46 protein-coding genes (1 of these 46 running past the window's edge) are annotated in these 57,671 nt (G+C 38.7%); 26 read left to right on the top strand and 20 right to left on the bottom strand.

The window, feature by feature from the left end:
- Both Q0V26_RS07495 and Q0V26_RS07490 read right to left on the bottom strand, forming a co-directional pair.
- Nucleotides 1-353, bottom strand: the start of a protein-coding gene (locus tag Q0V26_RS07495) for an HDOD domain-containing protein (protein WP_297480095.1). Its footprint begins 565 nt before the window's first position; only the first 353 of its 918 coding nucleotides appear in the window; its start codon is at nucleotides 351-353; the stop codon falls past the left edge of the window.
- Nucleotides 354-604: 251 nt separating this feature from the next.
- Nucleotides 605-781, bottom strand: coding sequence for a hypothetical protein (locus Q0V26_RS07490; protein WP_297480093.1), 177 nt, complete (start codon nucleotides 779-781; stop codon nucleotides 605-607).
- A gap of 271 nt (nucleotides 782-1,052) precedes the next feature.
- Between Q0V26_RS07490 and Q0V26_RS07485 the strand changes: the two genes are divergently transcribed.
- Together Q0V26_RS07485 and dsdC are read left to right on the top strand one after the other, a co-directional pair.
- On the top strand, nucleotides 1,053-1,652 hold the full coding sequence (locus Q0V26_RS07485; protein ID WP_297480090.1) for a TfoX/Sxy family DNA transformation protein: 600 nt from the start codon (nucleotides 1,053-1,055) through the stop codon (nucleotides 1,650-1,652).
- 104 nt (nucleotides 1,653-1,756) lie between these two features.
- Nucleotides 1,757-2,665 carry a DNA-binding transcriptional regulator DsdC gene (dsdC, locus tag Q0V26_RS07480; RefSeq protein ID WP_297480086.1) on the top strand — a complete coding sequence of 303 codons (909 nt, stop codon included), beginning with the start codon at nucleotides 1,757-1,759 and terminating at the stop codon, nucleotides 2,663-2,665.
- Between the two features lie 68 nt (nucleotides 2,666-2,733).
- Here the strand turns inward: dsdC and Q0V26_RS07475 are convergent, their stop codons facing one another.
- Complete coding sequence (locus tag Q0V26_RS07475; protein WP_297480083.1) at nucleotides 2,734-3,726, bottom strand: 2-hydroxyacid dehydrogenase; 993 nt, start codon at nucleotides 3,724-3,726, stop codon at nucleotides 2,734-2,736.
- Nucleotides 3,727-3,965: 239 nt separating this feature from the next.
- Here Q0V26_RS07475 and Q0V26_RS07470 point away from each other — a divergent pair, with 239 nt between their 5' ends.
- From Q0V26_RS07470 to Q0V26_RS07430, 9 genes are all read left to right on the top strand, one after another.
- Nucleotides 3,966-5,282: a DUF945 family protein gene (locus Q0V26_RS07470; RefSeq protein ID WP_297480081.1), complete on the top strand. Its 1,317-nt coding sequence runs from the start codon at nucleotides 3,966-3,968 to the stop codon at nucleotides 5,280-5,282.
- 252 nt (nucleotides 5,283-5,534) lie between these two features.
- Nucleotides 5,535-5,951 (top strand): CBS domain-containing protein, encoded by a 417-nt coding sequence (locus Q0V26_RS07465; protein WP_297480079.1) that lies wholly within the window; start codon nucleotides 5,535-5,537, stop codon nucleotides 5,949-5,951.
- 170 nt (nucleotides 5,952-6,121) lie between these two features.
- Nucleotides 6,122-7,573, top strand: coding sequence for an MATE family efflux transporter (locus tag Q0V26_RS07460; protein WP_297480130.1), 1,452 nt, complete (start codon nucleotides 6,122-6,124; stop codon nucleotides 7,571-7,573).
- A gap of 321 nt (nucleotides 7,574-7,894) precedes the next feature.
- Nucleotides 7,895-9,310 carry an SLC13 family permease gene (locus tag Q0V26_RS07455; RefSeq protein WP_297480076.1) on the top strand — a complete coding sequence of 472 codons (1,416 nt, stop codon included), beginning with the start codon at nucleotides 7,895-7,897 and terminating at the stop codon, nucleotides 9,308-9,310.
- 30 nt (nucleotides 9,311-9,340) lie between these two features.
- The gene (locus Q0V26_RS07450) at nucleotides 9,341-10,666 is read left to right on the top strand and encodes an ATP-binding protein (RefSeq protein WP_297480073.1); all 1,326 of its coding nucleotides are present in this window, start codon (nucleotides 9,341-9,343) and stop codon (nucleotides 10,664-10,666) included.
- Nucleotides 10,667-10,678: 12 nt separating this feature from the next.
- On the top strand, nucleotides 10,679-11,152 hold the full coding sequence (locus Q0V26_RS07445) for a response regulator (protein WP_297480072.1): 474 nt from the start codon (nucleotides 10,679-10,681) through the stop codon (nucleotides 11,150-11,152).
- 154 nt (nucleotides 11,153-11,306) lie between these two features.
- Nucleotides 11,307-13,826, top strand: coding sequence for a zinc/cadmium/mercury/lead-transporting ATPase (locus Q0V26_RS07440; RefSeq protein ID WP_297480069.1), 2,520 nt, complete (start codon nucleotides 11,307-11,309; stop codon nucleotides 13,824-13,826).
- Between the two features lie 377 nt (nucleotides 13,827-14,203).
- Nucleotides 14,204-14,971 (top strand): uridine phosphorylase, encoded by a 768-nt coding sequence (gene udp / locus Q0V26_RS07435; RefSeq protein ID WP_080157836.1) that lies wholly within the window; start codon nucleotides 14,204-14,206, stop codon nucleotides 14,969-14,971.
- A 193-nt stretch (nucleotides 14,972-15,164) separates the two neighbouring features.
- The gene (locus Q0V26_RS07430; protein WP_080157835.1) at nucleotides 15,165-15,395 is read left to right on the top strand and encodes a hypothetical protein; all 231 of its coding nucleotides are present in this window, start codon (nucleotides 15,165-15,167) and stop codon (nucleotides 15,393-15,395) included.
- A 135-nt stretch (nucleotides 15,396-15,530) separates the two neighbouring features.
- On the opposite strand, the gene Q0V26_RS07425 is transcribed toward Q0V26_RS07430, so the two are convergent.
- The 3 genes from Q0V26_RS07425 to Q0V26_RS07415 all read right to left on the bottom strand — a co-directional run bounded on the left by Q0V26_RS07425 (nucleotide 15,531) and on the right by Q0V26_RS07415 (nucleotide 18,105).
- The gene (locus tag Q0V26_RS07425) at nucleotides 15,531-16,697 is read right to left on the bottom strand and encodes a DUF1887 family CARF protein (RefSeq protein ID WP_297480063.1); all 1,167 of its coding nucleotides are present in this window, start codon (nucleotides 16,695-16,697) and stop codon (nucleotides 15,531-15,533) included.
- A gap of 302 nt (nucleotides 16,698-16,999) precedes the next feature.
- Nucleotides 17,000-17,650, bottom strand: coding sequence for a LysE family translocator (locus tag Q0V26_RS07420; RefSeq protein WP_297480060.1), 651 nt, complete (start codon nucleotides 17,648-17,650; stop codon nucleotides 17,000-17,002).
- A gap of 263 nt (nucleotides 17,651-17,913) precedes the next feature.
- On the bottom strand, nucleotides 17,914-18,105 hold the full coding sequence (locus Q0V26_RS07415; protein WP_297480059.1) for a hypothetical protein: 192 nt from the start codon (nucleotides 18,103-18,105) through the stop codon (nucleotides 17,914-17,916).
- A 239-nt stretch (nucleotides 18,106-18,344) separates the two neighbouring features.
- On the opposite strand from Q0V26_RS07415, the gene Q0V26_RS07410 reads away from it, so the two are divergent.
- Both Q0V26_RS07410 and Q0V26_RS07405 read left to right on the top strand, forming a co-directional pair.
- Nucleotides 18,345-20,588, top strand: coding sequence for a peptidase U32 family protein (locus tag Q0V26_RS07410; protein WP_297480056.1), 2,244 nt, complete (start codon nucleotides 18,345-18,347; stop codon nucleotides 20,586-20,588).
- Between the two features lie 21 nt (nucleotides 20,589-20,609).
- On the top strand, nucleotides 20,610-21,038 hold the full coding sequence (locus Q0V26_RS07405; RefSeq protein WP_297480054.1) for a GNAT family N-acetyltransferase: 429 nt from the start codon (nucleotides 20,610-20,612) through the stop codon (nucleotides 21,036-21,038).
- 137 nt (nucleotides 21,039-21,175) lie between these two features.
- Here Q0V26_RS07405 and Q0V26_RS07400 read toward each other — a convergent pair whose 3' ends face one another.
- Nucleotides 21,176-22,705 carry an amidase gene (locus Q0V26_RS07400; protein ID WP_297480051.1) on the bottom strand — a complete coding sequence of 510 codons (1,530 nt, stop codon included), beginning with the start codon at nucleotides 22,703-22,705 and terminating at the stop codon, nucleotides 21,176-21,178.
- A 190-nt stretch (nucleotides 22,706-22,895) separates the two neighbouring features.
- Nucleotides 22,896-25,538, bottom strand: coding sequence for a molybdopterin-dependent oxidoreductase (locus tag Q0V26_RS07395; RefSeq protein WP_297480049.1), 2,643 nt, complete (start codon nucleotides 25,536-25,538; stop codon nucleotides 22,896-22,898).
- Between the two features lie 579 nt (nucleotides 25,539-26,117).
- On the opposite strand from Q0V26_RS07395, the gene torC reads away from it, so the two are divergent.
- Complete coding sequence (torC, locus tag Q0V26_RS07390; protein ID WP_297480046.1) at nucleotides 26,118-27,290, top strand: pentaheme c-type cytochrome TorC; 1,173 nt, start codon at nucleotides 26,118-26,120, stop codon at nucleotides 27,288-27,290.
- Between the two features lie 92 nt (nucleotides 27,291-27,382).
- On the opposite strand, the gene yccS is transcribed toward torC, so the two are convergent.
- Nucleotides 27,383-29,554, bottom strand: a complete 2,172-nt coding sequence (gene yccS / locus Q0V26_RS07385; RefSeq protein WP_297480044.1) for a YccS family putative transporter — start codon at nucleotides 29,552-29,554, stop codon at nucleotides 27,383-27,385.
- A gap of 312 nt (nucleotides 29,555-29,866) precedes the next feature.
- Between yccS and helD the strand changes: the two genes are divergently transcribed.
- The gene (gene helD, locus Q0V26_RS07380; protein WP_297480041.1) at nucleotides 29,867-31,948 is read left to right on the top strand and encodes a DNA helicase IV; all 2,082 of its coding nucleotides are present in this window, start codon (nucleotides 29,867-29,869) and stop codon (nucleotides 31,946-31,948) included.
- Nucleotides 31,949-32,038: 90 nt separating this feature from the next.
- Here the strand turns inward: helD and Q0V26_RS07375 are convergent, their stop codons facing one another.
- From Q0V26_RS07375 to torT, 3 genes are all read right to left on the bottom strand, one after another.
- Nucleotides 32,039-33,019, bottom strand: coding sequence for a zinc-binding dehydrogenase (locus tag Q0V26_RS07375; protein ID WP_297480039.1), 981 nt, complete (start codon nucleotides 33,017-33,019; stop codon nucleotides 32,039-32,041).
- Between the two features lie 133 nt (nucleotides 33,020-33,152).
- On the bottom strand, nucleotides 33,153-33,611 hold the full coding sequence (locus tag Q0V26_RS07370; protein WP_297480036.1) for a methylglyoxal synthase: 459 nt from the start codon (nucleotides 33,609-33,611) through the stop codon (nucleotides 33,153-33,155).
- A 157-nt stretch (nucleotides 33,612-33,768) separates the two neighbouring features.
- Nucleotides 33,769-34,839 carry a TMAO reductase system periplasmic protein TorT gene (gene torT / locus Q0V26_RS07365; protein ID WP_297480034.1) on the bottom strand — a complete coding sequence of 357 codons (1,071 nt, stop codon included), beginning with the start codon at nucleotides 34,837-34,839 and terminating at the stop codon, nucleotides 33,769-33,771.
- Nucleotides 34,840-34,987: 148 nt separating this feature from the next.
- On the opposite strand from torT, the gene torS reads away from it, so the two are divergent.
- A complete protein-coding gene (torS, locus tag Q0V26_RS07360) occupies nucleotides 34,988-37,903 on the top strand; it encodes a TMAO reductase system sensor histidine kinase/response regulator TorS (RefSeq protein ID WP_297480031.1) in 2,916 nt (971 codons plus the stop codon).
- Nucleotides 37,904-37,954: 51 nt separating this feature from the next.
- Here torS and Q0V26_RS07355 read toward each other — a convergent pair whose 3' ends face one another.
- Together Q0V26_RS07355 and fusA are read right to left on the bottom strand one after the other, a co-directional pair.
- Nucleotides 37,955-38,416, bottom strand: coding sequence for a GNAT family N-acetyltransferase (locus Q0V26_RS07355; protein WP_297480029.1), 462 nt, complete (start codon nucleotides 38,414-38,416; stop codon nucleotides 37,955-37,957).
- 271 nt (nucleotides 38,417-38,687) lie between these two features.
- A complete protein-coding gene (gene fusA, locus Q0V26_RS07350; RefSeq protein WP_297480025.1) occupies nucleotides 38,688-40,775 on the bottom strand; it encodes an elongation factor G in 2,088 nt (695 codons plus the stop codon).
- A 408-nt stretch (nucleotides 40,776-41,183) separates the two neighbouring features.
- Between fusA and Q0V26_RS07345 the strand changes: the two genes are divergently transcribed.
- The 3 genes from Q0V26_RS07345 (at nucleotide 41,184) to Q0V26_RS07335 (ending at nucleotide 43,692) form a co-directional block, all read left to right on the top strand.
- Nucleotides 41,184-41,636, top strand: coding sequence for an RNA-binding S4 domain-containing protein (locus Q0V26_RS07345; RefSeq protein WP_297480022.1), 453 nt, complete (start codon nucleotides 41,184-41,186; stop codon nucleotides 41,634-41,636).
- Between the two features lie 96 nt (nucleotides 41,637-41,732).
- Nucleotides 41,733-42,638, top strand: a complete 906-nt coding sequence (locus tag Q0V26_RS07340) for a M15 family metallopeptidase (protein WP_297480128.1) — start codon at nucleotides 41,733-41,735, stop codon at nucleotides 42,636-42,638.
- 145 nt (nucleotides 42,639-42,783) lie between these two features.
- Complete coding sequence (locus Q0V26_RS07335; RefSeq protein WP_297480020.1) at nucleotides 42,784-43,692, top strand: aldo/keto reductase family oxidoreductase; 909 nt, start codon at nucleotides 42,784-42,786, stop codon at nucleotides 43,690-43,692.
- Nucleotides 43,693-43,758: 66 nt separating this feature from the next.
- Here Q0V26_RS07335 and Q0V26_RS07330 read toward each other — a convergent pair whose 3' ends face one another.
- Nucleotides 43,759-45,084, bottom strand: coding sequence for a rhodanese-like domain-containing protein (locus Q0V26_RS07330; protein WP_297480017.1), 1,326 nt, complete (start codon nucleotides 45,082-45,084; stop codon nucleotides 43,759-43,761).
- A gap of 232 nt (nucleotides 45,085-45,316) precedes the next feature.
- Here Q0V26_RS07330 and Q0V26_RS07325 point away from each other — a divergent pair, with 232 nt between their 5' ends.
- The gene (locus Q0V26_RS07325) at nucleotides 45,317-46,330 is read left to right on the top strand and encodes an META domain-containing protein (RefSeq protein WP_297480015.1); all 1,014 of its coding nucleotides are present in this window, start codon (nucleotides 45,317-45,319) and stop codon (nucleotides 46,328-46,330) included.
- Between the two features lie 88 nt (nucleotides 46,331-46,418).
- On the opposite strand, the gene mobB is transcribed toward Q0V26_RS07325, so the two are convergent.
- Nucleotides 46,419-46,943 carry a molybdopterin-guanine dinucleotide biosynthesis protein B gene (gene mobB, locus Q0V26_RS07320; RefSeq protein WP_297480012.1) on the bottom strand — a complete coding sequence of 175 codons (525 nt, stop codon included), beginning with the start codon at nucleotides 46,941-46,943 and terminating at the stop codon, nucleotides 46,419-46,421.
- Nucleotides 46,944-47,210: 267 nt separating this feature from the next.
- Here mobB and Q0V26_RS07315 point away from each other — a divergent pair, with 267 nt between their 5' ends.
- Both Q0V26_RS07315 and Q0V26_RS07310 read left to right on the top strand, forming a co-directional pair.
- A complete protein-coding gene (locus Q0V26_RS07315) occupies nucleotides 47,211-47,702 on the top strand; it encodes a hypothetical protein (protein WP_297480008.1) in 492 nt (163 codons plus the stop codon).
- Nucleotides 47,703-47,799: 97 nt separating this feature from the next.
- Nucleotides 47,800-48,936 carry an endonuclease/exonuclease/phosphatase family protein gene (locus Q0V26_RS07310; RefSeq protein ID WP_363316463.1) on the top strand — a complete coding sequence of 379 codons (1,137 nt, stop codon included), beginning with the start codon at nucleotides 47,800-47,802 and terminating at the stop codon, nucleotides 48,934-48,936.
- A 41-nt stretch (nucleotides 48,937-48,977) separates the two neighbouring features.
- On the opposite strand, the gene Q0V26_RS07305 is transcribed toward Q0V26_RS07310, so the two are convergent.
- Nucleotides 48,978-49,433: a hypothetical protein gene (locus Q0V26_RS07305; protein WP_297480005.1), complete on the bottom strand. Its 456-nt coding sequence runs from the start codon at nucleotides 49,431-49,433 to the stop codon at nucleotides 48,978-48,980.
- A gap of 156 nt (nucleotides 49,434-49,589) precedes the next feature.
- Complete coding sequence (gene amrA / locus Q0V26_RS07300) at nucleotides 49,590-50,210, bottom strand: AmmeMemoRadiSam system protein A (protein ID WP_297480003.1); 621 nt, start codon at nucleotides 50,208-50,210, stop codon at nucleotides 49,590-49,592.
- Nucleotides 50,211-50,581: 371 nt separating this feature from the next.
- On the opposite strand from amrA, the gene Q0V26_RS07295 reads away from it, so the two are divergent.
- From Q0V26_RS07295 to Q0V26_RS07285, 3 genes are all read left to right on the top strand, one after another.
- Nucleotides 50,582-50,899: a glutaredoxin domain-containing protein gene (locus Q0V26_RS07295; RefSeq protein ID WP_080157809.1), complete on the top strand. Its 318-nt coding sequence runs from the start codon at nucleotides 50,582-50,584 to the stop codon at nucleotides 50,897-50,899.
- A gap of 77 nt (nucleotides 50,900-50,976) precedes the next feature.
- The gene (locus tag Q0V26_RS07290) at nucleotides 50,977-51,183 is read left to right on the top strand and encodes a hypothetical protein (RefSeq protein WP_297480000.1); all 207 of its coding nucleotides are present in this window, start codon (nucleotides 50,977-50,979) and stop codon (nucleotides 51,181-51,183) included.
- A gap of 567 nt (nucleotides 51,184-51,750) precedes the next feature.
- On the top strand, nucleotides 51,751-53,322 hold the full coding sequence (locus Q0V26_RS07285; protein ID WP_297479997.1) for a BCCT family transporter: 1,572 nt from the start codon (nucleotides 51,751-51,753) through the stop codon (nucleotides 53,320-53,322).
- Nucleotides 53,323-53,431: 109 nt separating this feature from the next.
- On the opposite strand, the gene Q0V26_RS07280 is transcribed toward Q0V26_RS07285, so the two are convergent.
- Together Q0V26_RS07280 and Q0V26_RS07275 are read right to left on the bottom strand one after the other, a co-directional pair.
- Complete coding sequence (locus Q0V26_RS07280; RefSeq protein ID WP_297479995.1) at nucleotides 53,432-54,181, bottom strand: 3'-5' exonuclease; 750 nt, start codon at nucleotides 54,179-54,181, stop codon at nucleotides 53,432-53,434.
- Between the two features lie 15 nt (nucleotides 54,182-54,196).
- Complete coding sequence (locus Q0V26_RS07275) at nucleotides 54,197-56,074, bottom strand: DUF294 nucleotidyltransferase-like domain-containing protein (RefSeq protein WP_297479991.1); 1,878 nt, start codon at nucleotides 56,072-56,074, stop codon at nucleotides 54,197-54,199.
- 460 nt (nucleotides 56,075-56,534) lie between these two features.
- On the opposite strand from Q0V26_RS07275, the gene Q0V26_RS07270 reads away from it, so the two are divergent.
- The gene (locus tag Q0V26_RS07270; protein WP_297479989.1) at nucleotides 56,535-57,458 is read left to right on the top strand and encodes a PfkB family carbohydrate kinase; all 924 of its coding nucleotides are present in this window, start codon (nucleotides 56,535-56,537) and stop codon (nucleotides 57,456-57,458) included.
- Nucleotides 57,459-57,671 lie beyond the last annotated feature (213 nt).

The raw sequence follows: 57,671 nt of genomic DNA, 5'->3' as shown, positions 1-57,671 counted from the left end.
TGAATGATTTGAGCTGTAATAATGTCTCTTATTCGAATAATACCTAAGCGCGATACTGCTGTGAAAATATCGTTGCAAATAATATTGCGGCGGTTAAATATAGTCGAGTTTGCGGTTCGAATAATGTTGGCAGTTAATACAGGATCATCAATTAATAAGGTCGCGACATCATGCACGGTTGTTTCAGGATCTTCGCACAGTATATTCAAGGTTAGTAGTGTATCTGGAATGGATGGTAAGGTTAACCTGTTATAGCGTGCTGCCTTTTTTATTGAATAGCAAAGATTCGACTGAATAGCGCGAATATAATGTTGGTTATTAGCTTCTAGCCAAAAAAAAGATAAATGTGACATCAAAATATTACAGTGGTAAGCGGTGTTATGAGTGTACGCATTGTTGCGTAATGTACAAAGTGTAAGCTGCTATTTTTTTGACGCAGTTAACGCTTGGATTGCTGAATTATACCATTATTTTAGATTATTAATTAAGTTATGATCTTGCAGCTGCTGCAATAGGAAGTTAATTGTAATATCTGCAGTGGGTTGGTGGATGAGTGCTTGTTTTTGTTTTATTTCTATAGGTAATATTTCTAGCCAACGTTGGCTTATTTCTGGTATTGATAGCAACAATAATTTGAGTCTATCATCCCTAAGGCGAATGCCTCATTATTTGCGATTGCCTCGGTTACCATTCGAATATCACAGACTCTTGAAATAATAATTTTTAACCGTCCTCCGGGTAATAAATGTCCATTATGAGGTAATAATGCGATGGTATTCATAGTTTATCCTTGTCGTCTTTACACCTCTTACAAGAAACTTTATAAGGCTAGCACGATATATTTAATTGAGGGCAAGTATAAAAAGTGGCTAATTGTTAATTTGTTTCATAAATTTTCGACTAAAAATATGGGAGCAATCTCATATTCGAATGCTCGATGTATCATATGCTGTTGCAATGAGCATAAAATAGCTCGTCAAATGATTGACATTACTAATGGTAAATATTTGGTGTGTTTTTAGTTGTTATGGATAATATCTGGAGCATAAGCTATGACGTCAATAAAAGATGATTACTTGAATTATTTATCTAAATTTGGCCAACAAGAAAAAAGATCTATGTTTGGTGGTACCGGCATTTTTATTAATAGTGCTATGTTTGCTATTGTAACGCCGACCTCAATGTATATTCGTGGAGGGAATGAACTTGATGAAAAATTAATTCGTTCTGGCTGCGAAAAGTTTAGACATATAAAAAAAAGTAAAACAGCTACCGTTAATTATTATGAAATTAAAACCCTATTTTTAACGGATCAATCTCAATGTGATTCATTTGTCGAAGAATCAATTGCTTTTTCTTGTCGTGATAAACATTTTAGATCTTCTGAATCAAATCGTCGTTTGCGTGATTTACCGAATATGCGCTTAACATTAGAGCGAATGGTAAAAAAAGCTGGTGTTTTGGATGTAGATACTTTTTTGAATGCGGGTGCCGTTAATGTCTTTAGGCGTGTGTGCGAACATAATGGCCAAGAATTAGATCATAAACTGTTATGGATATTTGCTGGTGCTATTCAGGGGGGGCATTGGCAGTTATTAAGTGAAGATCACAAACAACAATTACTTGATGAATATCGCCAACAAACACATTAATAAAGACTAGCTAATTGATAATGTAAGCCTATATAAGATGATGTAGCTGAGAAGCTGTGATTTTTTTGCTATGCTGGTAGCAATTATGTTGTTGTGGCTAAAGTATGCAATTATCTAAGTTATCAGGTTCTGTTCTTTCTGGATTACATTGTTTTTTGATTGCAGCAGATCAAATGAGTTTTACTCGAGCTGCTGAGATTTTGTGTTTAACACAAAGTGCGGTCAGTCATAAGATTAAAAACCTTGAAGATGTCTTAGATGTTCAGTTATTTATTCGACAACATCGTAAGTTAGTCTTGACCGACGAAGGTCAGCGTTTAAAGCTAGTTTTAGCATCTAATTTCGGCAATATTATTCATGAAATTCGTGATTTAAAAAGTACGGAGCTATGTGGTGATTTAACCGTTTCAGCTCCTCCGACTTTCGCTCAAACATGGTTAGTGCCTCGTTTGACGTCTTTTATTGAAAAATATCCAAACCTACGCATTCATTTACGTACAAGAAATGATTTAGTTGATTTTCAGATCGAAAGTTATGATTGTGCGATTTATTTTGGTAATGGCCTTTATCCTAATCTTGCGGTAGATAAATTACTTGAAGAGACCATGTTTCCTGTGTGTAGTCATGATTACGCATTAAAGAATAAATTGTATAACCAGCCTGAAAATTTAATGCATTGCTTATTGTTACATGATGCTGCGCCATGGGCGAGAGCTGGCAGAAATGATGAGTGGCAATTTTGGGCTCAATATTTCAATGTCGCATTACCTGATAATAATTGTACGTTTGATCGGGCTGATTTAGCCATCAAAGCCGCTACGACAGGTATGGGTGTGGCAATGGCTAGACAATCGTTTGTTGCAGAGCAATTAGCGACATCCCGTTTAGTGTCACCTTTTGATATGACAATGAGTTCGGCACATAGTTACTATGTTGTCTGCCGTAAAGAGATGCAGACTTCGCCAAAAATAAAAGCATTTAAAGATTGGTTATTTAGTGAGATTAATAACTAGACTTCAGTAACCCAACTGATCAAAAAAGGCGCACCAAGCGCCTTTTTGGTGAAACATATTCTTTATTTTTATTTAATAAGCTCGTTACCTGATAGCTCATCTTTTTCAAAGTGAGATAGACTTTCTAATGTTGTTTGCGCAATACTGCCCAGAGCTTCTTCGGTTAAAAAGGCTTGGTGGCCTGTAAATAGTACATTGTGACATGATGATAAACGACGGAAAACATCATCTTGAATAATGTCATTTGATTTATCTTGGAAGAATAAATCCTTTTCGTTTTCGTAAACATCAACACCTAACGCACTAATAATACCGCTTTTAAGTGCTTCGACGGCATCACTTGAGTTAAGTAAGCCACCACGGCTGGTATTGATTATCATCATTCCTCGACGCATTTTTGCAAACGCTTTACGGTTTAGCATGTGATAGTTTTCTTTGCTCATTGGGCAATGAAGGGTGATCACATTTGCTTGCGCGTAAATTTCATCAAGGGTGCAGTAGGTAACACCAAGTTCTAGCGCAATAGGGTTTGGATAAGGGTCATAAGCAAGAATATTCATGCCTAAACCTTTTAAAATTCGAATTGTTGCAATACCAATTCGACCAGTACCAATAACACCGACAGTACGGCCATGGAAGTTGTAGCCCGTTAAGCCTTCTAATGAAAAATTGGCGTCGCGAGTCCGTTGGTAAGCACGGTGGATTCGGCGGTTAAGGCTTAACATTAATCCCAGAGTATGCTCGGCAATAGACTCTGGAGAATAAGCCGGAACAGTGACGACTTGTAAATTTAATGCTTTTGCCGCGTCAAGATCAACGCGATCAAAGCCAGCGCAACGCATTGCGATAATTTTCACCCCTTGCTCGGCCAATATTTTGAGAACAGGCTCGCTAAGGTCGTCATTAACAAAAGCACAAATAGCATCAAAGCCTTCAGCCATTTTTGCAGTGTGATGATTGAGTTGAAATTCAAAATAAGTGAGCTGTTGATGGAATTGTTTATTAGTATGAGTAAATGATTTTTGGTCATACCCTTTAGTGCTAAACACAGCTATTTTCATAATATCACTCCAAAAACACAATTTGTTATTCAGTCATTATTAAGTATAAAGCCTTAATATCTGACTAACTTACACGGTTATTATGTGATCAAGATAACAACTTTGTTGTAAATAGCAAATCATTTGTATGACAAAGTAACCGAGCGAAAATAACGGTTATGGTTATGCTGCTGTGGCTAAGTGGTTCATGTTATGATTTAGATTGTTCGTTGCAACTTACTTTATTTTTGGGATTCAATATGTTGAAAAAAATTCTTGCTAGTGCAGGCGCTGTTGCGATTATTGCGTGTGGTCCATTGGCAACGGGTCAAATTGGACAGAGTATCTATATGGGAGCGGTTGAAAACTACCATAGTCCTTATTTGTCTATCACCAATAAAAGTTTTGAACGCGGTTATTTATCTTCAAATGCAGTGTCTCGTATTGAACTTAAAGATCAATTAAAAGCAGAGTTTGCAGAGCAAGGCTTACCGACGGTATGGTTAGTCAACCATCATATTGATAATGGCTTTTTAGGGGTCAAGTCAACCAGTGAATTTGTGATTGATAAACAGTTAGCACCGTTGGTTAACAAAATTTGGGGTAAAAATATTGCACCAATGCAAATCGTTACTGATTCTGGTTTTACAGGGACAACCCATTTTGTTATGACGATAAATCCAATGGATTATACGCATGATGATGGTGTAACAGCGATCAGCAAAACATTAATGGTGAAGGGGGAATTTGATCCTGAGAATGGTAAGAGTCAATTTAGTTATAATCTACCTGAATTAACTATTGCTACCCCAGATAAAGAAAGCATGGTCGTAAAAGGCATTAATGGTGAAGGCAAAGGTCAAATGCAAGGTAACTTTTGGATTGGACATCAAACCTTCAGTTTAGAACATGCCAAATTTACAACGGCTGATCAGCACCAATTTATTGACATTAATGGTGTTAGTGTTGCAATGAATAATGCGTTAAGCCAGCCAAGTGGTGAGAAAACACCGACAGAAGATACACTGCAAGTTACTAATACAAATACGATTCAAGTGGCGAAACTAACTACACTTGATGGTCAACATTATCAAGATGTTGCCTTTAAGCTTGCGTTAAAAGGTTTAAATTATAAAGCAATTAGTCAGTTAGCTGCGATGGAACAGTCTTCACAAGCGACTCAAGATCCAGCTCAAATTAAACAAGCGATGTTAGCATTAGATTTATTGATTGCTCATGGTGCGACGGTTGATTTATCACAGCTTAGTGTTAAGACGCCTGAGGGAATTGTTAATGCCCAACTGCTGCTCAAAATTAAATCAGGGTTAGAGCATGCTTCTACCCATTTGATTGCTGTAACAGATCAATTGAGCGGTAATATCAATATTGTGATTCCTGAAGCGTTAGTGGTTAAAGAGCCGTTGTTGGCCGCGAAGTTACCAGTATTAGTGAATCAGAAAATTGTTACTAAGCAAGATGGTAATTATCAATTACAGGTGAAAATTATGGCTGATCAATTGGAATTTTCTTCTGGTAAAAAACTATCATTAGCAATGATGGCACTATTCCTGCAATAATCTTAATTTAGGTCGGTTTAGATTATAAACAATAAAACGCTTACTTTTTGAGTAAGCGTTTTTTATATATAAAGTGTTAATTATCATGATATTAAACTTTTTCTTGATAAATATGTTTAAAATGGAACATTGATATTTAGTAAATCTAAATATTTAGACTTAACTTAATGTTATAGGTGTTGGTTTATTTTAATTAACATATCAAAGGATTAAATATTATCCACAACAGGATACAGTATGGTGGGGGAAGCTATGGAATCATTAAAAGTAAAAGACTATATGAATATTCGTCCGGTTACATTTTCTGAAAGTATGTCGTTATCCGCAGCATTAGATAAATTGCTAACAGCGAAACAGATTGGTGGACCGGTTATTAATGAGCATAAGCAAGTAGTCGGTTTTATATCAGAACAAGATATGATTCATAAACTGCTTAAAGTGGGTTATCACTGTCAAGATAGTCATACTGTTAGTGAGTGTATGCGGGTTGATGTGTTAACCGTGTCTGGGGATGACACTATCATTGTGCTAGCTGAAACTATGACTGGGCAAAAGCCTAAAATATATCCTGTTGTTGATGATGGCCGGTTGGTGGGGGTCATAACGCGCCGTGATGTGTTAACGGCAATTAGTAATCAAATTGGGGCTTGCTTTAAGCATCCATTGTGATCAATATATAATCATATTTGTAGATTTGTAATTAAAAAAGGCGCTCTGAGCGCCTTTATTTTTGATTATTATGGGCTTGTTTTATGGCGCCATAATACCTATTTGGAGACATTGTGAACAAAGAAAATACAGCAGAAAATAGCCAGGCTAAATTTTTAACGGGTTCTATTATGCGCCATATTGTGGTGATGTCAGGAACGGGTGCAATTGGTTTAATGGCGTTGTTTTTAGTCGATTTGCTCGATATGTTTTTTATTAGCATGTTAGGACAAATAGAACTTGCTGCTGCGATTGGCTTTGCTGGGACTTTAGTCTTTTTCTCTACTTCAATGTCTATCGGTACATCTATTGCTGCAGGAGCCTTAGTCTCACGAGCGCTAGGTAAAAATGATCGTCAACAAGCGCGTATGATAGCGTGTAATGTGATGATTTTTGCTGTCATCATCAGTATTGTTGTTGTGAGTTTGATGTTGTGGCAGTTGCCACTGTTACTTGACTTAATTGGCGCTAAAGGGGCTGTGGCTGATGCTGCTACCCAATATTTAGTGATTTTACTGCCCAGTGCACCATTGATTGCGGTGTCTATGTCTGCAGGGGCGGCATTACGTGGCGTGGGCGATGCGCGGCGTTCAATGATCGCAACACTCATTGGCGGTGGCGTTAATGCGGTCTTAGATCCTTTGTTCATTTTCGGCTTATCAATGGGCATGCAAGGTGCGGCAATTGCATCGGTGTTTGCGCGATTAGCTGTTATGTGTTTTTCCTTGTATGTCATAGTCTATAAGCATCAATTAGTTGCTAAACCTGATCTTACTAGTTTTAAACTGGCATTACCGACCGTGGCTAAAATAGCTTTTCCTGCAATACTCACCAACACCGCAACCCCAATTGGTAACGCTGTCGTGACCAGTAATATTGCCCATTTTGGTGAAAGTTTTGTCGCGGGCTATGCCGTTATTGGACGCATTATGCCGGTTTGTTTTGCGTTAGTTTTCTCATTATCAGGGGCCGTTGGACCGATTATTGGTCAAAATTTTGGTGCAGAACGATGGGATAGAATTAATCAAATATTGCGTGACGCGATGCTATTTACGGCGGTTTATTGTGTTGGTGTTTCGCTGTTACTTTGGTTTGGGCAAGGTATATTAATTGAGATGTTTAGCCTCACTGGTGATGCGGCTGAAATTGTCGGTATATTCTGTAGCTTTATTGCTGTGACCTTTATTTTTAATGGTGCATTATTTGTGGCAAATGCAGCCTTTAATAACCTTAATCGACCAACCTGGTCAACGGTTTTAAATATAGGTAAAGCGACCTTAGGGACAATACCTTTTGTGTTAATCGGCGGACATTTGGCAGGAGCTGGTGGCGTGTTAATGGGTCAGGCCGTTGGTTCGGTTGTGTTTGGTATTATCGGTTTTGGTTTAGTTATTCATCAAGTCAAGAAGATGGGGCTAACGCATGAACAACAACTGCTAGATGAGAATGACATCTTGACCCCATCGGTACCAGTTACACCATTTTGTTCTTCACGTACTTATATGGGAACCGAAGATGTTTTGGATGAGGTATTGGGCGTTGATGTTGAGCACAACTGTATTACCGCTGAGCCCAAAAAGTAAGTTATTAAAAGAATATTGGTTATGTGAAGTCGCTTATATGTAACTATATTTTTGATAAAGATGGGATATTTTTACCGAAATGTGATCATTGTTTTATCTAATGAGTGATTATTTCATCACTTTATTGATCTAACGCGATGAAAAAAGGCTTATAGCCAGCGACAATAATAATACTAACAATTATTTGCTTGTGGATGAATGTTAATCGCGACTGCTGTTATCCGCTATCGTTAGTAATGTTAGTTTAGCCATTACACTTCACCTTTATATTAAGGAAAATAAAGGTGATGGCGTCTTTATTGTTTAAGGGAATAATGCACTATGCGTCAAAATCTTCGCTATATCATACCGATTTTAATTCCACTATTTATTTTATTGCTGCCAGCTTCCGCTTTTCCTCTTGAAGGGTTAACAGTCATTCAGCAACGTGTTATTGCTATTTTTCTATTAGCCGCATTGTGTTGGGTGATGGAGCCTATTCCTATCTACGCAACATCTGTTGTGATCATTGTGTTGGAATTATTGTTACTGTCAGATAAAAGCCTGTATTTATTTAGGCTTGAGCAAGGACAGCCTCATTTTGGCAGTTTAATGAGTTATAGCGAGATAATGGCGACCTTTGCCAGTCCGATTATTATGCTGTTTCTTGGCGGTTTCTTTTTAGCCATGGCGGCAACCAAATACCGTTTAGATGTCAACTTAGCGCGAGTGTTATTAAAACCATTTGGACACCAACCTAAATATGTCATGTTTGGCTTAATGCTGATCACGGCTATTTTCTCTATGTTTATGTCAAACACAGCCACAACCGCAATGATGCTCTCTATTTTAGCGCCAGTTATTACTTTGTTTAGCGCCAAAGATCCGGGAAAAATAGCGTTTGCTTTATGTATTCCAGTTGCGGCTAACATTGGTGGTATTGGCACGCCTATTGGTACTCCTCCAAATGCGATTGCGTTGAAATACCTGACCGGAGAAAATCTGATCACTTTTGGTGAATGGATGTTCTTTGGTGTGCCATTTGTAGCGGTGTTATTGGTATTTGCATGGTGGTTGATTAATAAACTTTATCCTGCAACTCAACAATCGATTGAGCTGACAATTCAAGGTAAGTTTCTTAAAACGCCAAAAGCGATCACGGTTTATGTGACATTTGCTGTCACCATTATTCTATGGTTAATGGGGTCAATGCATGGCATGAATTCTTATACTGTTGCATTAATTCCAGTGGCTATTTTCTCGTTAACGGGGATCATCAATAAAGAAGATCTTAAGAAAATATCATGGGATGTTCTATGGCTGGTGTCAGGGGGTATTGCGCTTGGTTTAGCCTTGGATAAAACCGGTTTAGCAAAATTAGTCGTGCATAGTATTCCATTTGATATTTTCTCTCCTTATGTGGTCTTGCTTGGGGCGGCGATATTGTGTTTATTGATGGCTAACTTTATGTCACATACCGCAACGGCAAACTTATTAATGCCAATTATGGCGGCATTAGGAACATCGATGGTGTCGTTAACGCCTTTAGGTGGTGAAGTGACATTGATTTTAGTGGTTACTTTTGCAGCATCGCTTGGTATGTCATTACCGATAAGTACGCCTCCCAATGCGTTAGCTCATGCAACAGGGCATGTTGAAAGTAATCAGATGGCTCGCGTTGGCGTTATTATTGGTGTTGTGGGGGTGTTATTGAGTTTTGTGATGATTTGGGGACTACAGGTCATCGATCATATTTAAGGATAATGAACTTAATTCAAGGATGCTGGCATGAATCAACCAAAAGCATTGCGCCGAATCATCGATACCTATTTTCAAGATCCTACTACGACCATGGCTGTTGTCGCGGGCACTGAGGTTTTACGTCAAGATGGGTATAACGATCGCTTATATTGGGTAAAACAAGGTGAGCTATCGGGGTATTTAAAAAGCGAAGAAAATGATTTAAGTGCCCAAGTGTTTGTCGTGAAGGAAGGGATGTTTTTTGGCGTTCACAGTTTTTTTGCACAAACACTTGTTGCGTCAACGACAGTTGTTGCCGAAAAAGACAGTGAAATTGCTTGGATTGATTTATCAACGCAAGCGATTGACTCTGAACATTATGGTTCATTAGCTGAACAATTTATGCCTGTGATGGTACATGAGTTGGCAATGCGACAAATGCTAACGGGGATTGCGGCATTAGAAAAAGAAAAAGCATTGCAAAAATTGTATGCCACTGAACAAATGACGACCTTAGGTCAATTAGCCGCTGGTATTGCCCATGAACTCAATAATGCTATTGGTGTTATTAGCAGTAAAACGGAGAATATCCAAACCGCGATTAGTCAGTTTGTTGGTGATAACCAGCCACAAATGATGCCATTTTTACAACATGGTATCGATCACGGTCAAACAATCAGTTCTGCACAAGTGCGTGAGCGTACCAAGGTATTACAACAGCAATATAATTTGAGCCGAGAACAAGCACGTACACTTGCACGGGCACTACCGAGTGGGGAGGTGCCTGCTAATTGGCTTGAAGATATTAATGCTGCACTTGAATGTTGGGACACGGGGCGTGATTTACGTGATATTCGATTGGCGGCTCGCCATGCCGCAAGTATTGTACGTTCGGTAAAACAACTTGGTGGCGGTGATCATGCTCGCATACCCAATGTTGATATCAATGATACGCTTCATAAATCATTAGCGTTATTACAAAGTAATTTGCGAGCGGTGGAGGTCGTACTTAGACCTGCAATTTTACCGCCAGTAACCGCAAGCGTTACTGAGTTGGTGCAGGTTTGGGTTAACCTAATTAAGAATGCGTGCGATGCAATGGAACACACCGAAAGTCCACAAATTGAAATAGCAACGCGAAGTGTAAAGAATAAGTTGCTAGTTACGATCACGAATAATGGACCAATAATCGATGAAACCACACGACGTAAAATATTTAATCCCAACTTTAGCACCAAGAAGGGGGGATTATCGTTTGGTCTAGGACTGGGACTGGCCATTGTACAACGTATTGTAAATAGCTACGGTGGTACGATAGCGGTTAAAAGTGATCATCAATATACGACATTTAGAATTAAGCTACCGATAATGTAAGGGACTGTTATTATGGAAAAAATCACTATTATTTGCGTTGATGATCAACGTGAAGTGTTAAGTGCAGTATTAAAGGATCTTGCTGAATTTGAGCCATATTTTTTATTGGAAGATTGTGAATCAGCCGATGAAGCATTAGCGTTGATAGATGAACTGGATGCTGAAGGTCAATTTATTGGGGTAATTATTTCTGATCATGTTATGCCAGGAAAAAGTGGTGTTGAATTGCTTACTGCGGTGGCAAACGATAGTCGCTTTATTCATACCAAAAAAGTGTTATTAACGGGACAGGCGACCCATCAAGATACCATTGCGGCGATCAACCAAGCCCGTATTGAAAGTTACTTTGAAAAGCCATGGGATGCAGAAGTGCTTACTAACTGTGTGCGAACATTAGTGACAGAATACATTTTTGACATGGGATTAGATTATACCCTTTGGGGTGATATTGTTGATAATACAACTGTTTTACGACGTTTACGGTAATTAAACTCTGAGGGTGCGAGGGGATGTTTACTGGTTTTTGATAATTATTATTATGTGTTAATGGTAATAGGTCGCTATTTTTCTTGACCTTGGACTTAACTCAAAGGTTTATAATTATCAACAGTAAAACCTCATAGCACCCAAGGAGAACGATATGTGTGCTCAATGTAATAATAAAAAAGACCATATTCATACTGCAAAATCAACGGTTGCTAATAAAGCGACTGTTACAGTAGTTGCTGCAACCGCGGATTGCTGTTCAAGCGTAAGTGTTGATTGCTGTTCAAGCGTAAGTGTTGATTGCTGCTCGACCAATAAAGATTCTGAAGGGTATGGTGATAATGATACTGAAGGTCCCGCGGCGGGTGGTTGTTGTTCAACGACAACCCATAATACCATCCATCCAGTAACAAAAAAAAATAGCTTTACCATTACTGGTGTACATGTTGCAGCCAGTGATAAACCTGCAAAAAATAATACACATCATGATCATGATGTAGATGCCACGAGTGTGCACCAACATGATGTTCATGATCATAGCGCTCATGGTAAAACGTTTAGCTGGAAAGTACTAGGCATGGATTGCCCTAGTTGCGCCGCTAAGCTTGAAAAGTCCATTATGTCATTAGCTTCAGTCGACACGGCTAAAGTGATGTTTGCGACTGAAAAACTGATTGTAAATATTCATGATAATCAACAAGCAGATATTGAAAGCCTAAAATCGGAGATCGAAAATAAATCACAACAGACAGGTTTTACCTTAGTTTCTACTGCTACAAAAACCGCAGATTTACCTACTCAATCTTTTTTACATCAACACCTCTCTGTGATCGTTATTGCAATGATGATGGTGATTGCCTTTATTTTAAATAAAATGGTTTCGGCAGAAGCTGGGCTGTTAGCGTTTACGTTGACGACCATTGTTGGTTTATTCCCTATTTTAAAAAAAGCGGTTGTTTTAACCAAATCAGGAACACCGTTTTCGATTGAAACATTAATGTCAGTGGCGGCGCTTGGTGCTTTATATCTTGGTGAAACGGCAGAAGCGGCCATGGTTATCTTTTTGTTCCTTATTGGTGAACAACTAGAAGGTTATGCGGCTTCTCGTGCACGTAGTGGCGTTAAAGCATTGATGGATTTAGTACCAGAAGAAGCCACGGTAATTTTGGCTGATGGCACAAAAACCAAACTTGCAGCTGCTGAGTTAAAACCTGGTGATGTGATTGAAGTGGTACCGGGAGAACGTTTACCGGCTGATGGTCAAGTGTTGGATGTTATCGCCAGTTTTGATGAAAGTGCATTAACAGGGGAGTCCGTGCCAGTTGAGCGTACACTGGGCGAAAAAGTCATGGCGGGTAGTATGGCATCGGATAAAGTGGTGCGATTAACCATTATTTCAGCGCAAGGCGATAATGCCATCGATCGTATTTTACATATGATTGAAGATGCTGAATCACGTAAAGCACCATTAGAACGTTTCTTGGATAAATTCAGCCGTTGGTATACGCCAAGTATGATTTTATTGGCTGCGCTGGTGGTTATTATTCCACCACTGGTATTTGGTCAATCGTGGGATGAGTGGATTTATAAAGGCTTAGCATTATTATTGATTGCTTGTCCGTGTGCATTAGTTATCTCTACTCCCGCAGCGATTACATCAGGTTTGGCTACGGCGGCACGTCGTGGTGCATTAATTAAAGGGGGAGCGGCGTTAGAACAACTGGGTCATATTGAAGTGGTTGCGTTTGATAAAACAGGTACGCTGACTGAAGGTAAACCTGTTGTAACAGATATGATTTGTTGGGATAACGACGACGAGAAATTATTACGTCAAGCTGCAGCTATTGAAGCGGGTTCATTGCACCCATTAGCCAAAGCCGTGGTTAATCGCGCGAAACAACAGCAGGTCACTGTGGTTGAAGCAACAGAGCGAGAAACCTTGGTTGGTCGTGGTATTCAAGGCATCACCGAAGGCGATAATTTCTTATTATGTGCCGCTGATCGTTTGCCCGCGGCTATTGTTTTAACACCGGCTCAACAGCAACAAGCAACAGCGTTAGAAAATGAAGGCAAAACGTTGGTGGTTGCGGTGCGTAATGCACAAGCTGTTGGTCTTGTTGCATGGCGAGATAATTTACGTGACGATGCATTAGTTGCGATTGAAAAACTTAAACAGCTTGGTATTAAATCCGTAATGCTAACGGGTGATAATACTCGGGCTGCCGCTGCAATTGCGAAAGAGATCAATATTGATTTTCGTGCCAGCTTATTACCTGCTGATAAAGTCACTGAAATTCGTAAATTGAATGACGAACATAGTGTTGCCATGATTGGTGATGGTATTAATGATGCGCCGGCAATGAAAACTGCAACTATCGGTATTGCGATGGGCGGCGGTACTGATGTTGCACTGGAAACAGCCGATGCAGCCATTACGCATAATCGTCTTGCTGAATTGCCAGTAATGATTGAGCTATCGCGAGCAACCTTAAATAATATTCGTCAGAACATTGGTCTTGCTCTTGGGCTTAAAGGTATTTTCCTTGTCACAACGATATTGGGTGTAACGGGACTGTGGGTCGCGGTATTAGCGGATAGTGGTGCAACAGCATTAGTGACTTTAAATGCGTTACGCTTATTACGTTTTAAACCTAAGCAATCATTGGGTGAATAAATAATATTATTCGCTGAATAACGAAGAGCAGAATGGCTTCAACACCATTCTGCTTTTTTATTTATGGTTATTATTGAATACCAATAAAAGCGGTAAACGTTATGCTGAAGTTACGATTTTTTTGTGATGAACTCGATAGGAAAACGTTTTGCCGTGATCTTTGTTCAATTAATTTGTAACTAAAAATTATATTGCTTTTGGTTAATGTGATTTAACTCACTAAAAACAGTCTCAGCTTCCGTTATCTTGACATCAGATTTTGACAGACGTTGTTGTTATGTTGCGTATTACGTTTACTGTCAAGAAACACAAAAATTAACGATAATTATCCATCTCTGTTCCTACAATCAGAGCGATTAAATTTAAAGGGTATCATTATGTCTGACAATAAAGTGTTCCACCTAGGTGTTAATAAAGCGGATCTTAACGGTGCTGAGTTAGCAATTATTCCTGGTGATCCTGCTCGTGTGGAAAAAATTGCCAACCTAATGGAAAACCCTGAATTCCTAGCAAGTGCACGTGAATACACTGTATACCGCGCGCAGTTAGATGGTAAGCCTGTTGTTATTTGCTCTACTGGTATTGGTGGTCCATCAACATCTATCGCTGTTGAAGAGTTGGCACAACTGGGTGTTAATACTTTCCTTCGTGTAGGTACAACAGGTGCTATTCAACCAAACATTAACCCGGGTGATATGATTGTAACAACAGGTTCTGTACGTCTTGATGGTGCAAGCCTTCACTTTGCACCAATGGAATTCCCAGCGGTTGCTGATTTCACTGTTGCAACAGCCATGAAGCAAGCATGTGATGATGCTGGTGCGACAGTGCATACTGGCGTTACTGCTTCTAGTGATACTTTCTACCCAGGCCAAGAGCGTTACGATACATTCTCAGGCCGCGTAGTACGTCGTTTCCAAGGCTCTATGAAAGAGTGGCAGGAAATGGGTGTGCTGAACTTTGAAATGGAATCTGCAACACTATTAACTATGTGTGCAAGTTCTGGTTTACGTGCAGGTTGTGTTGCGGGTGTTATTATTAACCGTACTCAAAAAGAAATTCCTGATCACGCAACATTAAAAGCAACTGAAGCGCGCTCAATTAAGATTGTTGTTGAAGCTGCACGTCAAATGCTAACTAAATAATACGTTTTCAATAACGCGATTTATTTAATAAGTATGTTAGAAAGCCGATAGATTACTGTCGGCTTTTTTGCGTTAACAGCATGCAGATATAATACCAACAACACGATAATACTATGACGCAGTGAGGAAATTTAACCATTAGATTGTTTTTGTTGTAGGATAGTATTTCGTTGAGCTTAGTGAAGTTATAAACATGATTGATTATAAAATTATATTTCCAAATGGACATCAAGCGACCATAGCATTACCTATCTCTCCTGTATTACAGATGAAGATTGCTTACTTAGATGATGTATTTGTTGTAAGAGATATTATTGCAACTGTAGGGGAAAATATGACGACGGTAACACTTGTCTTAGATGAGGGTCAGCACCATACACAGAAGCCACAAGCAGCAGGGATTGTTTTTAATCGACTTGGATAATTCAGGCCAAACAGCATTAAGCGATTCTCAAAATTTGATGAAATAAAGAGGCCTTAAAGAAGGCCTTAAAGAAGGCCTTAAAGAAGGCCTTTTTTGATCGTTATTCTTTTTTATTAATGCAAGATGGCTCGCGATTTAGGCTGGGTTATGTGCCTGACCACCAGCACCTTTAAGCCAATCATGTAGATGAGTGTATAACTCTCCTAGTTGATCTGGGCCAATGATCGCTAGTCCTAAATCTTGAGCTCGAACAAGATCATGGTGACGCAAAGGACGGAAGCTCACTAGCATTGCACGTGCTTGTAGGCCACCTAGCAAGTCACGTAAGGATTCTAGTTTGTACAAGGTATCATCGCCATCATCACGCATACCTTTGGTCTTACATTCAATGATATGCAGTTTATTATTGACGATAGTTGCTACATCAAGTTCATTACGTACTTCACGCTCACCAATTTTACGGTAAACCTGCACACCTAAAGAGTGATCTTGAATAGTGGGTAACTCATTTTGAATCGCACGAACTGTACTGTGAACAAGGCTTTCTAACCACTCGCCATTAGCAAATCGACGTGCTTCTTCATGTTTAAATGTCAAAATACCATCGTGATATGTCGCAAGACCTGTTTCTTCGAGATCGGTTAGAAGTGTACCAAGTTCTTTATAACCTTGCTGCTTTTCACTTAACTCAACAGTTAGCACTTGCTCTTTACGACATGTAGTTGCTAGGTAGTTAAGCGTTGCTAAGCCTGGGCCTAATTCTAATGCAGAACTCGCCCAACGTTGCCCGAGCTCCCATAACTGATCGTTAAGAGATTCTGGCATTGGATTATCAGATAGCTCACAACGCGCACCAAAAATAGTTAAATAATCAGAAATTTGAATACGATCTTGTACTTGTTGTTGTTCGCGATCATTGGGGAATAACCAGCACATTTCATCACTGAATGGTTCAATGACATAGATTGGCCAATGAAAAGAGCGGAAAACTTCATAAGCGGATAATAAACGGTGACGTAAACCACAGCTTGCATTAAACCAAACATCACGGCTGTCTTGTTTTAATTGGTCGGCAAGTTGGTTCAAACGTTGTCTAATTTGGGTGACATTGATAATGTCGGGAATAATGAAAAATTCAACAATAATATTACGTGACGTTAAAATAGAAGCGAGTCGATCATATTGTTGTTGTTGTTTTTCTGTACCAATAAATACCATTTTATCGGCAGGTACGGCTTCGTCTAATAATGGAGTGATCAGACGGACTGGATCTTGATCAATAATGCCAACATGAGTAATCATAATAATCCTTAATGCGCCCTACATACTGGGCGTAATGTTGTGATGCGCATTAAATAAAAGAAATGCAAAAGTAAGTATGCGCACACATCTATAAGGTAAGTATATGAGGTTTTTTAGCGTAAAATTCAAGTCAAAATTTAGAGGTTAATAATTTACATATAAGGCAGAAACATTACGTATTCAGTTATTTTGTCTAATAGTCTATTTTTAGTCGTTTTTTTTATCTAAATATTAAAAATTTCTAAAACGCCATCAATATTAATGGCGTTTTTTTTGTTGGAAACATAGTTATCAATAATAAATTATATGCTTGGTGGTGTTGGTAATTGCGATGCTAATAGCCAAATCGCCAGTATGAAGAAGATTAAGCCCATAAATTTATGCTGGTTATTACGGAAATTTTCATTTTTAAGTAATGACTGACCGAATACACCAATGGTGGTAATAAGGAATAAATTAAATAATAACCCTAAGACATTAAGTAATAATCCAAGTACTAACATTTGTTCACCTGATGATGTTGCTACATGAGTTGAAACAAACTGTGGTAAAAACAAAACAAAGAAAATGAGTGCTTTAGGATTAAGTAGATTGGTAAATACAGCTCGACGATAAAGTGTCGATGCCATTTTATTTGAATGCTCTAATTCTTGAGGAGCGTCATCAGGGTGAGTGCGCATGCAATCCCAGCCCATTTTTAATAAATATGCGCCGCCAACTAAACGTAAAACATGTAAAGCGATTGGATTCATTGCAATAAGCGCTGATACACCAAGAGCCGCTAAAATAGTTAATAAAATACCAGAGGTTGCATTACCTAAACTTGCATAAATACCGACTTTGCGACCGTAAGTTAAGCTTGAGCTGGCAATAAGTAGCATGTCAGGTCCTGGAATGAGCAGTAGAGCAATCACAGCGGTGAGGTAAAGAGGTAATACATTTAAATCAATCATGGTAAAAACAACGTTATAGTGTAGAAGTCTATATTTTACACAATAAATAGTTCCAATCCATGAGTTACAAGCAATAGAGGGTGTTTTTTACTGCTTTGACTTGATTATGTATGTTAATCGTCTGTTTTACGTTATTGAGTTGTTAATAGCGATGGTTTTTTGGAAATGAAGCTAGGTATAGGACTGATCACTAACAATAAAAAATACCGTTGATGTGATCAGTGAATGGTAGGCTTTGTTGGTCTATTTTTGACTAACGTTGATTATGCTTTCTTGCTGTGGAAATGAAAACGCTCATGAAAGTAAGCTTTTAGATGCTCTTCCATATTGTGAACTTTATTATCAATTGCATCACACAGTACAGCATCATTGTTCATTGCATTTACGCGGTTAATGACCATTTCTTCGATGGCGGATTTTTGTGCTTCTGTTAGTTGTGGTTGTTGAGTTGTCATTATTTTTATCCTTAGAGAAGATATGAACTCATAAAATATAACGCGTTATGCATAATATCGATAATTATTTAAATAAGGAACATTTGCAAAAATTGTTTACGGATAAAGTAGCTATATCTGTGCGCTATAGTCTGTGATTTATCTTCCAAAATTGGACTTAATCGCCCTCATGAGTAGAATGGCCGCTCACAAGATTGGTACGTTTTTTTAAGGCACGGTTATAAATGGGTAATAACGCGATGAGAAGTAATTTTGAGTTGTTAGCTCCAGGTGGCGATATAGAGTCGATTAAAGCGGCTATCGTTGCGGGGGCGGATGCTATTTATTGCGGCTTAGATAATTTTAATGCCCGTAATCGTGCAACCAATATTACTTTTGAAGATTTAAATGGCATTGTTCGTGTTGCCCATCAACGCGATTGTAAGATTTTTCTTACGCTTAATATCATGATCCTTGAAAGTGAAATTCCAGCGGTTATTCGATTATTAAATAAATTAGTTAACACTAAAATTGATGGTGTGATCTTACAAGATTTAGGGTTGTTTCATCTTATTAAACAGCATTTTCCAACCCTTGATGTGCATGCTTCAACGCAAGTTAATAGCCATAATGAAGGCCAAATTTTATTTATGGGGCAGCTTAATGCAAGCCGTGTAAACTTATCTCGTGAACTGAATATCAAAGAAATAAAGCACTTAGCACAATTTGGACATCAACATAATGTGTTAATGGAAGTGTTTGTTCATGGTTCATATTGTATTGGTTTTTCTGGTTTGTGCTATATCAGTTCGGCTAAAAATGGTAACTCAGGTAACCGTGGTCGCTGTAGTCAACCTTGTCGAGATCAATACCAAACTACCGCCGTTGGTAAAGATTATCCACTCAATATGAAAGACAATTCTGCGTTTTCAAATTTAGAAGTCTTAGCGGATGCTGGGGTGTATTCATTGAAGGTGGAAGGACGCATCAAAAAATCACATTACGTTTATACCGTCGTCGATAATTGGAGTCGTCAATTAGATAACTATTGTAATCAAAAGCCATTATTAGCGGATACACGTGAGTTATATACTGTCTTTAATCGCGATTTCTCTAACTCATATTTAATGGGTGATATTAATAAAGCGATGTTTATCGACAATCCACGTGATAACTCTGTCGATCACTTTGCACAGATTGCTGATGCTAAATCTGAGACAGAAATTCAAGCGGTTAAACGAAAGTTATATGATGATAAAACCACTATTATCAAAACCGTTGAAGAACGAATTGCAGATTTAGACATTAGTTTATTAGCATTAGAGCTGACGATTATCGGTCAGGTTGGACAGCCGTTAATTATTCAAGTAACGACACCGTTACAACAGTTTGAAGTCACATCAACCTCGTTATTACGTCAATCAGATAATACAGTGCTTGATAGCGATTGTTTTGAAAAACGCTTCCGTAGTTTAAATAATGGTGAGTATTTATTATCACCAATAGATTTGAGTCAGTTAGCAGCAGATGTCGTGGTGCCATTTAAAGAATTAACGCAAATGCGCGATCAGATTGCCTGCGTCTTAAATGGTAATCAACCTTTAGTTGAAGCATTTGAGTTACCTAAAGCTATCCGTAAGCCTATTGTTGAGATGACACCACGATTATCAGTTCTGATTGCTAATCCTGCAGATATTGAAGCTGTGAGTCAGCCTGATACCGCAGTGTATTATCAATTGCCAGAAGCGATGGCAATGGAAGGGTTAAAATTAGTTAGTCTGTTCCAAGACAATCCGCATCTTATTCCTTGGTTCCCTGCGATTTTAATTGGCGAAAATTATCAAGCTACTGTGACGTTTCTTGAACAAGTTAAGCCATCGCGTATTGTAACCAATAATAGTGGTGTCGGTTATGTGGCGCATCAGTTAGGTTTAGCGTGGGTAGCTGGCCCTCAAATGAATATCAGTAACAGTTTGAGCCTTGAATGCTTACAGCAAGAGTTTGGTTGTGTCGGGGCGTTTATTTCTAATGAGATCAAACGTTCACAAATTAAACCCATTGCAGCCCCTGCTGGGTTTGAATTGTATTACAGCATTTATCACCCGATGATGTTGCTAATGAGCCGTCAATGCTTATTCCATCAAACCGTAGGCTGTAAGAAAAAGCGTTTTGATGATAAGTGCTTACGTAAATGTGATAAGTCAGCATCGATCATTAATCTTACTGAAGCGTCATTTGTGGTTGATAAACAGCGCGGTGATCATAATGCGTTATATAGCCCTGAGAACTTTTTAAACTTGGATATTGTGACTGAAATTCAGAATAAGTTTACGGGTTTTATGATTGATTTACGTGATATTAAAACGGAAACTGAAGTGAATGCTGATAAAGCAATGGTTGTCTCTTTGTTTGATACCTATATCCATGGTGATATCAACGCTCGACAAATACTAGAGCAAACCATTGTTGGCACTATTTGCCAACAATATAAAAAAGGTCTGTAATTCAGATGAATAGGATATTTCATGGTAGACGTAAACATTGTTGCTTTTGATGAAGTAAATAAAGAGAGTATTCGTTTAGTACGTGAGCTGGTATTTATTCAAGAGCAACACATTGATCCTGAAATTGAGTTTGATGGCTTAGATACACAAGCGGTGCATGTGCTGGTGGTTGATGGTGAACAACCATTAGGGACCGGGCGTATTTTAGCAAATGGACACATTGGTCGTATTGCGATTATGCAGGCTGCTCGTGGACAAGGATTGGGTGTAAAAGTAGTACGAGCTTTAGTGGAATATGCTAAACAGCAAGGTTATCCGAAGGTTGATCTTGGTGCTCAAACCCATGCTGTCGATTTTTACTGTAAGCTAGGTTTTATCCCATATGGTGATGAATTTATAGAAGCTAATATTCCCCATCAAGCGATGGAAATGCTATTAGAACACCCATAAATCGATAGCTTAGTATCGATTTTCTTCAATAAAGAAAACGCAGCTTATTTTATCAATCTTGTGTGAGTAAGATGGTTTAAAATTACTGCGTTTTTATCGACTGTTAAGATCTTAGCCTCTTAGAATAGTTCGGGATCTTAAGCTAGATGCTGTGGGTACATTAGTGAATAAGGAGCCCACTTATCTCTCCAAGGACGTGCTGCTTCTAATTGATATGCTAATTCATACAATAGCTTATCGTCGCCAAGTGGGGCAATAAACTGACTACCAATCGGCATATTGTTTTTATCCCAGTATAGTGGAACCGACATCGCAGGGTTACCAGCAAAGTTAACAGGTGCAGTGTATTTCAAGCGCTCTAGAATGAAGGTGCTTGTTACCTCGTCCCAATCATCCTTATAACTACCTTCATCGAGTCTTGTACCGGCAAAGGCTGCCACCGGAGTTATCACGATATCACACGCTTTAAACATGTCAGCAAATTTCGCTGGCAGTGTATTTAGGGCATCAACCCCTTGTTGAATTTCTTCTTCAGATAAGCCTGAAGCCTGCTCTATATTTTGTGCTAATAAGTGGGTTAATAAGCCTGATTCTGTGACCGATTTTCCAGAGACTTTCTCAACTAAGGCTTTTAATGGGCCAACTTTGGTAGCAAAGAATTTCTGGTAAGAATCCATTAGTACATCAAAAATGATAGGGTAATTCACATCAACAAGTTCATGGCCTAAAGATTCTAATAGCGCCATGGTAGATTCTAGGGCTTTATTTACTTCAGGCTCGATAGGTGTACTGTTTGGAATATTGCGCACCACACCAACTTTTAATTTACGTTTCAGTGAGGTAGTAACAAAACCAACAGGGGAAAAATGACCATTGCTTTTATCTTCTGTCATTGAGAACAGTGCTGCACTGTCGCGTACGGTGCGGCTAATAGCTTGGTTAGTTTTAACTAAATCATGTCCACCGTTCGCTTCACCACTTAACATACGGTAACGGCTTGGTTTCATACCAAGTAAGCCTGTTGTGCTTGGTGGTAGTCGGCAACTACCTGCACCATCTGTACCGTGAGCAAGAGGCACAACACCTGCTGCAATGGCACACGCAGAGCCACCACTAGATGAGAATGTCGAATATTCTAAATTCCAAGGGTTATGAGTTGCACCAAACAATTCGTTATCTGTGATGATAAAACTCGCCATTTCTGGCACGTTGGTCATACCAACAATGTTAAGACCCGCTCTTTCTAAGCCTAAAATGTAATCAACACTTTTGGTGATTTGACGATCTTTAAATAGCATTGAACCATCAGTACGTGGCATACCAGCCACATCAATCATGTCTTTAACTAGAACCGGTACACCAGTAAATAGTTGATCATTATTGACGTTAATAAGGTTACTTCTCGCTCTGTTATAAGCGGTATTGGTCATGAAATTTAGAGTAGGATTAGCGTAATCAATACGTTTAATGATGATATTTAATAGCTCTTCAGCAGATATTTGTTTGGTTTTGATTAAATTAGCAAGACCAAGTGCATCGTAAGATAACAAATCATCAAAAGGCAGTGTCTTATTGGATGTTGGAGCGAAAAAAGTGGGAGTGGTTGTTGTACATGCGGAAACAGCAAGTGACGATAGAGCTAATAAAAACTGGCGACGAGAGATCATAATACTTATCCATTCATTATGAGGGCTTAGATAAATAGTAAATGATAGAATGTAAATGTCTAATTAAAATGTTAAGCGCTTGAAATTAATTATGTTTTTAATAGGTGTTACGGTTTTTAATACTTAAAACAAAAAAGGGCTCATAAGAGCCCCTTGGTGTATTCAGGTTGAGAATAATAACAGTGAGTTATTAGCCTTTTTTAGCATTCTTTTGTAGGAAATCAAGTACAAGTTTACGGTCTGTCGCATTTAGACCTGCACGTGGGAACATACTGTTAGTAATACCTTTCCACTGTTTGTAAGTGAAGTCACTTGGGTGTGGTGCTGCGTGACAAAGGGTACAGCTACCGTAGAATAATTTCTCACCAGGAGATTGCTCTGGACCTTGCTCTGCTGCAACGGCTTTTAAGCGTTTACCTAATTGTAGTGACCAGATATCCACTTTAAAGTCTGATTTAACAACTTTAGCTGGCGTATACGCTTGGTTTGGCGTTTCGGCATCAGTACATTTCTTGAAGTAAGCCAAGCAGGTGTTAGCACTGGTTGCTTGGGCTAAACCACTGGTTGGTTGACTACTTGTTAGCATGTTGATTGAGCCTGAGTTACAACGACCTTTGCTATCAAGTTGTAGCCATGCACCTTCGTGGATGTAAATAACACCCGGCATTGCTTCAGCAGTGATACGGGCACCAGCGAGTAGTACACCACGGTCATTATAAACTTCAACAACATCGCCATCTTTTACACCACGTTCTTCAGCATCTTTCTTGTTGATCAATACGATTTGACGACCATCAACAGATTCGTAGCTGTTTACATCGGCATTCGCCATTTGTGAGTGCAAACGCATCCATGGGTGTGGGCTTAATACGTGTACTTGGCCTTTCTTCGCATTACCTAGCCATTCAAATGGTGGAATCCATTGTGGCATTGGTGGACAACTATTGGCTTTAAATCCAGCAATAGTTGAGCTATATAATTCGATTTTACCACTTGGTGTATGCAGTGGGTTCTTAATCGGATCAGCGTAGAAATCACCATGACGTACAAAGCTATTTGCTGCCGCAGGTGTTGATACGTGAGCGATACCATTTTGCCAGAATGTTTTGAAATCATCCGTTGCATCAGATGCTTCATAAGAGGCTTTAACATGTTGGTACATAGTTTTACCTTCGGTAAATTCTTTATGTACGTTAAACATGAAAGCAAGGCGTGAGAAGATTTCGTAGTCATCAAGACTTTCACCAACAGGCTCAATAACCTGACGCATTGCGTAGATTTTATTGTTGCTGTAAGTACCGCCAGATGAAATATCATCACGTTCAAGTGTGGTGGTTGTTGGCAGAACGATATCGGAATATTTCGCTGTTGCACACCACCACGGTTCGTGACAGATGATGGTATCGATATTATCGTTAAGCGCTTTGATTAATTCGTTAGTGTCTTGTTGGTGAGACAGTAAGTTATTACCTGCGTTATAGATAAGTTTTGCTTTTGGTAGCGTAAGGTTTGAACCATCACGAGTATAAGCTTTACCTGGGTTTTTCAGCATATCTGAAACCATAACCACAGGGCATGTCTTAGTGATAGGGTTACGACCTTGTGATAAACCGATAGGCATGCGCTTACCAGATGCAGGCATACCGCCATTACCATAGTGCCAACTAAAGCCTGCACCTTCACCTGGCTTACCAATTTTACCTGCGATTGCAGCAAAGTTGATGATAGCCCAGTGAATCATCTCACCGTGGTCAGCACGTTGTAGTGCCCAACCCGCTGCAATTTGGGTACGTTTAGTCACACACAGTTCAGCAAGTTCTTTAATTTTAGCTGCAGGTAAACCTGTGATTTCTTCAGCCCACTCAGGTGTTTTTACAACACCATCTTCGTCACCGATTAAGTAAGCTAGGTATTTATCAAAGCCAACTGTGTATTTATCGATGTAAGCTTTATCGTGTTGACCTGTTTTGTATAAATGATAAGACATTGCAGTAAATAGGGCAGTATCCGTATTAGGACGGATATTGATCATTTCACTACCAACTGCTTTATCTGTTTGGGTTTGTTGAGGGTTTATAGAGACAAACTTAATCCCTTTTTCCTTAAACGCTTCCCAGTGTTTTTGCATAGAGTGATCAGCAACACGGAATTCTACACGGTTGGTTTTCCATGGATCACAACCGATGAAAAGAACAACTTCAGTGTTTTTTTCAACAATTTCCCACGCAGTTTGTGGCGAATATACTTCCATATCTCCGATAACATGCGGAAGAATAACTTCAGAAGCGCCAGCAGAGTAGTCACCAGCACAAATACTTTGGCCACCAATAAGGTTAAAGAAACGACCTTGTAGTGTTTGTGGGCGGTTAACACCACAATGTGACCAACCACCGTATGAAGAACTAAATAGCGCTTCGTTACCGTGTTTTTCAACGGTACGTGCAATACAGAAAGCGGTTAATGCAATCGCTGTATCCCAATCGACACGGACAAAAGGTTCTTTACCACGAAGGTGAGGGTTATGGTCACCTAATGGATCTTCCAGTAGAGACTTACGTACCATTGGGTATTTAATACGTGTGTCGCTGTAAGTACGGCTTAACACACCTTTGGTTAACATTTCTGTTGGGAAAGGGTCGACATCATTGATTGGTTGAACACCAATTAATGTACCGTTTTTAACAACTGCTTTAAACGGACCATAGTGAGTAGCTGATGGAATGGTAATAGTATCTGATGCAAATACTTTTCCAGCAGGAAAAAGGGTGAGTCCGTTAGCAGCGATGGCCGTTGCTACTGAACCTTTTAAAAAGTTACGACGTGATAGGGTCATGTTTATATTCCGAAGACAAACCGAATAAGTAAGCATTTAAATGACATAATAAGCATTTTAATATTAATCGGTACAGTGATCTATTATTTGACTTATTTCTTGATAGGCTACACGGAAATATAAAATATATTAGGTTGCTAAATGGAAAATAAGTTACCACAAAAAGACACTACAATAAGTAATGTTTAATGCTCTACATAAAGAGAAAAATACTTAGCACTGCAACCAAAAATGGATTGATAACTATTCGCGATAGGAATAATCTAAAATTTGATTTACCGTATAGCTTACTGTATTTGCGTGTCATTAAGGTGTTGATTTTAATTGGTTATTTGTTTTTTTGTTTAATTGGAACGATGTTATCATCTTTAATGAAAAACGATATTTACAGAGTAATTATAATTAGAGCTCTAATTAAATAAAGGTTTTTATAAATTGTAACACAATTATATTTTTAGTTGTGTTTAGAATATTTATTTATATGAACCAATGATGTTGCTCTGTTAATATTCAAGTGTTAATTTGTGCGTAACTCTTTTTTTAACGTTGTTTTGACGTTTAATTCATTTTGGACCATCCATGAAGAAACTATGGCGTTTTTTAGTAAAGCCAAGTAGTCGTTATTCAGTATTAGCGATTGCAGTTGTCTGTGTGATCATAACATTGGCAGGCGTATTTACCTTTCACGAATCGATAAAGTTTAGTTCGACTACTGAGTTTTGTACTTCATGTCACTCAATGAAAGAAAACTATAACGAATATAAAACCAGCATCCACTACAAAAACGCATACGGTGTACGTGCTGAATGTCGTGATTGCCATATTCCAGAAAATGATCCGATTGCTTTTATGAAAGCAAAATTAGGTGGTGTTGGCGATATTTACAGTGAATTTATCAGTAAAGATATTGATACTCCAGCTAAGTTTGAGGCAAACCGTTTACGTATGGCTCAAAACGTGTGGCGTATGATGGCTGAAACCAATTCAGCGACATGTAAGAGTTGTCACTCATATACTGCAATGGATCATGCGAAGCAATCTCCAGCAGCGGCAGCGGCAATGACGACCGCAGCGGCAAAAAATATGAACTGTATTGAATGCCATAAAGGTATTGCGCATCAATTACCACACATTAATAATGATTTCCAAGCAACGTTCAAGCAATTAACGGTTAATGCTGGTGAGGCTCCTGCCGCTAAAACACTTTATACGTTAGCATCTAAAAAATTGTATACCACTGACTCTGCATCAGGTGATGCACAAGGTCAATTATACCCAGCATCAAAAGTTGAAGTGTTAGGTACAAGTGGCGACATGATTAAAGTACAAATTACAGGTTGGCAGCAACAAGGCTCAACAACAGGTATGTTAGTACAAGACATGGCGAAGCAAATTCAAACTGTCTCTTTGAATGCAGACTTACAAAAGTCAGCAACTATTCTTAATACAGTAAAAGCTGAAGATGGTCAAACATGGCAGCAAGAGCAAGTATCAGCGTGGATCACTCAGCGTAATATGCTAGCAAGCATGAAGCCTATCTGGGCTTACGGTAAAGAGATCTTAGATGCAAGTTGTAATCAATGTCACGCTACTCCTGATCCAAAACACCTAACAGCAAATGGTTGGGTTCAGGGTCTTAAAGCGATGCAACAATACTACATGCTTAATAAAGACGAAGAGCGTACGTTACTGAAGTATCTTCAAGACAATGCGAAAGATGCGCCAGTAGCAGCATCTCAAGTCGCTCAATAGGTGTGAGATAATAAACTCTATCTTTTGTAGTAATAAAAAAGCCTGCGTTTTGCGCAGGCTTTTTTGTATGTGATTGTTTATAAATTATTTTATTATTTAGCGACAGCAATCGTATGTGTTTGAGGTGAAAGATTATCACCCAGCGCATGAAGTTCAGGTAGCATGCAATGAATCAAATGGAGTTGTTGTAATACCATTCGTGTTGAGGTGCAATCTTCATCTCGCCATTGGCCTAAACGTTGTTCTAGAGTGAGGTTTAATGGCTGTGCCGTTTCAATAAGAAAGCCATTGAGTTGTGATGATATACACTCTAAATGATTATGAATAATACGATGAGCTTCTGATACTAACTGGTGTGTTTGATTATCTTGCAGTTGAGTTCGGTGCGCTCCTAGCGCTGAGATATAGCTCAACATGGCATGGTTTAATGTTAAAAAACGGAAGCTCTTGTCGGTATCTATTTGGTATTTATCCGGCTCTGCTAGCATATTATTGATAGCCGTACTTAGCTGCGCATCTTTATTATGGGCTTCACGACGCGCAATACGATAATTCATATTATCGCGTTTACCGATACGGTATTGAGCAATGATTTGCGCTAAATAATCTTTATTTGCCAATGTGGCTTCGGCCATCACTTTATGCAATCGCTTAGATTCCCAATCAGGTAAGATGAAACTAACAGCTAATACTGCTAACAGACAGCCAAGTAATGTATCGCCTAAACGTGGCAAAATAACCGCAAACCCTTCTCCTAATTGGTTAAAACAAAACAGCACTAATAGTGTGATAAAAGCCGTTGCCCAGTCATATTTAACGGCTCGAAAGGCAAAGAACAATACGCCCATTATAACCATTAATACCAATTGACCTTCTTGGCCGGGAAATAAATACAGCAGTGGTATGCCAGCAAGTAGACCGCCTAATGTACCAATAACTCGCTGTACCAGTTTTTGACGGGTTGCACTGTAGTTTGGCTGGCATACAAAGAGGGTTGTTAATAAGATCCAGTATCCTCGTTGCAGATCCAGTGCCTGAATAAAGCCATACCCGACAATCAGTGCAATCCCCAAGCGAATAGCATGACGAAATAACATTGAATCAGTATTAAGTTGACAACTAATACGTTTCCACATTTCTTTTATGCTGTGCGCTTCAGTATCAACCAATTCAATATCAAGTTGTTGCTCAATGTGCTCTGCATCTGGATTATTAATATTTTGCAGTTGGCGTTCTACCGTGGCTAAATTATTAAATAAATAATCCAATTGATTGAGTAGTAAACGCCATTGTGGATTGTTTTGCTGTTTGAGGTAATTCAGCGATTGCTGTAGTTCAGCTAAAGCATTGATGGAATCAGAACCATGATGATAGGCCTTACCTTGTTTTAATGCATCAGCAATGCCGTGACAAGCCTGTGCTTGTACATGTAATAACCGTTGAAAGCGAAACAAGACATCACTGCGTTGAAAGGCCAGCGCCAGTTCTCGATAACGGTAATGTGATGAGCTGGCACGTTCATGGATATCTTGCGCCATAAAATAAATTTTAAGGAATTTATCACTTTGTCCGCGACCAGCACGATGTAGCAATGTCATTTTAACGGCATTTAACGCATTAACGACTTTAGCATTTTGTTTGGCAGCTTGAATTCGAAATGGATGCGAGGTGAGATCAACCACAGGCTCAAATAACTTACTTTTATTATCAAGGTAGTAACCAAACTCAGTGAATACATTGGCCAGCCCTTGTTGAACAGGCTGATTGGGCCATAAAACATGCCATAGCAACGATAAGATCCCATACCAACACGCACCGGCTAAAAGTAGCATTGGCTGATACCAAAGCTCAGTACTACTATTGGCTCCTAACATGGTGTAAACCGCGAGCAATAATGAGGCAAAAGCAATATTGGCATAACGGGGTCCCATTGCCCCCAACATAATAAAACCAAAGGTTGAACTAAATAAGCCGATTGCAAATAAAATGGGGTAATCAAATAGAATTTCTATAGAAAGAGAGGCAATCAAAAAACAAATTAAAGTAATGGTTAGGCCTTTGATACGGCCTGTTAAATTATCATCAGATTCAGCCAGTGCTGCAGCAATAATACCGAGTACAAGTGGGGTTACGGCGTGATTAGCACCAAGATACCAACAGGGTAATACAACGCCAACTAAAGCAATCAATACTCGAATTGAATAATTGATTCGGTCATTAACCCAGTATTTGCGGAATTTTACGTGTAACTCTTTAGTTTGCATGGATATTAACAATCTTCTGATAATAAGGAATGGAGAAAGCGATAAAATAATTTAACGTTATAAAAACGTAACTAAAGATAACAGATATCTTGTTATTGCCGATCAAAAAAATAAACTTTTAGCTCGTGGGATAATATTTAGTCAAATAGACGTTTCAATACTATGGCTACACGAGAGTTATTGATACTCTAAGCAACATTATCCCGATAAGCGGGTGACAAGTAATGATTCAATTGAGGTCGGTGACAAAGTTACCAGCCAGTAATGAGTGTTACAGCCTAATTAAAGCATGGAACAATTGGTGGAATCATAATGCAATTAAGTGCCAGTCGACTAGCACAATGGTTAGTTCAAGGTGATTATTACAGTATCGCTTTAGACGGTAATAGCTTGGTATTAGATAGTCAGACTTCTTCTGATGTTATCTCTTTTGATGATTGGGATGGTTCGGTTGAAATCCATCGCGGTGTATTATGGGGGGCGCTTGAGCTTACGTCTTCAAATCAACAATACTGTTGGACAGTTCATGGCTTACCTTGGCACGAATGTAAATCTTTCGCGGCATTTTTAGTCCGTAGTTATCAAGATTGGGCGCAAAGCCGTGTTGATAAATTAGATGCTATGTTGCCAGAAATGCTGCAACGTATAGCATTATTTTCTAATAAGTCGGGGTATTTACGTCATTCTGAACATCATGAATTACATCAGTTTCTTAATGATGGTTTAACTGATTCAGACTTAACACCAGAACTTGCAGCGACATTTAGACCGCGTAGCTTTGAGAAAATATCGCCTTGGCTTAGTGAGCATCAAGCGTGGGTTGAAGAACATAACCAACAATGGTTAACACAACAAACCCAAAAATGGGGCTCATGGTTTGATAGCTTTGAGAAATCACCGCTAAATGAATCGCAACGTTTAGCTGCTTTAATTAACCAAGATTATAACTTGGTCCTTGCTGGGGCTGGTACGGGTAAAACCAGTGTCTTAATCGCGCGTGCTGGTTACTTAATTGCGAGTCAAGCGGCGGTACCTGAAGATATTCTTATGCTATCGTTTGGACGTAAAGCAGCCGATGAGATGGCTGATAGGCTGAAAGCTAAAGTTAGTGATCGCGTCAAAGTGGCGACGTTCCATAGCTTGGGGTCGCAGATTATTCGTGATGTTGAACTTGATAAACCCAATGTAGCCTCGATTACTTTAGATATGCGCGCCCGTAGTGCATGGCTGGCGCGTATGTTAATTGAGCAATGGAATAATTCAACTTCAGCACATAAATGGCAGCGTCATCTTACACAATGGCGAGTGCCAGGGTTTAGTAAAGAAAACTCAATGGAACAACAAGCTGAAAATGAACAATTACAAGCTTGGGTATGGCGTCATATTGAGTTGTTAGGTCAATCAGGGATGAATAAAGAATCGCTGCTTGAGGCGATTCTAAATAATAATAACCCAGCAATGCGACCGCGTATGAAAAGTGAGTTAACATTGCTATGGCCATGTTATCAGGCGTATTTACAGCACTTAAAAGTGAAGAAGCAAATTGACTTCAACAGTATGATTGAAGTGGCAACTGAGTATGTTAAAGCGGGTAAATTTATCTCGCCATGGCGTTATATTATGGTTGATGAATATCAAGATATCTCACCACAACGATTAGCATTGATTGAGGCATTATGCCATCAAAAAGTGGCAGGTCATTCAACCCCAACATTATTTGCTGTTGGTGATGACTGGCAAGCCATTTACCATTTTGCAGGGGCAGATGTTAATTTAACGACTGATTTTGAAAGTCGCTTTGGTAATAGCTGTATTACTGAACTTTCAACTACGTATCGCTTTAATAGTATGATTGGTGAAGTGGCGAATGTCTTTATTCAACAAAATCCATTTCAAGTTAAAAAGCAATTAACCAGCTTTACTAAGCAGAGTAAAAAAGCGGTTACCTTATTGGCGACAGATTTATTACCACAAGAGTTAATTCGGTTAAGCAAGCATTACGAGAAGAAAACCATAAAGGTCCTTATTCTTGGACGTAATAATAAGCAAAAACCTGAGAAATTTGAGACATGGAAGAATCAGTGGCCGCAACTTAACTTGGAATATATGACGTGTCACTCAAGTAAGGGGCGTGAGGCTGATTATGTATTTATTGTTGATGTGAATAAAGGTATTTTCCCATCACCAGATCGTGAAACGGGTCTAGCCGCTATTATGCAGTTGCGTACTGAAACATATAATGACGCTGAAGAGCGCCGTTTATTCTATGTTGCATTAACGCGCGCTAAAAAGCATGTGTGGGTATGTGCTGATCCTGATAAAACCTCACCGTTTATTAATGAATTAATTGAAGATAAATACCCAGTTAATAACAAAATTAAACGTAGTAAGTAAATATTATTAGTTATAGAAGCCCTGTTATTTATGATTGCTTGTTACTATAGCGATAAATAATACAGGGCTTTTTGTGATTCAAATTTTATGTTATGAGCTGACGTGAACGACAATTTTACCTGAATGGGTATTGTTTTTTAATTCAGTCATCGCAACGGCGAGCTTATCAAATGGGACGATTTTTTCGACCATGCTGTGTAAATGACCATTAGTAACTAAATCACTTAGATTATTACCAATATCAGCCAGATGAGTAATATGTTCCAGAGTGCCATGGGCATAGGTGCCATGAAGGGCGACTTCGTGAATGCTGAGGGCTTTAGTGGTCGCGACTAGGGGGACTTGGTCAAACTGATTTGCAACCATAACAATATGGCCATTATAACGAATCAAGGCACTCATTATGCTGCCTGATTTAGCTGAGATACAATCAATTACGCCATGCAATAATCTATCTTCAGTAAGGTTTATTAGCTCAAGTGCAACATTTTGTTGAGGACAAATAACCGCATCAATACCGTAATTAAGTAATCGGGCATGGTGTTGCCGTTCAGCAATGGCATAGACATGCGCGCCTGCAAGTTTGGCTAATTGTGCGGCAAATCCACCTACACCACCTCCGGCGCCTGTTATTGCAATATGCTGTCCAGCCGTAACGCGTAATTTATCGTGGACTGCTATCCATGCGCTATAGCCAGCACAGGGGAGTGCGGCAGCATCGGTAAATGATAATGCGAGTGGGATGCGACTTACCGCAATAGCTTTTACACAGATATATTCTGCAAATCCACCAGCAGTACGAGGATCGGCAAAAAACATAACTCTATCGTTGATATGAAAGTGGTGAACATTTTTTCCGACACTTTCAATGCTACCCGCAACATCTAATCCGATGATTTGTGGGTAATTCCACGTCGCATATCCCCAGTTGGTTAGCTTGTAATCGATAGGATTTAATCCAACGGCAGCAACTTTTACGCAAATTTCATCTGCGGTTGGTATTGGTTTATTGGTAGTCGTGAGTGATAAGGCTTGAAGCCCATCTGGTTGTTGTAAAATCCACGCTTGCATAGGCGACTCCTTGAAATACTACTTATAACCATATAATGAATTATTTTTTTTGCCTAACATATCGTCTTTAAATAATAAAAAGCCTTCGATATAAGTGAAGGCTTGTGATTAAAATAACGAAAGCTATTGATGCTTAATCAATACGTTCTTTAAGGTAGGCATCATAGTCTGGAATTTCAATATCAATTTCTTTATCAAGTAACGGTGAGGTAACAATAAAGTTGGCACTTGCACGGTTAGTTGCAACGGGAATATTCCACACAGCAGATATACGTAATAATGCTTTCACGTCAGGATCATGTGGAACTGCATTAAGTGGGTCCCAAAAGAAGATCATAATATCAATTTTGCTTTGTGAAATTAATGCACCTAGTTGTTGATCGCCACCCATTGGGCCACTGATTAAACAACTGATGGGTAAGCCAGTTTCTTTTGCGAGTAGGTGCCCAGTAGTACCGGTTGCATAGAGTTCATGACTTGCTAACTTATGCTGGTGTTCTTTTACCCAGCGCAGTAAAGCTGTTTTGCAATTATCATGAGCAACTAAAGCGATATTTTTTTTAGCTGCCATTTTGCGTGTTGTAGTGATCATGCTCTTCCTTTTTATCTCAAATTCATCTTGATGAAACTAGGTGATGATGCTTATAAGTAACAAAGACTAGGCATAGTGTAAATCAAATTAGGCTAAAATTTTGTGGTAACCCATAAATTATTGATATTCATCTTTATAGTCACCATTTAGGCATAGCCTATCTACTGATATGATGATTATTAACATAGAATGAGGGTCTAAATTCTGCCGGAGATAAAGAATCACCAATAACTGTGGCTGGTAAATACTGTGGCGTTAAATCAACAATTAATGGCGAAATATCCAGTGTGACAGGTTTTTTTTCTAGATAACGTACTGTTTGATCGATTGATAGCCGCGCTTGTTCTGCCATTTTATCGGTTGGTGCAAATAAAATCTTATGGCGGCGTAAACCACGATAAACACCATGACTAAGGTAGGTTGAGACTATTTTTATATCGGTAATATTGTTGGTACGCAATTCACTGATGGCAACTTCTGCGGCAACTGCGCCACCGACAATATAATCAATGTTTTTATAGTCGGTAAATAATTGCTGTAATAGGTTACGTTGGAGTTCTTTGCTGTTATCGCCCCATAAGGTCGTTATAATTTCGACATCACTATTGGCAATAGCCGCTTTAAAACCTTTCGTTACAGGTTTGGTTCCACCACGTAACTGTGGTCCAGGTAGCCATGCAATGCGTACTTTACCTGAACCTTTAGGGTGGTGTTTTGCAAGGTAAGTACCTGCGGCTTTTCCCATTTCATACCAATCGACACCAACTTTTGCTTTTACATGTTGACCAATGTCAGGATCAGAAAAATCGATGTCATTGGTCATCAAAAAGACCGGAATATTACCAATTAATTTGGATAGTTTACCGTTATAAGCTTGAGCATCGACGGTGCCTAAAATGATGGCATCTGCCCCCCAATCACGACAAGCAATAAGTTGACTTTGTTGTTTATCAAGGTTGCTATAGCCACCTGCTTCAAGCACTTTTAATGTAATACCCAGCTTTTTTGCTTGCTCAACCATTCCATAATTGATCGATAACCAATAAGAATCTTTTAAATGTGGGTACACTGCGCATACTTTCCACGGCTTGGAAACTGAGGTTAAAAAAGAATATTGAATTTTCGTCGGTTTTTTATCCGTCTGAAAAGGGGGTTTATATGAGATCACCTCAAGCGCAAACGCAGATTGAGCAGAGAGTATCATTAACATAAAAAATAAAATGCGCATTGTTACCAACATTATTTAGGTCTAAAGCCATATCGCTGGCAAAATAGTACCGTTTTATTGTGTCTGGTGAAATAGCCAGTATCGAACAAGGCATATTTATGCTGATTATGAACTGTTCTAAACAAGATTTTTGAGATAGAGACTATTTATGACGTTCACCCGAAAAGGTATCGGAGCCAAACTGTTATTAGCCTTTTCTGCCATGGCTGGTTTGATGATCATTGCGGTGATGATTGGTGTGGCAGGCTTTTCGTTAGTTGCTAAAACCGAGCGTACAGTGATTAATTCTGCGGTACCTTCATTAGCTGAAGCGCGAAAATTATCAGATTTAAGCTCACGTATTATCTTTAATGCTCAAGTTCTTGCTAAATCGAAACTTGAATCAGAACGAATGCAGCAAGGGCGAGCATTAACCGTACATATTGAGGCTTTGACTCGTAGCTTACATGCACTTGAGCAGTATTCTTTTGATCAACCATTAATGTTGAAATTAGAAGATGATGTAAAACGCATTGTTGATAATTTAGCCCTACTTGGATTACTTGTTGGTCGACAAATCGATTTGCAAAGTCAACTCGATGAAATAATTGCAGCGATGACCAAAGCCACACATCAAATTGACAGTTTGTCACAATCTCAAGTGGCAAATGCGAATACTATTGCCGTCGCAAACGTGTCTCGCATTTATGATCTTGTAGCTGAAAATAATAAACCTGCGGTCTATAACGCATTAGATAGCTTAGTTGAAGTCGATATGGACTTATCTGAGCGTTTGTTTGAGTTACGTTTTTTATCATTACAAGTGATTAATATGTTAGATGATTCTGAACGTATTATAGATATTAAGTCGTTGGTGGCATTAAAAAAACGATTTAATAATGCGATCAATATTATTAGTCATCGCGTTAAGTCTGTTGAAGATCCTAGTCGTTCTGAGCAGCTAATGAAAGAAACGGCGAAACTTGAGCGCGGCAATGTATTATTTGGAGTGAGTGAACAGCTTATTTACGCCAAACAAGATGTACAACGTTTAGATCAACAAAACTTAGTTTTGTTCCAAGAATTAAACAGCACGGTTGATAATATTATTGTTGCTGCTAATACCAATACTCAACAAGCCGTTAAGCAGGTCGATCAAACATTGACTGTTGCTCGTAATACACTGATTGTGATTTCAGGTATTGGATTACTCGCCTTAGTGTTAATTATGTGGCGTATTGTTTATGTTCGCGTTATTTGCCGTATTAATCACTACAGTCGTGCTTTGTTATCACTGGCGCGTGGTGACTTATGTATTCAATTAGATGTTGATGGTGATGATGAATTAGCACAAATGGGTCGGGCTATTTTAGTGGCACGTGATACCGCGAGTGAACGGCATCGATTAGCGCAAGCTGAAGCTAAAATTCGTCAGGAATTACAGCAGCACAAAGCAAGTCTAGAACGGTTGGTTGCTAAACGAACGGGTGAGTTAGAGAGTATCAATAGTCGCTTAAACGAAGAAGTGTATAACCATTATAAAGCGCGTGATGAAGCTGAAAAAGCGAACCGTGCTAAATCGGCCTTCTTAGCGACCATGAGTCATGAAATTAGAACACCGATGAATGGCGTATTAGGTACGGCATCATTATTGGCTGATACCGCATTAAGCACACAACAAAAACGCTATTTAGATGTGATTAATCGTAGTGGTGAAACATTATTAGATATTCTAAATGACATTCTTGATTACTCTAAAATCGAAGCGGGGCACTTAGATATAAGACCGAGCGACTTTGCTTTAAAACGGATGGTTGTTGATGTATTTAATATGCTTCAAGGCCGAGCAATGGCGAAACGGATTGGGTTTGAATATTATATTGAACCTAATGCTGATGCGATTTGGTTGGGTGATGAAAGTCGTATTCGACAAGTGTTAGTCAATTTGGTAGGTAATGCGATTAAATTTACCGATAAAGGTAAAGTTACCATCACTGTTCAGCCGCATCCTGATATGGCTGATGAAATATTATTTTCCGTTCAAGATACAGGTATTGGCATTGATAGCAACGAACAATCATTATTATTTAGTGCTTTCCAGCAAGCAGAAGCAGGGCGAAAATCAATTGAAGGTACAGGCTTAGGCTTAGCCATTAGTAAACACATAGTGGCTGCAATGGATGGTGAAATAGGCGTTGATTCAATTGTTGGCACTGGGAGTTGTTTCTGGTTCTCATTACCGCTTGAACGTGGTCAAGTGAGATTAAATACGGATGTTGACCAAGTGCTGGTTCCTGCTGCGCACATTCTATTAGTTGAAGATAATCCTGTAAACAGCATGGTTGCAGAAGGGTTCCTTAAACGGCTAGGTCATAGTGTTGTCATTGCGGAAGACGGTGTTCAAGCTGAACGGTTTTATCAAAATGAACAGTTTGATTTAGCGTTACTTGATATTAATTTACCCGATACCGATGGTGTAACGCTATTACATCAATTACGCCGTATTGATAGTCATCGTAAGGATACTTGGCAAGAGCCGACACCGATGGTCGCCTTTTCTGCACATGTGTTTAGAGAAGAAGTTGAAATTTACTTAAATGCAGGGTTTGCAGGTTTCTTACCTAAGCCTTTAGTTGAGCAACAATTAATTGATACGATAAGCAGTATTTTAAAAGGAGATAAACGCGTGGTTATTGAGAAAGGGGCGGGTGAGGAAAAACCGCAATTTGTTGAGAATGATGAGTTATTTCCATTAGTGAAAGAATCTGTTTTAGGCAGTGATTTACAAGTACTAGGCGAAGCGCAAGTAAAACAACTGATTAATTTGTTTGGTGATTCGGCCAGTAAGACACTTGCCATGTTGCATCAAGCTATTGCTGATAATGATTTACCGGATATCGCTAAGCAAGCTCATACATTGAAAGGTGCTGCTGGTACGATGGGGTTAATGCAGTTACATCAATTATGTTTAACGTTTGAGAAAGCAGCCCAAGAAGGCTCTATTGAGGGGCTTGAGGTTGTACCATTACAGCAAGTGTTTGATGATTCTGTCGCGGCGTTAGCAACGACTTTTCTTAATGATTAATGGTTAGTAATGTAATCGTTATAATAAAAAAGAACGCTTCGGCGTTCTTTTTTATGCCTGCAGATCTAATGTCATAAAAGTGCTATGAGGATCGGGTTGATAATCAGCAAAGGGTGGACATTCGATAAACCCATGCTTTGCATAAAGAGCGCGTGACGCAGCAAAGAAGTCCATAGATCCTGTCTCTAAACTTAATTGTTGATAGCCCTGTGTTTTGGCATAAGAAATAATATGTTGCAGTAATTGTGATGCAACACCTTGGCCGCGAAATGTATCAATAGTTCGCATTGATTTTATTTCAGCTGTGGTTGTATTTAAGCACTTTATTGCGCCGCATCCTGCCAATTGATTTTGATGCCATATAGACCAAAAAGTCACACTCTGTTGTTTCAGTTCGGTTAGATCTAAGGCATGAACGCTCTCTGCTGGAGCGGTAGAATTCATATCTATCAAGTGTGCTTGTAATAATGCTTGTATGGCGTGTCCTTGCAAGTCATCAATAATAATATTCATATATCTTGTCATTAATAAAAGTAACTCTTTACGTTCAAATAGGGGGGGTATCTAGTTATTTTAGCGGTAATTACGATCGTTATAATGCAAAAAAGCATGTTACTGGTGTAGTAGAGCAGAGGATAGATGAAGTTGTAATATGATGGAGTGGCTTATGATTTTATTAGTAGAGTGCCGTGAGAACACATAAAAACAGTCTAAAGGACAGGTAAAAAATAACCCCGAGAACAAAGTCCTCGGGGTTAATGTATCACTTAGCGTAATTTAAAAATTACTTCTTAGCGTTACGTTCTTTCTGCTCAGCGATAACTTTTTCAGAAACGTTAGCAGGACATGGTGCGTAGTGTGAGAACTCCATAGAGAACTGACCACGACCAGAAGTCATAGTACGTAGAGTACCGATGTAACCAAACATTTCTGAAAGTGGTACGTCAGCTTTAATACGAGAACCAGTTACGCCAGCGATCTGGTCTTTGATCATGCCACGACGACGGTTAAGGTCACCGATAACATCACCAACGTGATCTTCTGGAGTAAATACGTCAACGTTCATGATTGGCTCAAGAAGTTGCGCACCAGCTTTAGGCATAGATTGACGGAATGCGCCTTTCGCTGCGATTTCAAATGCTACTGCAGATGAATCGACTGCGTGGAATGCACCATCAAGAAGCTCGATTTCAACGTCAAGAACAGGGAAGCCAGCTAGAACACCAGTATCCATCATGCCTTTGAAGCCTTTCTCGATTGCAGGCCAGAATTCTTTAGGAACGTTACCACCAATTACTGATGATGTGAACGTAAAGCCTGAACCTACTTCGCCTGGTTTCATGATGTAGTCGATCTTACCGAACTGACCAGAACCACCAGATTGCTTCTTATGCGTGTAGCTATCTTCAACTGGCTTCGTGATTGTTTCACGGTAAGCTACTTGAGGTTGGCCAACAATTAGGTCTACGCCGTATGTACGCTTAAGGATATCAACCTTAATGTCTAGGTGAAGTTCACCCATACCTTTAAGGATTGTTTCGCCAGTTTCTTCGTCAGTTTCAACTTGGAAAGATGGATCTTCTGCAACCATTTTACCGATCGCGATACCCATTTTCTCAGAACCGCCTTTATCTTTAGGCGTTACAGCAATCGAGATTACTGGAGTTGGGAAGATCATTGGCTCAAGAGTACACTCGTGCTTAATATCACAAAGAGTGTGACCAGTTTGAACGTTCTTCATACCAACGATAGCGATGATATCACCAGCTTGTGCTGAAGTAAGTTCGTTACGGTCGTTTGCTTGCATCTCAACCATACGGCCGATACGCTCAGTTTTACCTGTAGCAGAGTTAAGGACTGTGTCACCCTTGTTTAGCTTACCAGAGTAAATACGAACGAATGTTAGAGCACCAAAGCGGTCATCCATGATTTTGAATGCAAGTGCTTTGAATGGTTCGTCAACAGATACTGTTGCAACTTCACCAGTCGCTTCGCCAGTTTCTGGATCAGTTAACGGCTGTGGGTCTACTTCTGTTGGAGAAGGTAGGTAATCAATTACCGCATCAAGAACAAGTTGCATACCCTTGTTTTTGAATGCTGAACCACAGAACGTTGGGAAGAAAGTACAAGTACGAGTACCAGCACGGATACAACGCTTGATATCTTCGATAGAAGGTTCTTCACCTTCCATGTAAGCTTCTAGAAGATCGTCGTCTTGCTCAAGAGCAGTTTCGATCATTTCTTCACGGTAAGCTTCAACGTCGTCAACCATGTCTTCAGGAACAGGTAGAACCTCGAAGTTCTCTGGAAGACCTGAGTCATCCCATACGAAAGCTTGACGAGATAGAACGTCAACAACACCAACGAAATCATCTTCACGACCGATTGGAAGTGTCATGATTAGTGGAGTAGCGCCTAGTACCTTCTTAACTTGATCTGTAACGCGGAAGAAATCTGCGCCCATACGGTCTAGTTTGTTAACGAAGATGATACGAGCAACTTCTGATTCGTTCGCGTAACGCCAGTTAGTTTCTGATTGTGGTTCAACACCACCAGAACCACAGAATACACCGATGCCGCCATCAAGTACTTTAAGAGAACGGTAAACTTCAACTGTGAAGTCAACGTGTCCCGGAGTATCGATAACGTTAAAACGGTGATCTTTCCAGAAACAGCTTACTGCTGCAGACTGGATAGTAATACCGCGCTCAGCTTCCTGTTCCATGAAGTCAGTTGTTGACTCACCGTCATGAACTTCACCAATCTTGTGGATTTGGCCAGTTAGCTTAAGGATACGCTCTGTTGTAGTAGTTTTGCCCGCATCAACGTGCGCGAAAATACCAATGTTTCTGTATTTAGATAAATCTGTCATTGTTTTTCTCTATAAACAATTACTGTCACATGTGAGGTCGCGGATTATAGCACTACTTGTGCTAATCAGAACATAGTCATGTGTAATAAAATAGTTATTCGCTTGCTTTTTGCCCTAGGCACTATACCTGTTGACGAAGATCCGAGCAAATAACGGCGATAAAAACCAAGATTAGTCGAAGTTTTTTATTATTGTAAGTCCATTAGAGGATATTTTAGTGATATTTTGAAACCACAATCATTAAATCAATGTTGTTATGGGGTGTCCATCTAAATAGACAAAACTGATATTTAGCGTATTAGTTGTTAAAAAATAGTAAGGTAACTGGAATTTGCCATTTGTTTCACTTTCTGTTTATTAGTGAGGTAGAATTCAACTAAGTCCTGTTTTGTTATTTGAGTGTTCAAGATGTCTGAAGAAATAGAAGTAGAAGCGCTGGAAGTTGAAGTATCAGTTCAACCGATTGAACTATACAAAGTGTTAAAGATTGCTAATTTAGTCAGTGGTGGTGGTGAAGCTAAATATGCCATTTCTGATGGTTATGTTGCTGTAAATGGTGAGATTGAGTTACGTAAGCGTTGTAAAATCTATGATGGTGATGTGATTGAGTTTAACGGTGAGTATTTTGTGGTTATTTGTGATCAACCAGTACAAGAAGCTGTACCTCGAGATCAACAAGTAACCAAAGTAGCGCCTGTCGTGAACGTGCAAAAAAAAGATAAAAAAGTGCCAGCAGCAAAAACAAAGAAAAATAAAATGGCACCAATGACCAGTAAGAATCGTTCTGTAACAAAAAAAGAAGCGGTAAAAACAGAGAATAAAGCAGACATCGCAACTGGACGTAAACCAATCAGCTTTTAGCTGATGAATTAAATGATAGAGACGTGCGATCGTACGTCTTTTTTATCGCTATTTTTGATATAGGTAGTATTTAGGATGATAATTACTTTTCGTAACATGTGTGTTTCTCTATTTTTGTTTTCTGCGAGTATTGTTGGATTACCCGTTAATGCTGCTCAAATTAGTGGATTATCTTCCCATGAGTGCCAAGTAATGACCAAGGCTGGCGTTATTTCAGCTACAGCTCCAGTGCCATGTCAACGATTGAGAAAAGTTACCTTTAATTACCGTGATTTTGCAGGGAAAGTACATTCCAATGGGCAATTGGTGGTGATGGATGCTGTTGCACTTTATGTCGGGAATATTTTTGATGCTTTATTTAAACAAGGCTTTCCTATCCATAAAGCGGTACCCATTGAAATGTATGACGGTAATGATACTCGTTCGATGACGGCGAATAATACGTCGGCATTTAATTACCGTTCAGTTGAGGGGAGCAGCAATTTATCATTGCATGCCTATGGGGCTGCGATAGACATCAATCCATTACAAAATCCATTTGTGACTTTTGGCAGTAATGGCAATGTTAAATTTAGCCCTGCTCAAGGTACGCATTATGCAAATCGAGCCCAATACCGGTTTGGTAAGCCAGATAGTCGAGGTATGGCTGAAACTGTAATTACAATCTTTGCTCGTAACGGTTTTCAATATTGGGGCGGCTTTTGGAATTCTCCGATTGATTATCAGCATTTTCAATTGACCAAAGATATGGCGTTGACAATGAGTAAAATGACGCCAGCTCAAGCGACATTGTTTTTTCAACGTTATGTTGCATGGTATGACAGCTGTAGCAAGTTGTACCCAACAGCATATAGCCACTATAAATTTAACGATTACGCCGAATACCTAAAGCATCAGTTATCTGTTAAGTCATTGCATACCGCTTATAGTGCCAACCCTCAACGAGTAATGGATGCAATTAAGCTTCAGCCCGTACGCTCAGCTATTTGTGTAAAGCGTTAGTTGACCAAGGGGTTTATTGCTAAGTTGCAATCTAAGTCATAGTTTTTAGTCTGCATACTTTGTTTTTAATTAATTCATTTGCGGCAATGATTTGAGGCTCTTAGGATGGTGAGTAATTCGTTTTACTCTTACAAAGGATGGTTCAATGGTTAGCCAAGTCACAATGGTTGCACAGCAATTACAATTTTCAGAGTTAGTGCAAGGCTATTGGCGTTTAGCTGAGTGGGGCATGACTGCGCAACAACGATTGTCCTTTATAGAGCAGCATCTTGAATTAGGGATCACGACGGTTGATCATGCTGATATTTATGGTGGCTATCAATGCGAGGCGTTATTTGGTGAAGCGTTAGCATTAAAACCCAGTCTACGTCAGCAGCTACAGTTGGTGACGAAGTGTGATATTAATCTGTGTAATGCTAAATACCCTCAACGTCGTATTAATCATTATGATACCAGCAAGCAGCATATTGTTGAGTCAGTAAATAACTCATTGGTAAACTTGCAGGTTGATAATATTGACGTGTTATTAATTCATCGCCCAGATCTACTGATGGATGCTGATGAGGTTGCTTTTGCTTTTTCTGAGTTAAAACAACAAGGAAAGGTTAATCATTTTGGGGTGTCGAATTTTTCACCTGCTCAATTTGAGTTATTGCAATCCCGTTTAGAGCAGCCTCTGGTTACCAATCAAGTTGAAATTAATCCGCTTAATTTTGAAGTAGCGCATGACGGCACGCTTGATCAATTACAAATGAAGCGCATTCATCCAATGGCATGGTCATGCTTAGCTGGAGGGGATATTTTCTCTGGTAGCTCTGAGCAACATATTCGTGTGCGTGAAACCTTGATTGAGATCGCAGCTGAAATTGGTGCTGATAGCATTGACCAAGTGATTTATGCTTGGATCAGGTGTTTACCATCAAAGCCGTTAGCAATTATAGGTTCGGGAAATATTGACAGGGTAAGATCGGTGGTTGCCGCTCTAGACTTTTCATTATCACGTGAGCAGTTTTATCGAGTATGGGTAGCTGCAAAAGGTCACGGTGTTCCATAACGGAATCTAAAAATGGCAGCTGCTATCGTGAATTTTCATCGTGATAGCTTGCTGCCATTGGTATTGTTAGTGCACGTTAGCTGGGGTTATCGTCCCATCCGCTATAGGATTATTTTTATTGGCACTCCATTGGTACCAACCACCATCGTATACACTTATATTTTTCCAGCCGAGAACATGTGCGAAGAAGAATGCTTCTGATGCTCGCCAGCCAGTACCACAAAAAAAAGTGACATCTTGATGCGGTTTAATATTCCATTTAGCCCATTGTGCTGCAATTTCATTACCGCTTTTCATGGTTTGATCTGGGTTAAGAAAATCTTGCATATGGTAAGAATCAGAGCCTGCATGTCCCCATTTAGCACCTTCGATACGCCCTTTAGGCTTAATATAATCATAGCCACTGGTTTCACCAATATATTCAGGCCAAGTACGAATACTGACAACAGATTGTTGATCTGCTGGCATTTTTAATAACGATTTTACTTGGGCTGTATCGATTATATATTGAGGGTTACTCGGAATAGGCTTACCAAATGCCACTGATTTTTGATTGTAATTAGGTAAGTTCTCTGTGGGATAACCTGCATTACTCCATGCTGTCCAACCGCCATTTAATAATCGCACATCTTTAACACCAGCATACATTAAGAAGTTAGCAAAACGTGCTGCCGACATATTGTTGCGTGCATACAGAATAACCGTGGTGTCATAACGAATACCAAGATTTGCAATGACTTTGGCTAACACCGCATTACTGACTTTATTCCACCAAGGTTCTGATTCAATATTATTGGTATTAACGTATAACGAACCTGGAATATGATCGAGTAAATATTTTGCAGGTGGGCCCCACTCAACGTCAACCACTTTATAACCATGTTTTGGTGCATAACGAGGATGTTTATTATTGATGAGCGCATACAGCCATGATGCGGATACTAATTGTTGAAAATTAGGTAAAGCACTAAGTTTACCAAGGTAATGATTAAGTGGCTGATTAATCGTTGTTACTGAGTGGTAGCCTTGAGCTTGTAAAGCAGTGGTTAGTTGTTGGGCTTTATCTGGCGCGCAATATAAATAAGTCGGTAACATCGATTTAAGGTGCTTTTCATGCAGCAGAGTTTGCAATGCAGATGTATTTAATGTTTTTAGCCAGCTAGCATCAATATTAACGGCACCTACAATATGGCCACCTTGCTGTTGTTGAGGCTCAGGCCACCCGTTATAAAAATTACTGTCGCGACAATCAATAATTTGTAATGGTGTGTTGTGTGCTTGCTGTTGAGCTAATTGCTCAAATGTTGCTGTGGTTGGCGATATAGAGGACGCAGCAAACAGAGTACCTGATGTCAATAATAGCGCTACCATAACCGTTGTTTTAATGAGCATAATTAAATCAAATCACTTCAGTGATAGTTAAAAACAAGCGCGCATTTTAACTTGTTCCAAATGTAATACAATTAGATTTCACACTTTTTAAGTGGCTTGTTATTAATAATCGCTAAAATAAGTACTGTATCAGTATTTATTAAGGAACTATTGCAGTGGTTTTATGTCAGAAATGTATTACGGCATATTTATACCGTTAGATATCGACTTGAAGCATTAATGAGGAATACATATGAAACGTTTACTCTCTGCATTTATAAGCTTATTAACGATCTCTAGCTCAACGTTAATGGCTGCAGAGATGATAACAACAGCACTTGAGGTTAATTCATCATCACAACCTAGCTTAATATTGACCTCAAAAACTCTCCCTTTAACAACGTCAGCGGCTCAATCATACGATTATTCATTAGTGGCATTACAACAGGCTTATTATCGTGGAATAGATGGTATTGATAGTACTATTCGTTTGCAGCAAGGTCTGTGGGCAGGCGAGCCTTATCAACCAGGGGGGAACGTCATGCCACAAGTGATGTTATTAGGTGATTTAAAAGCAACAGGGCAATTAAATACTTACAGCGCTCCAATGGCGGTGGTGTTGTTAAATTATTCTCCAGGTGGTAGTGGGCAATTTTTATATTTGGCAGTAATGGCTTATCAACACGGTAAATTAGTTAATATTGCGACTCAATATGTTGGTGATAGAGTACGGGTTAAAGATCTAACGATTAAAAATCACAATATAATCTTAGATGTTATTCAAGCCGGAAAACAAGATCCTACGTGTTGTCCAGGAGATGTTGCGCGACATATTTGGCATTTAAATCACAATAAACTGATTGAAGTGCCTAGTCATCAAGCTACTGTAAGATTGACTCCCGCGATATTGGCAAACACAGATTGGAGGCTCGAAAGTTGGCGTTATGGCGATCCTGTAACCGATGACAGCAAAATTAGCTTACGTTATATCAATGGCCATTTTGTTGGTATGGTCGACTGTAATAATTATACCGTGACGGTGAAGACATTATTACGACCAGGATTTATTGATGTATTAGAACAACATGCCGCAATTACGAATCGTCAGTGTGATAACCCATTATCAATACATCGTCAAAAACGTTATTTTGAACAGTTAGCTAATGTGACTCAGTTTACATATTTTGCAGGAAAATTAGCGCTAACTTATCGACATGATAATTATATTGGTGTGATGATCTTTGATGCTGAAAAAGTGCAATCATAATATCGAATAAATCATTAATTATTGAATTGATACGATATAAAAATACCGCTATTTAGACACACTAAATGGCGGTATTTTTATATCGATATTATTTTGCCAACCATTCAATAATAAATTGGCAAATATCCTGAGGATTATTTAAATCGAGCACTGGTAATGCACAGTTTTCAGGTGTGGGCTGATCACAGGCAAAGGCCAAAATACTATTGTCATTAGGGTAGAGCAATGGTTTGCCATAACTTGGGCGATGAATCTCTATTTTTGGAAATGGTTGATCACGAAAGCCTTCAATTAGCACAAGATCTAATAGATCATGATTAAGTTGGCTTAGACAATGATTTAATTCAGGATCTTGGCGTTCTGCTTGTGGGTATTCAAAATACAGCATGTGGCGAGATTTAGTGGCAAGTAAGGTTTGACTACAACCCGCATGACGTAAGCGATAGCTGTCTTTTCCTGGTGTGTCTGGGTCAATATCATGATGGCTGTGTTTAAGTAGCCCTATTCGTAAGTTGTGCTGTTTAAGAAGAGGGATCAGTTGTTCAAGAAGCGTCGTCTTTCCTGAACCACTATAACCAGCGAAACCAAGTATAGGTGTAGGAGATGTAATCATTATGAGACCCGTTGATATTGATTCTTTTGCTATTATATACCTAACAAAAGTGAACACCTATCTACAGTATGTATTTATTGATATATAAGAGATTTATTTAAATAAACTTAATTTTTTACTAGTTACATAAAAATAATACCCTTGTTTTTTTGTAATAATTATGTAGCTGTATATATTTAATTTGTATTGAGTTTGTTATCATTAATAAGAACTGTAAAAATCATAAATGCGACAATTCATATAATTTTTTCTTATCGGGAGTGTGGAATGTGGGCGACGTTAGATTTTGAAGCATCAGGACTCTCCGAATTTTCTTATCCAATAGAGGTCGGTTATTCATTACCAAGTGGTATTGATAATAGCTTATTAATTAATCCGTTATCAGCGAGTGATGAATGGGTATATTGGGATACTTTTTCAGAATTACACATTCATAGCATTACGCGCGATGAACTAGAGCAAGATGGCAAACAAGTTATTGAGGTTTGTCAGCACCTTAATGCTGTTTTAGGGCAGTATGAATTGGTCTTTTGTGATAGTGAATGGGATTTGTTTTGGTTAGGTCGGCTATACCATGCGGCTTATATGCGGCCATCATTTATGCTGACAGAAATCTGTTGTTGGCTAAAACAGAATAATGGTATTGACCGTGAATACTTTCAATTAGCCCTTGATCGACAAGGACCCGTTAAACATCGAGCGCGTTATGATGCTAGACAAATTCGATTAGCACTGAATACAGTAATGAGTAATCGTTAACTTTCTCTATTTATGAATATTGTGTTTATTATTGGCGGTATAGTTAATGACGGTTACAATGCTCGGCATATAAAGCATATGTATATGAGAATTTTGAGTGAAATCTGCGTCTAATCGTAATCAATCACTGCGCGTGGCAATGTTTAATATTTCGATGTCAGACAGTGAACCGGGAAAAATATTAGCATTAACAGCAAATCCTAATATTACTCGTTTACAGCGTCTCGCAGCTATTATTCAACATGTCGCACCTGATGTAATATTGCTGTGTGAGTTTGATCATCTCGGAGAAGGGGGGGACGATGGTGCTTTGGCTCACTTCTGTGATAATTATTTAGCGGTTTCTCAATATGGGCAGGAGCCTATTGAGTACCCATATCATTTGTGCCCAGCAACCAATACAGGTTTATTGACAGAGGTTGATCTTAATAATGACGGTATAATTTCATTGCCAGCAGATGGCATGGGGTTTGGTCATTTTCATGGTAATTTTGGCTTTGTATTATTATCTAAATACCCTATTCAAAATAACAATGTCCGTTCATGGCAACATTTGCTGTGGAACACTATGCCAAATGCATTGATCCCACGTGATTTTTATAGTCCTGAAGCGGTAAGTATATTGCGGTTATCGTCTAAAAATCATCTTTGTGTACCAATACAAATCGAGCAACAAGTAATAAACCTAGTGTGTTGTCATCCGACGCCCCCTGTTTTTGATGGACCTGAACGCCGTAATGCTAAACGTAATCATGATGAAATCCAACTTATTTGCGATATTATTGATAATACTAATTATTTAGAGGATGACATCGGTATTGCTGGTGGATTACAACCTGATCAACCTTTTGTTGTGCTAGGTGATTTGAATGCAGATGTGGTTGATGGCGATGGATTAAAAACACCTATTAAACAATTACTTAATCATCCTCGGATTCATCAAAAGGTCAGTCATGGACCATTAACACCGAAAAGTAGAGGAGGGTGTGAGTATCGTCCGTGGCAGCGGCGTAAAGGACGTAATAATGAATGGACGCATTTAGGTGGAATGCGTTTAGATTATGTGTTGCCATCGGCTAATCTAACTGTTGTAAAGAGTGGCGTATTTTGGCCTGAAAAAGATCATCCATTACGACAATTAATGCTTGATGATAAAGGGCGAGAAAAGTCCACTGCAGGATCTGACCATCGACTTGTTTGGATAGATATAAAACTTACTGAGCCATTATTATAATAAAAGTGGAACAATAACGATTGTTCCACTTCAGAACTGTATTATTTATTGGTATCAGCAGATTTTTTTGCCCAAATTTCAAGCTTGGCTTTTTTGGTTACACCCGCTAAATTTAATGTTGCATTACCGACACTGTTATATGTCAATTCAATTGATTTTATTTTATTTTGATCGCGATCAAGTGGCATTGCGCGTGTAGAACTATTTTTAGTTAGTAATCCTAACGTTGATAGTTTTTGAACATGGCCATCAGCATAATTAACTTTAATCGCATCTATTTGTACCGAACCTTGAGTACAGGTTAATTTTAGAGAATCATAATGGCTAGAATTAAATAACGAATTGATCGTGACAGTATCTGTATCTGTTTGAAAATTAGCAGTTTTAGTCGCTAATTTAACCCAGCCATTATCTGTTTCTTTGGGAGTACTATTACAGCCACTTAATGTTAGTAATAGAATAAAGCCGGTTAAAAATGGATATAAAAACTTACGCATAAAACCCCATTAATGTTGTACTAAAATACGCAGTGTATTTTTAAGTAACGTTGAATTAGGTAAAGTATGCCATATTTTATGTGTTGAATGTTATGGAAATGATAAAATGACTAAGTATTTTAGTCATTTTATTTCAAAAGATGTTTCAACGATGATTTAAAAATATTTACCACGGATAGTATTAAAATTTTCTTTCAGTGCGCAGGTGGTAAATGTTTTAATCACCATAGTGTCAGACCAATAATTTGCTGACCAACCTGCTTTTTGTTTGAGTAGTTGTATAAATTGAGGGGTTGATAACCCTCGACGCCAAGCACTGGGTAATACGACTGTTTGTACATGTTTATCCGTTAACAGCACACCTTGTTTGTTATGAGATAAATACTCAGCTAATTCCGCTTCAGTATTGAATGGCTGCATAACTAACGGCGATAGTACTTCTACCTCAATGCTTAAATCATCAAATTGGTCTTCTGCTAGAGGCATAAAACGACGATCTTCATAAGCGCTACCAATGGCTTTATTGTGTATTTCTAATATTAAGGGTTTAGTTGCAATCGTAGAGCCGATACAACCTTGTAGTTGTCCATTGACTTCTAATGTTACAAAGCATGCCGCAGGTTGAAGCATTTTACGTGTGTAGTGTTCAAGTTTAGGTGCTGACGTTGAAATTGCTTTTTCTGAAAAATGACCTCGGATGGCGTCACGGGCAATATCCAATAGCTGCGTAAGTTCACCTTTATTGTATGTTTGATGTGTGACAGCTGAAATATCCACCAGTGTTCTCCTTTTTGAATCTTATGAATTATCAATACGTCCGTATATAAATAATGAATGACGAAAACGTGTATTTATAAAATATTAGCAGTGATAAAAAATGTTTTATAGGCAATAACTTATTTCTATATCTGATTAATATCATCTATTTTTACTGATTATTCAATATGTGCTGAAGTAAAAAGTGTTAACTTGTTTGTCAAACTTATGCTGTTTGTAAGTTTTCTATCTGAGTGTTATTAAATTGCAATACTTGAGTGATATTTGTGCTTTTTTGATTGTTTTTGGAATTGTGCGGTTTATAGATTTTACTCGTAACGTAGATTGTTTTATCGTTAATGCCATTTTTAATACTGAAGATAGATAAGTCTATGAATAGCGACCACGGTTTGACGATTGAACAATTAAGTGAATACAAAAATGTAATCATTACTCAGCCTAATTGCCCATATTGTGTAAAAGCAAAATTACTATTGGATCAGCAAGGCACTGAGTATTCAACATTAGTATTAGGTCAAGAGTTAACAAAAACCGTTATGGTGGATTTTATTCAGCATATTGCGAATGTTAGCGTACGTACAGTGCCACAAATTATTTTAGATGGTCACTACATTGGCGGGCATGACGATTTGGTTGCCTTTCTTGAGCGTCAGGTAGATAAGACTAGCTTTGATGATTTTGAGTTATAAAGCTAATATCATATAGTTATAAAAGGAGGGGGAAGAATGCTTCCCCTTTTTATATGTTAATATTAGAGTGATAGACGATGAAATTAGATTTTTCACAATTAAATAAACAAACTAAACAGTCATTTAGTGACCAACATGCGGTGATAAAAAAAGTTATGCAGGGCAAAGTTGTGGCTTGTGAACAATGCAGACAGCCATTGGTACTTATTACACCTGAACAGAGTGAAAAACCAGGTATTGGTTGTTCAAATGGGTGTACTTTTATCTCACTTGAGTTTGCTTAATCGTTAAGAACCGTCGCTATTCATGTCTTTTTTGGTCAAAAAACAACCCGTGTTGATTGGTTTTTGAAAACTTACTAATTAAATATATGTTGTTTTTAGGTCATCTTCTTCTATCAATAAGCTTTATTATTTACTTCAAAAGCGATGAGTCTATTATTGGCTTCTTCATTTTTATGAAATAGTAAGTTAACACCCATATTCTTTGTTTCTTTGTATTGATAATGGTTTCTTTTACTTTTAGTAAATATTATTTCTAATTCATTGATTAAAAATAATAAAACCTAATGTAATTTACTATAATCACTTATAAAAAGTAGTTAAAAATTTCAAATGAACTAAAGTTGTAACAATGGATGGTTAGAGCACGAAAGAAAAAACCATTGTTGCGACTAAAAATGGCTAATATTATCGCTTTATTTTAGGCTGAAAATCAGCCAGTTTAGGCTATTTGGTTGTTTTGTCTCTCTATTGACAGGTCTTGTCTACTAGTGGTTATATAATGGCGCTTTAATTTTTATTTACATGACTAAATATTATGATTAGGGCGATATCTAACAGGACGTAATAATGAGTAAACACGATAAATATAGTATAAATAATACGGATTACACGATTGGCCAAGATAATGTCCAAAAGTGGGGATTCGATGTACATAACGCCGTTTTTGGTGTGAGCGCTGGATTAATAGTCATTTTTTTAGTTGCGATTTTAATTTCAGATCCAGCCACCGCAAAAGCAACATTAGACAGTGTAAAAGGTGCCATTGTTAACCAATTCGCCTCTTTATTTCTTTGGGCTGGTAATTTCTTTGTCTTCTTTTGTTTAGCATTAATTGTTTCACCGTATGGACGTATCCGTCTCGGCGGTAAAGATGCTGAAGCTGAGCATACAACATTATCATGGTTATCAATGCTATTTGCTGCAGGTATGGGTATTGGCTTGATGTTTTGGAGTGTGGCTGAACCTGCTGCATATTTCACAGGTTGGGGCGGTTCAACACCTTTGAACGTTACCCCTGAAACACCTGAAGCATTTAAAGTCGCGATGGGTGCAACCATGTACCATTGGGGTCTCCACCCTTGGGCTATTTATGGTGTTGTTGCCTTATCAATGGCATATTTTGCTTACAATAAGGGACTACCACTTTCTATTCGCTCTGTGTTTTATCCTATTCTTGGTGATCGCACTTGGGGTTGGGCTGGCCACATCATCGATATTCTTGCTGTATTGGCAACACTATTTGGTTTAGCTACGTCATTAGGCTTAGGCGCACAACAAGCGGCAAGTGGTATTAATCATGTATTTGGTACTCATGGCGGTTTAGAACTGCAAATTGGCATTATCATTGTAGTTACTTGTGTCGCTATTTTTTCTGTAGCGAAAGGTATCGATTCAGGTGTTAAATTACTCAGTAACATTAATATGATGGTTGCTGTTGTCTTATTAATATTTGTTGCACTGGTTGGTTTTGCTATTTCTATTGATACGATTCCAAAAACAGTAATGGGATACATTGAAAACTTTATTCCGCTAAGTAACCCTTATGATCGTACTGATGAAAAATGGATGCATGCTTGGACGGTTGTTTACTGGGCTTGGTGGATTTCATGGTCACCATTTGTAGGCTCATTCATTGCGCGTATCTCAAAAGGCCGTACTGTTCGTGAATTTTTAATTGCAGTATTGATTATTCCAACAGTAGTAACGATTGTTTGGATGTCAGTATTTGGTGGCCAAGCTATTCACCAAATTATGGATCATATTGGTACATTAGGTACTAAAGGTATTACTCAAGTACCATTAGCGATGTTTGAAATGTACGACGCATTACCATTTGGTACTATTTTATCGTTCATTTCAGTGATTCTAATTCTGGTGTTCTTTGTAACATCATCAGATTCAGGTTCATTGGTAATCGATAGTATTACCGCTGGTGGTAAAGTTGATAACCCTGTTGCTCAACGTATTTTCTGGGCAGCCATTGAAGGTGTTATTGCTATTGCTTTATTATGGGTCGGTGGCACTCAAGCCATTGAAGCATTACAAGCCGGTACGATTTCGACAGCATTACCGTTTACGTTTATTTTATTACTTATGTGTGTCAGTTTATTGATGGGCTTTAGGACTGAGCGTAAATAACCTTTTCATCCATTCGTTGTAATAAAATTAATATTATAAAAAAAGCAGCTATTCAGAATATTTACTGAATGGCTGCTTTTTTATGGAAATAGAATAGAGAAGGTGCTGTTTACTCCCAAAGATATCCAATAAGTGTCTCAGGTGTAAAGTGATAAGCGATTTGTGCTTGAAGTAATTCTGCAGTAGCTAAAGAATCTGTTAGCGCATGATGTGGTTGATAGGCTGGAAGGCCATAACGGGAACGACATTTTCCTAGTCGTACTGAACCTGGGCGTTTACCTTTTAATTTATTCCACAAACCACTAATTTGTTGTTGCTGAATAGTTGCTTCAATAGCTAAAGTATCAACAACTGGAAATTGAATCCCTTCGCCTAAACGAATGTTTAAGGCACGATCCATAAATTGGCGTTCGATATTTTTATAATGAACGACAACCACTTTTCCAGCCAAAGCGTCTAGCACTGATTCAAGGATACGGCGTAAGTCAGGTGCTTGTTGTACATCAGAGTGGGTAATACCATGAATAACAACCGAGTCTTCTTCTAATTTTACCTTAGGTTTTACCACCCAGTGTTGCGATTGACGGCAATAAATACGGTGTAAGTCAAAAGGGACTAATCCTATACTAACAATGTCATCAATTTCTGAGTTGAGTCCTGTTGTTTCAAAGTCGAGAGCAACAAAAGGAACCTCACTCAGTGGCGTATCTTCAGAGACAATACCAGTCTCATAATAAGACTTAATGCGGCTATCTTGTGCTTCTTGCGCTAATGTTTTAAAACGTAAATGCCAATCTGGTATTGGCATATTACGTGTAAAGTGTGCAGAAGCAGGTTGTTTTGATCCGTGATGAAACATGAACTGCTCTTTTTATTATCGGGCTGATTGATAGCGAAACTTCACAAAGTTTTGCGCTTTACTCAATATTTGGAATGCGTCTTTTAAATTTCTACGTTCAAAATCAGACATATTCTCAGGCTCAATGCTGTTATCTGGCTCAATACCTGCTTCAATATCTAATGCTTGGTGGCGAATACGCACTAAAGAAATGTATTCCATTGCATCACGTAAGTCTTGTGCTCGACCTGGCGGTAAAATACCGCTATCGATAATATCATCAAGACGTTCAAGTGAGTTTTGTGAACGAGAACCGACCGCAAGTGCATGGACACGAATTAAATCAGCTAATGGTGCCGTTCCACGGCGTTTTAGATTGATTGAGTTATTATGTCGACCATCTTTTTCCATAACAAAATCTTTAAAAAATCCCAATGGAGGGGTGCGGTTTAAAGCGTTACGTGCAAGACAGGACAAGAAGCGAGAGCTATTTCGTGCTCGACGAACAATGAAGCCATTTAATTGTTTGGCCCATTTAGTTTTGCCCCATACGCCACCAAGATCAAAAAAGATTGAGCTGTTAAGTAATGCGACTGGCTTAGGGTTATCAATCCATTCAGCGAAACAATCTTCCCATTGTTGACGCGTTTTACGCCATTCTGGGTTGGTTGCCATAATATCGCCAGTACAATAGGTATAGCCACATTCAGCTAATCCATCACAAACAAATTTAGATAGTTGCTCAAAATAAGCATTATGTTTGTCATAATTGAAGTTGTTATCAAGAATGATAGCGTTATCTTGATCGGTCACAATAAGTTGTTCATCACGTGCCATTGAACCGAGAGCAAGAAAACAATAAGGCACAGGGGGGGGGCCGTATTTTTCTTCTGCAAGTTCAAGTAGACGTTGTTTAAAGCTGCGTCCGATTTCAGCCATCGCGCTACCAATCATATGAGAGTTAGCATCTTCATTAACCATGCGTACGAAGCAATCTTTAACTTGAGTTGAGAGAACCGCTAATTCTTCTACTGATTGTTGCTGATAAATGCTGCTGACGAGTAATAAGCTATTTTGTGATTCATAGCGCACAATGTCAGAGACACTAATAATACCCACTGGATGTTTATTTCGCATGACGGGTAAGTGATGGATGTTAGAACGCAGCATGGTTAGCATGGCTTCAAAAACATAAGCGTTATAATCAAGAGTGATTGGCTCTGCTGACATTACAGTAGAGACGGGCTCTGCGGTCGAGACACCAAGCGCTAAAACGCGGGTACACAAATCACGATCAGTAATAATGCCAACGATTAAGTCATTATCGTCATCATCGTCAGTGATATTTTCATCACAGATGAGCAAGGCGGAGATCCCTTCTTCAGCCATGGTCTGGGCTGCGACTTGAATGGTTGCATTTTGATCAAGGATAACAGGATCACGTGTGAGTAGGGTGCGCACTTTAGATGTGGTTAGGTCATTTTCATCATTTTGACGTGATACTGCATGGCGTAGACGAGATCCATCATCAACTTCAACAAAGTCGGCAAAACTATCATAATCGTCACAGAGTTTTGTGAAAATAGTTCCGGGTATGCAATAGAGTAGGGTGTCTTCTAATGCTTTTGCTGGCATTCTTACGCGATTATTCATTAATAATCCCATTTGCCCAAAAATATCACCTTCATCTAGACGGTTATATAATTCCCCTTTACGGCGATAAACTTCAACGGCACCACTACGAATAAGAAATAAATCATTAATACTATCACCGAGATTTAAAATCATGCTGTCTGCACGGTGATAAGCCACTTCAATTTCAATTGCTATTTCATTCAATTGTTCTTCTGGTAGCAAATCGAAAGGTGGGTACTGGCTGATAAAATTAAGTATTTCTGTTTGTTCTGCTTCCATATCTCAGTCCATATCAATAAAAAACAGGAGCAAGGCTCCGCAGATAATAATTAGAGGGCGATAGATATTACATCGTCATAAAGCGTTATTACTTGTGAAATTGTAACCTATGCAGGTACGGAAATCATATATAGTTCATTATTAACAATTACAGATGTAAGTGTTAAGTCGATATTGACCGTATCAGTATATAAGTCGTTTTTAGATATTACCCATCAATATATATTATCGTTTTGAGTGATCTGTATCATAAAGACAGACTGTATTTTTTAGCATGAAATAGCGCAAAAACACTAATTAATAGGTATGTTTTATTTTTTCATTTTAAATGAAACTTAACGCTAAAATAAGATTAAATCTAGAATATTGTAAGGATAGAGATAAAACAGAATGTATTACGCTTTTAATGAGTCAATTTTAAGCGGTGTATTATTTATCGCTATCTCTAGCGAGGGAAAATATGAAGATTGTTTTTTTTGGGGAAGCATTAGTTGAGCTTAACCATTCACCTCGATATCAAACATATGGTGGTAATGTGGTTAATCGAGCCTTATATTTGGCTCGATTAGGCGGTTCGCGTGCTATTAGTGTTAGTTATGCGACATGTATTGGTATTGAAAAAATATCAATGAGCATGCTGCAATGCTGGCAACGAGAAAATATTGATACCAGCTTAGTAAAATGTTTAGCAACAAAATTCCCTAATTTATGTTTTACTGAAACAGATAGCTATGGTCTGCAACATCATCATTATTGGAATAAAGATAATGCGATGCGATATTATTTTACTTATGGCCCTGCATTATTAAATCGAGCCCTGACGAATAATGATTATGGAGCGATTTATATCAGTGGTAGTAGTATTGCTGCTTTGACTGATGATGATAAAACATTGCTATTAAGTTTACTTGAGATACATAAGAAAGAAGGCGGTAAAGTTTACTTAGATAACAGTTTTCGTGCTGATCTTTGGTCAACGAAACAAGCACAGTATTGGTATGAAAAACTATTTTCTTATGCTGATATCGCGTTTGTTGATTTAAATGATGAAATGAGAATTTGGGGAAGCTCACGTTATTTAACTCAGCGTTATATTAAATGGGGTTGTCGCGAAGTTGTATTTAAACAAGCAAATAGAGTGGAATGTACGGTGTGCAGTTTAGTGATTCGATCTGATACGCTCCTACGGGTCGCGAGTATCAAGCTGGCGGTGCAATATGGTGATCAGATAGTAGATAATGCCTTTGTTGCAGGTTATCTTGCTGCTCGAATCAATAAACAATCCATTTCACAGTCGTTATTGTTGGCACAAAAGCTTAGTCATCGAGTGACAACATGTTCAGATGCGATTATTCCTTCTAATTTAATGCGTGACATTATGTAGATGGATAAATAATCGCGCATCATATGATCTGAATAGCTTGTTTTGTATGTAAAATAATCAAACAAACGCAAAATTAAAAAATGCTGTTGACTCATCTACAGTAATCCGTAGAATGCACCCCATACCGCGAAACAACAACGTTTCATCGGTTAGGGAATATGGCGCGTTGGCAGAGTGGCTATGCAGCGGATTGCAAATCCGTGTACCTCGGTT

It is taken from the genome of uncultured Photobacterium sp., from assembly GCF_947039875.1.
Taxonomy (GTDB): domain Bacteria; phylum Pseudomonadota; class Gammaproteobacteria; order Enterobacterales; family Vibrionaceae; genus Photobacterium.
The sequence above is the reverse complement of the archived record's forward strand: the minus strand, read 5'-3'. Positions and strand labels throughout refer to the sequence as shown.

What these genes read in the sequence shown, in the direction of transcription:
- Q0V26_RS07455 (WP_297480076.1), top strand. Translation starts at nt 7,895, where the DNA reads ATGCGTCAAAATCTTCGCTATATCATACCGATTTTAATTCCACTATTT.
- Q0V26_RS07285 (WP_297479997.1), top strand. Translation starts at nt 51,751, where the DNA reads ATGAGTAAACACGATAAATATAGTATAAATAATACGGATTACACGATT.
- Q0V26_RS07440 (WP_297480069.1), top strand. Translation starts at nt 11,307, where the DNA reads ATGTGTGCTCAATGTAATAATAAAAAAGACCATATTCATACTGCAAAA.
- Q0V26_RS07485 (WP_297480090.1), top strand. Translation starts at nt 1,053, where the DNA reads ATGACGTCAATAAAAGATGATTACTTGAATTATTTATCTAAATTTGGC.
- Q0V26_RS07275 (WP_297479991.1), bottom strand. Translation starts at nt 56,074, where the DNA reads ATGGAAGCAGAACAAACAGAAATACTTAATTTTATCAGCCAGTACCCA.
- Q0V26_RS07330 (WP_297480017.1), bottom strand. Translation starts at nt 45,084, where the DNA reads ATGCTCATTAAAACAACGGTTATGGTAGCGCTATTATTGACATCAGGT.
- mobB (WP_297480012.1), bottom strand. Translation starts at nt 46,943, where the DNA reads ATGATTACATCTCCTACACCTATACTTGGTTTCGCTGGTTATAGTGGT.
- Q0V26_RS07415 (WP_297480059.1), bottom strand. Translation starts at nt 18,105, where the DNA reads ATGACAACTCAACAACCACAACTAACAGAAGCACAAAAATCCGCCATC.
- Q0V26_RS07400 (WP_297480051.1), bottom strand. Translation starts at nt 22,705, where the DNA reads ATGATCTCTCGTCGCCAGTTTTTATTAGCTCTATCGTCACTTGCTGTT.
- torT (WP_297480034.1), bottom strand. Translation starts at nt 34,839, where the DNA reads ATGCGCATTTTATTTTTTATGTTAATGATACTCTCTGCTCAATCTGCG.
- Q0V26_RS07375 (WP_297480039.1), bottom strand. Translation starts at nt 33,019, where the DNA reads ATGCAAGCGTGGATTTTACAACAACCAGATGGGCTTCAAGCCTTATCA.
- Q0V26_RS07420 (WP_297480060.1), bottom strand. Translation starts at nt 17,650, where the DNA reads ATGATTGATTTAAATGTATTACCTCTTTACCTCACCGCTGTGATTGCT.
- Q0V26_RS07295 (WP_080157809.1), top strand. Translation starts at nt 50,582, where the DNA reads ATGAATAGCGACCACGGTTTGACGATTGAACAATTAAGTGAATACAAA.
- Q0V26_RS07490 (WP_297480093.1), bottom strand. Translation starts at nt 781, where the DNA reads ATGAATACCATCGCATTATTACCTCATAATGGACATTTATTACCCGGA.
- Q0V26_RS07345 (WP_297480022.1), top strand. Translation starts at nt 41,184, where the DNA reads ATGTCTGAAGAAATAGAAGTAGAAGCGCTGGAAGTTGAAGTATCAGTT.
- torC (WP_297480046.1), top strand. Translation starts at nt 26,118, where the DNA reads ATGAAGAAACTATGGCGTTTTTTAGTAAAGCCAAGTAGTCGTTATTCA.
- Q0V26_RS07370 (WP_297480036.1), bottom strand. Translation starts at nt 33,611, where the DNA reads ATGATCACTACAACACGCAAAATGGCAGCTAAAAAAAATATCGCTTTA.
- Q0V26_RS07425 (WP_297480063.1), bottom strand. Translation starts at nt 16,697, where the DNA reads ATGATTACTCATGTTGGCATTATTGATCAAGATCCAGTCCGTCTGATC.
- dsdC (WP_297480086.1), top strand. Translation starts at nt 1,757, where the DNA reads ATGCAATTATCTAAGTTATCAGGTTCTGTTCTTTCTGGATTACATTGT.
- Q0V26_RS07405 (WP_297480054.1), top strand. Translation starts at nt 20,610, where the DNA reads ATGGTAGACGTAAACATTGTTGCTTTTGATGAAGTAAATAAAGAGAGT.
- fusA (WP_297480025.1), bottom strand. Translation starts at nt 40,775, where the DNA reads ATGACAGATTTATCTAAATACAGAAACATTGGTATTTTCGCGCACGTT.
- Q0V26_RS07450 (WP_297480073.1), top strand. Translation starts at nt 9,341, where the DNA reads ATGAATCAACCAAAAGCATTGCGCCGAATCATCGATACCTATTTTCAA.
- yccS (WP_297480044.1), bottom strand. Translation starts at nt 29,554, where the DNA reads ATGCAAACTAAAGAGTTACACGTAAAATTCCGCAAATACTGGGTTAAT.
- Q0V26_RS07460 (WP_297480130.1), top strand. Translation starts at nt 6,122, where the DNA reads ATGCGCCATATTGTGGTGATGTCAGGAACGGGTGCAATTGGTTTAATG.
- Q0V26_RS07280 (WP_297479995.1), bottom strand. Translation starts at nt 54,181, where the DNA reads ATGTTTCATCACGGATCAAAACAACCTGCTTCTGCACACTTTACACGT.
- Q0V26_RS07410 (WP_297480056.1), top strand. Translation starts at nt 18,345, where the DNA reads ATGAGAAGTAATTTTGAGTTGTTAGCTCCAGGTGGCGATATAGAGTCG.
- Q0V26_RS07475 (WP_297480083.1), bottom strand. Translation starts at nt 3,726, where the DNA reads ATGAAAATAGCTGTGTTTAGCACTAAAGGGTATGACCAAAAATCATTT.
- Q0V26_RS07355 (WP_297480029.1), bottom strand. Translation starts at nt 38,416, where the DNA reads ATGAATATTATTATTGATGACTTGCAAGGACACGCCATACAAGCATTA.
- Q0V26_RS07315 (WP_297480008.1), top strand. Translation starts at nt 47,211, where the DNA reads ATGTGGGCGACGTTAGATTTTGAAGCATCAGGACTCTCCGAATTTTCT.
- Q0V26_RS07470 (WP_297480081.1), top strand. Translation starts at nt 3,966, where the DNA reads ATGTTGAAAAAAATTCTTGCTAGTGCAGGCGCTGTTGCGATTATTGCG.
- udp (WP_080157836.1), top strand. Translation starts at nt 14,204, where the DNA reads ATGTCTGACAATAAAGTGTTCCACCTAGGTGTTAATAAAGCGGATCTT.
- Q0V26_RS07445 (WP_297480072.1), top strand. Translation starts at nt 10,679, where the DNA reads ATGGAAAAAATCACTATTATTTGCGTTGATGATCAACGTGAAGTGTTA.
- Q0V26_RS07305 (WP_297480005.1), bottom strand. Translation starts at nt 49,433, where the DNA reads ATGCGTAAGTTTTTATATCCATTTTTAACCGGCTTTATTCTATTACTA.
- Q0V26_RS07395 (WP_297480049.1), bottom strand. Translation starts at nt 25,538, where the DNA reads ATGACCCTATCACGTCGTAACTTTTTAAAAGGTTCAGTAGCAACGGCC.
- Q0V26_RS07340 (WP_297480128.1), top strand. Translation starts at nt 41,733, where the DNA reads ATGTGTGTTTCTCTATTTTTGTTTTCTGCGAGTATTGTTGGATTACCC.
- Q0V26_RS07465 (WP_297480079.1), top strand. Translation starts at nt 5,535, where the DNA reads ATGGAATCATTAAAAGTAAAAGACTATATGAATATTCGTCCGGTTACA.
- helD (WP_297480041.1), top strand. Translation starts at nt 29,867, where the DNA reads ATGCAATTAAGTGCCAGTCGACTAGCACAATGGTTAGTTCAAGGTGAT.
- Q0V26_RS07325 (WP_297480015.1), top strand. Translation starts at nt 45,317, where the DNA reads ATGAAACGTTTACTCTCTGCATTTATAAGCTTATTAACGATCTCTAGC.
- Q0V26_RS07430 (WP_080157835.1), top strand. Translation starts at nt 15,165, where the DNA reads ATGATTGATTATAAAATTATATTTCCAAATGGACATCAAGCGACCATA.
- Q0V26_RS07290 (WP_297480000.1), top strand. Translation starts at nt 50,977, where the DNA reads ATGAAATTAGATTTTTCACAATTAAATAAACAAACTAAACAGTCATTT.
- torS (WP_297480031.1), top strand. Translation starts at nt 34,988, where the DNA reads ATGACGTTCACCCGAAAAGGTATCGGAGCCAAACTGTTATTAGCCTTT.
- Q0V26_RS07270 (WP_297479989.1), top strand. Translation starts at nt 56,535, where the DNA reads ATGAAGATTGTTTTTTTTGGGGAAGCATTAGTTGAGCTTAACCATTCA.
- Q0V26_RS07335 (WP_297480020.1), top strand. Translation starts at nt 42,784, where the DNA reads ATGGTTAGCCAAGTCACAATGGTTGCACAGCAATTACAATTTTCAGAG.